Raw genomic sequence first — 57,671 nt, 5'->3', positions numbered from 1 at the left:
TATTCATGTGGACTTTATTCTATTTACTGATTAAATTTACAGGTGTATTTAACGCGATGCGGACATGCGCCAACACGTCCGCACCGCTAATCACAATCACTATTAACAGAGAATAGTAACCATGACTAACGTCGATTGTATTGCAGATTCATTTGAACCAGAAGTGTTCCCCGCCGATAACCGCATGTTCACCGTAAGTTATGCGAGCCGTTTTCACGATCACGCCCGTATGCCAGCCTTTATCATGAAGGGCTACTGGCTGGACGAAGCCGGATTCAGCACCGGCACCAAAGTGGACGTGAAGATTATGAAAGGCTGCATGATCCTGACCGCACGGGAGCCAGAACCGGAAGAAACGGAGATGGAGAAGCTGGTGCGCGATGTGAGTAAGCTTTCAGCGCGCAAGCAGAAGCAGGTGGTGGAGTTTGTCGGTGTGATATCGGCGAAGGGTTCGAAAGGCTGAAAAATCAATTGAGTGGGGAAGGCGCCGATGGGCGCCTTTTTTGTTGGTTGTGAGATGTGGGTGGTTGATTGGGAGGGGTTTTGCGAGCATCATCGCAATTATTTAGCTTATTTCGTAACGCGATGACTCCCAGTAAAACCCTCGAACAGGCAATTGCCGACATCAATATCTGGCTCAAAGGCGGTGAACGTGCGCCGCATAAACCGCTATTGCTCTTATATGTCCTGGCAAACTATCAGCGCGGCCACGCTCGAATGTTCGACTATGGTTCGGAAGTGCGCGAGCAGCTCCACAGTCTTCTGGAACGTTTTGGCCCACAACGCGCTCAGTACCGCCCCGACATGCCTTTCTGGCGTCTCAAAGGCGACGGCTTTTGGGAGTTGCAAAATGATGAACATTGCTCGACGACCGGCAGTAAACAGCCACCCGCCGGGGAACTGGTGAAGTACAACGTCGCTGGCGGTTTCGATGAAGAACACTATTCACGCCTGACGAAAAACAAAAATCTTATCGGCTCTCTGGCGCAGCAAATCCTGGAAGCCCACTTCCCCGAAAGTACCCAGGAAGAAATTGCCGACGAGATGGGCTTTGATATCCAGCAGATCCGCAAAGTTCGCGATCCCCTCTTCCGTCAGCAGGTGCTCCGCGCCTACAACTACGAATGCGCGATCTGCGGATTCAATATGCGCCATGACAATGCCTCCGTCGGCCTCGAAGCCGCACATATCAAATGGAAACAACATGGTGGACCCTGTGAAATCCCGAACGGACTAGCGCTGTGCGCGATACACCATAAGGCGTTTGATAAGGGATCGATTGGGCTGGATGAGAATATGCAGGTGCTGGTGTCTGAGGCGGTGAATGGAAGCGGGATTGTGGGACGGTTGTTCTGGGATTTTGCCGGGAAGCAGATTGCGTTGCCGATGGTGAAAGGGAATTATCCGCGGGAAGGGTTTGTGGAGTGGCATCGGAGGGAGGTGTTTAGGGGATGAGGGCGAAGGCCGGACTCGCATAACTCAATCAACCGCCTGATTTCAATATGTTTTATTTTTAACACTTAGAACTTATACCCGCACTTGTACCCACAAGTTAAAATCCGTATAAAAAATAGACGTTACTTGCGTGTATAAAGCCATGTCAGTAGAACACCTATATAACCTTATAATTCAAGATGTAGGTAGGCAGAACTGCTTTCCTCAAGGGCAACAACTGAACAAATCACCTGAGAGGTAGTTGGTGAGCCATGACCCAAAACGGAGTCATAAACTAAACCATATGTCAAACTTTGGATGGACATTAGAATATGGAAAATAACAGAATCAACAAACGCTTTATAAAACTACGTGCTTGGTTTTTAACACTCCTTACACCTGCGTTCGCATCAACTTCTATTGCAGCATTGTTTGTATGGTCGCATCTTGCGCGTATTGGACAAACAGGACTTTTTTTTGACAGTATCTCTTTTTCATCATTGTTCAGTTATCTGATGGTGTTTGCCAGTGTCAGCATGCTGCTTTTTTGCATCGTATTATTTATGCCCTCGCTACTGACGGGACTCTTTATTTCCAACTATCAGGGGGAAAGTAGTTTACGGAATGAGCTGACAGAGAACAATATCAAAATCGTTCTGCTGACCTCGCTATTGTCAACACTGATATTTTTTGGCTATTTTTTCCTCATACACCACGCAGGAAAAGAAGAGGCACAGAATGTGTCTCTTCAGTTAGGTACTATCTGGCTATGCAGCTTTGTACTTTCTCTGTGGTTCAACGGCCCTATTACCTATAGACAGATAAGCGCAGCAGGTAAGTGGAAGAAGATCAAAAAGATTCTTTCTATGCATGTTTTACAGCCAATGCTCTTCTCCCTGACTGCATGCATATATATTTTTCCTCTTGAGTTATTTCTTCGTACATTGGAGTTTCCGGACGGAACAAACGAGATGTGGCAGGCGTTGAGTGTTATAGCGCTATCTATTTTTCTGATTATTTTTTCACTTATTCCCGGCGTTGTTTTCCTCAGGTTAAGAACCCGCACCAGCTTGTTAAATCAGGTGACTGTAACTGGTGGAATCATGGCTGGAATACTATTCATCATTTTTACGTTTGTGCATATGGTACCAGCTCTAATACTAACGATGTTCCTTAAAACATCAGGAATAATGGACCTGACTCCTCATATTTATGGAGTACCAACTGCCTCATATCCTGCTGAATATTTTAGAGACTCAGCCTGGCAGGGCGTACGCTCTTCAGATGAAAAATACTATTTACTTAAGGCAGTAAAAATTTATTCACTCGGTGATATACGCCTTATCTGTCCACTAAATATCATTCAATCATACAAAGACAGTCTTCAATACCAACTATTGGATACCGACTATGATGATAGCGTTCGTGGCAAACTTCAGGATGCAGTTTCTCAATGCCGTAGGGTAAAGAGTCAGGAACTGCTGACACTTGAAAAATTACCACAAGTGGAAACCAAAAAGTAAACTAGCAAGAAATGCGCAGCGATGTCCACTTAAGCAAAAAGTGAACATCGCAGTGGTGTTGGGAGGGGATTACCCATTAATGATATGGCTAACCGTGGGAAAGAGAATAACACGGATTTTAAATCAAGTTTTTCCCATCAGAAAAACGCAGGCTAGAACTTTGCAAACTGTCACCAATGAAAAATGGCACAACCCATAAACGCAGTGGGTTTTCCTTTTGATGGCTGAATTCATAGGGATGAGGTAATGGCTGACTAAAACCCTCATGCGAAGGATAAATCAGCAGCATATCCCCTATTCCCTCCTGATAATTCACACCGTAGGCTAGCATCTGGTAGAGGTCAGCCTGCGACTGTTCGAGTGTCGCCTTTCCGCTCTCTACCATTTTCCATTTAACATCACAAATCATCGGCTGATCCCAATTATCACCACGAGGCCGTAGATGGATATCGGGTCTAAGCTTAAATAACCCTTTGCCATTGAGACGAACCAAGGTGTGTGAATCCACCTGCGCCTCCACATGCCAGTTATCGTTATAACGATGACGCATCCATGCAGTTACAAAAGATTCGAACACAGCTTCCATTGGAAAGAGCAATGAAATGGCGTTGGCATCTCCCTGCATGCAATGGGGAGACTGTCCCATCAAAATCAGCCGTGCCCATGCCAAGGCAAGTTCATAGTGACGCATATGTCTGTCGAGACGTACCTGGTCGAAGGCCATGCAAACATCACCAACAGGCGCAATATCGTCAAAGTGCACCTGTAAAGAGTTAACTTGTATTAGTAGCTGCGGGTTGCTGATCTGACGACGGATCTTATCGATGGCTGTTTTCAGTATCCGGTTTTCCGGACGTTCGGCGCTGTAATCGTCAAACTCCACCTGAAAGCGATCCCGACGCACGCAGTTTTTGCTTAATTGAGCGGAGACCCTTAGCTTCCCTTTCATCCACGGCAGATTGTCCTGCTGACGTATGTAATCACGCTTTAGACCCTGGCGCACAATCTGCTGTACGCTATCGATAAACTGCTGAATAAATACATCCATCAGCGGCATCTTCGAGGTTCGGACTCTGGATGCTGAAGTAGCAATATGGCGAAAAGATTTTAACGTGCGTAGCATCATCAAAAGCTGCTGACGTGCAATATCAATGTTGTCTTCACGCCGTCCCGTTTTTGGCAATACTTCAATAAACGCATTACCCGGAAGAGAGATAACACCAGCATAATTTTTTACTTGAAGCGTTTTTACACTACCCCGACTGCGCAGGGTTAGCAGACGATGAGTGTTATCCGCATCATCTTTTAGACAACGTTGTTCAAGCCACTCAAACAGCTTGCTGGGCAGAACGACCGCATTATTTATGCGGCCCCTATCTTTCTCGTCAACCAGGAGTCCGTATTCGAAGACGGTAAAGTTTTGACGAGACGTCATTCCCTGCTCCCAGGGTTACTATTATTTAGCGCATAAATTTGTTGCCAAGCGAGCGGATTATCCCAGACATCGTCGCTCTCAGAGGCCAGATGGAAACTGGCACCGATATCATGCAGATCTTCAGTTCCGCTATTGCCAAAAAGATCCGCAAACTGTTTCTGGTCTTTCACCTCACACACGAATTGTAGGTGCGGGTTTTCGCTTTTTTGATTGTCGCCCAGCACCATACGGATTTTTTGCCAGTCGTTGTAGAAGTACTCCTCCAGCAGTGGCAGCACCTTGTTTCGCATAATCCGCTTGAGCCTTTCAAATGCCAGCTCTTCGTCCTCTTTTACCTGAACAACTGGGATGAAAAAGGCATGGCCTAATGTATGTTCTCTATCGTACAGCACCTGAATGCGGTCATTCAAAGTCTGCAGAAGGCGTGGCAAATCAATCCCTTTGATTACCGTATCTTTCAAGACATCAATATCCGGCAGCATAGCTTCAAACTCAAATCTGCGGCGCAAGGCGGTATCCAATGCCGTGAGCGAACGATCGGCGGTATTCATGGTGCCAATTAAATAGAGATTATTCGGCACGCTAAATGGGGTGGAAGAATAAGGAAGCATTACGCTAAGAGCCTCCGGTTCTCCGGCACGTTTAGAGGTTTCTATCAGGGTGATCAGTTCGCCGAAGATTTTGGAGATATTGCCACGATTAATTTCGTCAATAATCATAACGTAGTTTTGACGTTTTTCAGATACAGAATCCTGTGGGTTGGAAGGCAAACCTTCCTGTTTAATCAGGTAATTAAGGATACTACGTACATATGACGGATTATGTACCTTTGCCTGAGGGTTTTGGTAAACCAGACTGATATTCTTGAGGTAAGCATTGTAACCCTGCCCTAAATCCTCTTTTTTCGATTGCGACGGGAAGATACCAAAGGTGGTCTGGCTCTTGTAAGCCAGTTGGAAAGCTTTGCCCTGCAGCGTTTCAAGAGTAATGCTTCCACTTTCAGATAGACGTTCTTGTAGGCGGGCAAGTGCCTCGTCAAGCTTCTGCTGAACACCTGCGTGGCCAAAAGCAGCATCTTCACAAATTTGCTTAAAAATGCCCGCTTTGATTTCGTAGCGCACATTACCATCGTCGGTGGTCTCTGCTCTTAGCCCTTCGATGAACTCTTCATAGCCAAAACTCTGATGGAAGGTGATAAAGCGCACCCGCTTTTCATCAATCAGGCTGTCATAAATCTTTTTCAGCTCACGGCGTTTTTCGTGCTCCTCTTTACCTTCCTGAAGCGAGTAGGCTGCCGGTTCGCAAGCGCGTACGGCCAGATCGATTGTGCGGTAAGTTTTACCAGTGCCTGGCGGGCCATAGAGGATAGTATTTTTTGGCAGTTGCGGGGTGGTAACTTCCTCGTCTTGATCGTCTTCCGGCAAGGTAGTCTCGTTACCAATTAATCCAATATCGTTCTTCTTCTGAATAACCTGCGTATAGAGATGCCAGAGCGACATATTCAGCTCGATAGGATCGACATCATCACCTAGTGCGCGGTGCAATGCTTTCTTGAGATCAAGATTGCGAGCGAACCACTCCTGATCCTCTGAAAGGCCAAGTTGAAAATGGTTATTACAGTAGTTGTAACTGCTGAAAAAATTGCTGATATTCACGACGTTGGTAATTTTAGACGGGTAGAGTGCGGCAAAGGCGCGATGGCATAGAGCCCAGTAAACCTTGTTCAATACTCCGTCCGTTTTAAGTTTAATAAGGCGCTTAATCACCCGGTCGTAATTCTCCTGCGTACATTCTTCTGCCATTAGACGGGTTAGAGCGAGCAGCTGTTTTTGCGCCGTTTCGAATTCAAACTGGGACATTCCACCCTGTCTGAGGCTGGAGATTCCATTGCTGCGTTCGTACCAAATCTGTCGAATTGTATCCGTAGAGAAGTTGGGTTTTTCGGCTTGGATCTGTTCTACGAGCTGACGATAGTGCTTGCCCCAGTTTGGGTTGTATTGATTGTTTTTTGCGATATGAGAACGAAAGAAAGGGGCTAATGTAGAGGAATCCTGAACCATCACATACTCCGTGTGTAAGGTGATTTAAAAGTGGAATACTCACATCTTATCGGATTAATCTTAATTTCGTCACTACCTGTTCAAGCAAGGTATTAAGAAATTTAGTTAAATATGATTTATAACAAATTCAGTTAATTACTATAAAAAATGCCCAATTTGGTATCCAATGGCTTTAAAGATCACTGCTGCTAACCGGATACGGCATCAAGTTGATATATGAGTTTTTTATGCTGCACCAAGGCTGCAGCATCGCGGCCAGTGCCTACTCGTTCAATACTTGTCGTGCGGATGAGTTCATTGTGTTCCGTAATACGTCGGGTTCTATTTGCATCTTTAATTTTCCATAAAAGTACGCACGCCTACCGGGAATAGCAGGCGTGCAACATTGGAAGGTACAGAGGTAAAAAACAGAAGTGAGGCTCGGGCAATTTAAGTATTCATTAATCCGGTAGCTCGCCTTGCTCTGAGAATATCGGTAGCGGTCAGGAATGGTGTCTGCTCCTGCCAGGTGAATCCCTTGCGGTCGGTGCGTACCAGTTCATAGCGTTCTACCAGGAAATTCACCGCGTCGGCCAATGTTATTCCCGCTTCGATATGTTCCTGAATGGCCGCGTCCTCATGGAATGGCGTGTCGTTGAGTGTCAGGCCGTAATGCTGCTCCAGCAGATACGTTAGCAATTGCTGCCAGACCTGCACGGGCGACAGGCGTGACGAAACCGGCATCGTGGCCGGTACAGTTGAGATTTGCATATGTTGAGTCTCTTAAATAAAGGAACGGAAGATTTGATTGCTTACAAAGCTAAGACGATGCGGAGGTTCAGTCTTTAACCTGATTTGAGGGATAAATTGCGGTATACACATACCCATGACTGCCCAGCGTATCGGCTTCACAGGTCAGCCCGTTACGGTACAGTGTGACACAGTGCGCGTACCGGGAATTCAGCTCACAGGAGAGCAGCATCAGCTCCAGATGTGCGACAAAATGTGGGAAGGCTTCATCCAGATGTCGGGCCTGCATCTCGCTGAATGAGCCGGTGAAACCAGCACGATCTGCCAGAAAATACAGACGATGACCTTCCTGTACCAGTCGGGCTCCGAAACACGGTGTGATATCTCGTTTAAGCCCCCAGGTTTGGGTAGCGTCTTTGTTCATAATTTTATTCCTGTTAAAGAAGACCATGTTCGGCGAATGAGAATATTTGCCTGCCGCCGACAATCAGGTGGTCGGGGACCCGGATCTCCACCAGCATGAGCGCCTGTACCAGTCGTTGGGTGATGGCTTTGTCTGCCTGGCTCGGAGCAACCTCCCCTGAGGGGTGGTTATGGGCAAATATCACTGCTGCCGCGTTAAAGTACAGGGCGCGTTTCACCACCTCGCGAGGATGAACTTCAGTGTGACTGATGGTGCCGGTAAAAAGCGTTTCATGGGCAAGCAGTTGGTTCTGGTTATTGAGATACAGCACGACAAATTCTTCCCGCTCAAGGGTTCCCAACTTCAGCCTGAGCCAGTCGCGAGCAGCCTGCGTGGAAGTAAACGCCACACCCGGTTCGCGCAGGTGCTGGTCAAGCAGACTCAGGGCTCGTTTGATGGTGCGCAGTGAGGTCAATGGCAGTTCCGGTGTAAAGAGAGTCAGTTGTTTCTCCATGACAAAACTCCTTAATCAATGATGGCAAGAATGGCATGGGATTCAGGGTGCTGCAGAGCGTAATCTCGCAGTCGGTAATAATGCTCTGTCATGGCATCGCACTCAGTACGACAGGCGTGATGGCTGTACTCAATCAGACACACGGCAATGCCAGCGGCTTCCGCACTCATTTCTGCGCCATTGCCGTTCATGTTGTTGGACAAATTCCATATCTCATCGCTGCCAACATCCGGTGCCATAAAAGCACCACCATTGCTCAGCGTGTAAAAACTCCAGATCCCGCCACAGTAATCCGTACAGAAGCGGTCCATCCAGGCGAAGATGCGAGGCTCTAAGGTTGTCCACTGTGGGATCGAGCCAAAGTGTTGTGGCCAGAAACCGATGCGCTGCTCATCGGGTAGCGGCGTGGCGGTGAGAATTAGCTGTGGCTCGTTAGCTGGGGTAAAGGTGTGCATATTCATAGTGTTCTCCGGGAATAAAAACGCCAGCATGTCTGGCTGGCGTGATGGGAAATAATTAATGTGCGTGCTGCGTGCTCACGGGTTTTGCGTGAGAAATTAATGTGCTGATGTCTCCTTCAGAATGCCGCACTGTCGGATATACGGGTTAAGTCCGGCTCCGGCGTCTGGTTCAAAATTCCATGCCCGCCTGGCCATCCGGCCTTCGCGGTCACGAACGACCAGGCGAAAATGGCTGTGCTGGTCATCTTCAATGGTGATATTGCGATACGTTGCCGTGACAACTTCCGCCTGTGCCCGGGTGAAAGGACCCGGTGGCAGTAACACTGACTGGAACATTTCAGGCTCCTGATAAAAGAAAACCCCGGCAGCCTGGTGGCTGTCGGGGTTGGATTGCATGTCGAAATGAATGTATCAGTCGTTAGTGCAGTCCGCTAACGTTGGCAGGACCTTTTGTGCATTCTGCACATCAGGGTTAAACGTTCCAACTTTCCGGTCATTGACGTAGACCTCGAACTGCGAGGCCTTGCGAATATCCATGATGAAGCCGTACCAGGCGTTATCCCCGTTACGCCAGCCAAGGCTGGACGGAATGGCGTATTGCTGATGGTTCATCACCACCGTGATGTCGGTACCGTCATCATGCGAACTGACCGTTTTGTCTCCCGCGAGGGTAAGAAAAACCGAGTGCTGGTAGATACCGTTCTGGTCCGGATTTTCCGTACAGTTGATGGTAAATATCTTACCGCTGGCGTCCGTCACGTTGTATTCCGCATTGCCCTGACCGTACCCCTGCTGCCAGAGTCCGGGAACCGCAGAAGCATTAAAGCTCACGAGCAGTACGCCTGCCAGCGCAAACCGGCTGAGTGAACGTGTTTTCATTTCTTCCTCCTTTATCTTTGTTTTTATTCCTGATTATCAGGATTTGACGGTATCAGCAGCCGCCCCATCAGTTTGCCGTCATGGGAGTATTCGAAGTATTTTTCCTTCGTATATGGGTCCGTGACCTCGTGGTATTCCAGTTTGATGTTGTCAGCAATACACATCGCATTCATCAGCGGCTGCACGGTTTTTTCCTCCATATCCACCAGATAGTAATAACTGCCGCCCTCGCAACCTTCCGGCGACTGGCGGGTACGTAAGACCTGCAGGGTGAGACCGGTGGAGAAGCCAATCTGTGTCCATTCCTCACTGACATCATCCTGGCGGCTGGCCACGTCTCTGAAGCGCGGAGGCGTGAGGTCTTTGAATTTGCTGATGGCTTTCAGGTCATCACTCCTGTCATCGCAGGCGCTCAGCAACAGGGTGGTGGCAACCAGTGCCAGCAGAGGAAATGTTTTACGTTTCATTATTTTTTTTCTGAAATCAGACGAACGACTTTGGCAAAGACATAAATCCCCACGAAAATGCCTACCGGAACACCGACGAATGGCGTCAGCGCAACACTGGCGGCACCGGCTGCGCCACCGCCCGTCAGCAGTGCGGCAACGGTACCAAGTGTCAGGGCCGTGAGGCTGTCGGACACCCCGGTTTTGTTCAGAATGATGACGATGACAACAATGGCGATAATGGCAATAACGGGCATAGGGCTCCTCCTTGTTGCCGGGTTGATAACAAAACCTGCACTATTCCGGTGGGTTGTCAGCCGGAACAAACGCAAGCAGTGACTGCTGGATAAAGCGAAAATGGGGTAAGGCCTGAATGAACACCGGGTCTTCTGCCAGGCGGCACAGACTGTCATTACGGCGGAACGTCTCCTGCAGGGGCTGAACCAGATGGATTTCATCCAGGGTGAATACGGCGATATGTCCGCCGTGCTCACCCACCAGGTACCAGGCCTGCTGGTGGATGAGCAACCGACAGGGAGCCAGTCGCTCACAGCGCTGTCCATCCGAAATCAGCATCACCCGCCTGCGCCCGGTAATAGCCTGAATCAACCGCCAGAAAGACAATGAGCCAGACGGTGAAGGGAGCGGATTGGCGGGCGATATCACGCAGGGAGACTCGTCACACATCAGCAGTGCGTTCACCAGGCGTCGGTCAAGGCCAGGAAAAAGCCCGGCCAGCCCGCTCCGGTGGGCAAAGATAAGCACATCTGGCACCATCTGCATCTCACTGCCAGCAGTACGTAAGCGGCAGTAGCCGGACTGATATTCCAGGTCCAGATACATCAGCCGCTCACGAAAATCCCGCCGCAGTGTGCGCACCGACACGCTAAACTCAGCGGCCAGTTTGCGTACGCTCAGCGTTTCCCCCGCCACCAGACGGCTGATTATCAGTGACAGCCTGACAGCCAGCCGGTCATGCCGGCGTTCTGCCTGTGTCATGAATGGTTCTCCGTGAAAGTTAACTGACTGAAAATGATGTGAATACTTTAAAGAGGGGTGCGGACAGGGTATGGACACTGCAGAAACTATTTTTCATTTCTGCAAAAGTCAGATGTGGTGGGGGTTACAGGTCATCTTCGAGGGAGTGAGATCTGTCAGTACGTTGAAATGCGGACAGGTGGTGTCCGATATTAACAACATGGCAACAAAGGTAATGACTACTGCAGTTGTGTAAGCAATGTTTCCGCCATCACCCACAGTGCCCGGTTAAGCTTCACATCCCCGTCAATGCCACGTACGGCACGGGTGTGCGTCCGCCCGCCTTTAACATTACGACCACTGAGTCCGCCCTTAATCAAGTTTTCCTGCACGCGCTGATAGGTAGTCCACAGGTCATTGCTCTCATCCTGCCAGCGGCGCGGGGAGAGTATCTGCGATTCGGTCACGGGCTGGTGGTCCTCACCAAAGCGGTAGGTGAACGCAGCCTTTGCCAGTGCCTGCTGCGCGGGAGGCGGCAACAGCAGAGACTGCATGGCATCCCGCTTTTCTTCCACCCGGTCAAAAATCCCCAGCACCTCATACGCTCCCTCAATCACCTGACTCACCACATCGCCTTTATGTGGTACCCGCACCTCACCAAACGACTCGCCGCAGACGAGGCCGTTCTGACACACGGCACGGAATAACCCCGGCAGCATCTGATACGAACTGGTGCCATCGTGAGAGTTGAGCAGGATAATTTCCGGTACCTGCTTACCGGTAATCTGTCCTTCCCGACGCAGGCGAAGCATATGCTTTGTATGCTCCCGACGGCCGGGGTCACGCACCCGGGTCTGACAGGCAAAGAACGGCTGAAAGCCTTCCCGCTGCAGGCTATCGAGAAGGGAGATTGTCGGTATGTACGTGTATCGCTCACTGCGGGATTCGTGTTTGTCCTCGCTGAATACGCTGGGCACCACCCGAAATAACTCTTCACGGGTTAACGGACGGTCACGACGGATAAGGTTTGCTGCACCAAAGCGCGAAGCCAGACGGGTCATAGTTAAACTCCTCATTGCTGGAAAAATAGATACAGGAAAACCCCGTCGCATAAGCGACAGGGCTTGGGGAATCACAGGAAGGGTTAAATACTCAGAAGAAGAAATCCCAGACGGCGCGGGCCACGGACACCACTGTGGTGCGTACGGCCTGAATGATGGCACGCACCGGGGCGGGTATCAGGGGAAAAGCGATGACTGTATCAAGCACTACACCAACGGTTTCACCGAAATCGTCTCGGGCCTGCTCTTTTACCTGTTCAGTACGAAAGGGGCATTGTAGTTGCGCCACAACCGGGCTGCTGGCCTCGCGTGGCAGGCACTTAATCATCTGCTCTGCCATCACCCGTACTCTCCACTGCAGACGGACCGATATGGCACACACCGGATGCACGGGCTGGAACAGTTCGTGCAGCAGGCAGATTTTACGGCTGATATTTTGTTTCTGCTCTGTGGACAATTTATCTCCACCGCTGCCAGGCTCGGCTTTGTCCGACTGACTGATTACGAACAGCACCTTGTGCCGGTATGCTTCACCAATCACCTGCTGGTAAAAATGCTCATCCGTTACCAGTGCCCGGTCATCGGCCTTAATCAGCCACAGCACCAGGTCAAGCCGGGGAAGCTGGCCCCGATACAGCGCAGCATATTCGTTATCACGAGCACCACTTTCGCCTACACCGGGCAGGTCCACGATGGTCATAAAGCGCTCACCGACTTGCAGACGAAATCGCAAAGGATCACGGGTGCAGGCCGCCACATCGCTGACCGGTGATATACTCCCGGCAAACAAGGCATTACACAGGCTACTCTTCCCCGCCCCGGTTTTACCCATAATGCCGATCACTGGCTCATAATGGGTTAACTGATTAATCTGCTGCAATATACGTTCAGACACCCATTGCGGTAGGCCGGAAAGCGAATGGTTTAGTGGCTGTAAACCTCGTGGGTTATTCATGATTACTCCTGCAATAAATAAAACTAAAACGGCAGAACCGTGAAGTTCTGCCGTTATGCTGGTATGTTCATGAAAATGATATATATCTCAAAAAAAATTGGAATACGCTTAAATAGTATCACTTCCAACAATCGTAGGGATAGTTGACTATTGACTCAGATGGATATAACTGTTCTGTAGACGCTTTATTTATTTGTAAAGCAGCAATGAATATATAACCGTCTCTAAACCTCACAACAGGAACCCAAGAAAGATATGCCGCACTTAAGTGTTTTTTCTTTTTTTGCATGTATTCAGCAATTCCGTCATTGCAGAAATCGACAAGCTTCACATAGCACAAGGAATGCAAATCAAATAAATATTCATCAACTATAAATTCGGGTATTTCAATCTGTATTAATTCATATTTAAAATTTCTCCCGAGATTATTCTCGACGCATAAATATACATGTCGAACATCACCTTTTGATTCTGGCTCGAACAATTCAATATGGCCGCTTACTTTTTGACAAAACTCCTTTCGATATCCCTCCCACTCTTGACGAGGAGGCAGTGAAAACTCCATGACTGGTTTTGGAGAAATACTAAAAATGAGTTTTTTTGAAAGTAAATGCAAATGTTTTAATGTAATTTCGTCCTTTGTATTTTGGGTTTCGAAGTGACGAACCTCATGATAAAACAAGCTAAAAAGCCTACTTTCAACCTCCTGAGTAATTCTATTCTGATATGTCACAAAATCAAGAATAGGTGCAGTGGAACGTAATAACTCACATATTACTTTCGAACGTGACGTGCCATTGGATTCGGCATACCTGTCGATTGAATCAATCGTTAAATTATCATCGGTGTTAAATGTTATTCTCTTTATCATAACTGTTATGCATTTTATTGATTATGCATAACAACCTATCACGAAGGCCCGTAAAGCGCCAGATCGCACTGCAATACTTCAGATTTCGCGCACACATTTTTTCCTGTGTAAGGCCACCATACGAACCTGCGATAGAATCCTTGAAACCATCAGTTCTTACTGATTTAAGGTTAATTAGTATTATCACCCGGAGTTAACCATCCCCTTCCTGTAATCAATACTCATACCTGTATAAAAAATACATCACACATCTATCTATTGAACCCCGTTTAGTTTGAGGATAGATCATGAAAGAACCCTACAATGCTAACCCTAATTACCCTATGCATCGTTTACTTCTCGAAGATATAAACCACCACCTGGATGAAATGTTTGAGCGTTATTCCCGCTTACTGGCTTTTCGTATGGATTTTGGCTGGAAACAAGGAAGTGAACGCTCGCAGCGTAATCTCATGGATGAGATGGAGGGCGAGATACAGCACCTGATGGACGTGGTAATTGGCCGAAAGATGGTTATTGGGTACTACTGGGTAATTGAATACAGACAACGTAAGGGGCTACATGTACATGCCATGATTTATCTTGATGGGCAGAAGCATCGGAAATGTTATCCGACCTCGCGTGCGATAGGTGAAGAATGGCGCAGCTTAACAGACGATGAAGGTCTCTTTCATCTGTGTTCCAAGAAAAAGCATTTCGTTGCAAGCTCGGGAACAATAGTGGATCACCGCAATAGGCAAGCAGTTGATGAACTACGTTACGTAATCAGTTATTTAGCCAAATCTGAGCAAAAGTCACGAGGGGTTATTGCAGGTATGAATGCTATACCTCCCCGCAGCCGTAGAGGCAGGCCCAGGAATGAATAGCGACAAGTAAATATTGAGCCGAAGTTTTTTACAACAAAAGCCATTGATGTGGAGGAGCTGGCAGTAACCATCAGTTTACTAACGGCTCCGGTTATTCATCCTTAACCGGAACACATCATCATGTATACAAAACCTGCATTACTTGAAGATCAATTCATTGATATGAAATTCATCACCAAATTTACTGGCCTCAGCGATAAATGGTTCTATAAGCTGATACAGGATGGATTATTCCCTAAACCCATTAAACTGGGCAGGGCATCCCGTTGGTTAAAAAGCGATGTGGAAGAATGGTTATATTACCGCATTTACGAATCCCGCAAATAATAATTCCATAAGACCTTTTTTCAATGTCCCTTAATGATTATTTCTAGAGGGAATGTCATGCCATAAAGACCCAATGAAACCTACGCCCCCACAATCGCCATAATGCTGTTTACGATGCACATGTCGCAAATACACGGACTTCCGGTTATGTTCATGTGTAGGTAAAGTAACTTTTACAAGTACTTAAAAATTGTTGGTTATCGAGGCGGCCGCTGGGTCGTTTGCTCATAGGCGGTTAACCGAGCATGTTCTTCAACAATCGGATGAAGCAACCTATCAATATGTAAGATGTAAGCATTGCTCTGCATCAAGCCAAAGAAACCGGGCAACTTAAGCGTATGTATTAGAGTTTGAGAAATTGCATCTTTGCCGCTTTTTGCCCGATGTAGTAGCACGCTGCTTAGGGAAAGCTGGCTGGGGTGAACTTGAAATAAACTATCGCTGAAATAGCTACAGAGAGGACTCAAATTGTTTGTTGAATCAGAGCCCATTAATCCTGAGGTGGCAATCAGTTACACATGAAACGTCATGCCAAACCTCAATCTGATAAATCAGCTATGCAGGTACTTCTTGAAGTTCTCCGCCTGCTCCAGCACACTCTTGTAGACCTCATCGTTGGCCACAGGAGGGAAGCCATAGCGGTGTAGAAGCAGGATAAGATCTACTTTTAGCTTAGCCTTAATGTCGTCGCGGTTGCTCCAGTCGGGGTACTGGGCACTGTCATCGACAATCACCTTCATCTCTTTTGCCAATTCCAACATCTTATCCTCGTCATAGGTGAAATCATATTTCTCACACATATGCGCCAGGATATCGAGAAATGCCTTTTCTTCCATGTCGATACCGATATCGGCAAACGACATCATCTCAGTCTTAATGTCGTAGATCATGTCGGCCATCTGCTGGGTGAAAGTATCGAACTCTTCACCGTTGAGCACGTCATTCTCCTTACGCTGGTTGTACTGTTCAACCAGAGCCTGGAAACGTTTGGAGAAGTTGATCCCCTGAAGTTGGTTCACCTTTTGAAAATCGCTGATGGCTTTTGCTAACATTTTTTGCAGTAGTTGCATCCGGGTGTTGGGCAACTTGATCTTACCGATGCGAGCCATGTACTCGTCGTCAAAGATGTCGATGGTCTCGGCTTTGTCCTCACCTAAGGTGAAGATCTCTTCCACCCCTTCAGCCTTGAGCGCCTCGGCAATCATCTCACGCACTTTCTGATTCATCTGCGCAGTGTCCGGTGCATCGCCCTTAGTCAGCTTGTAGACGATAGAACGCACGGCCAGATAGAAATGAATTCGTTCACGCTCTTCCTGAGAGATCTCTTCACTGCCAACGCAAACGTCATAGGCAGCTTTGAGGCGTTTTACCAATCCCATAAAGCGAATCTCAATCTTCTTGGTCTGCAGGGCAAACTCGGCGGCCCGGTTGAGGCATTCCAGTTGTAGGGTCGGTGCACCAGAGAAGTAATCGTGACTATCGAACGTATAGAACACCTGAGCAAGCAGATGCAGGTGATTACGCACCTCAATCAGTGACTGTTGGACATCTTCAAAGTTAGATTTATCAGCTTTCGAGTACATGGCCAATGCCATGTTCATCCGGCTTTTAATGCCAATGTAATCGACTACCAACCCCTTTTCCTTACCCTCAAACCGGCGATTTACACGTGAGATAGTTTGGATCAGGTTGTGCTTTTGCAGCGGCTTATCGATGTAAATGGTATCTAGTTCAGGCACGTCAAAACCGGTCAGCCACATGTCCACCACAATGGCAATTTTGAAGTTGGACTTAGGGTTCTTGAACTGCTTGTCCAGCTCCCGGCGGTACTCCTTAGTACCGAGCAAATTATACATGGCCTCTTCATCATCCTGGCCTCGGGTCATTACCATGTTGACCAGAGGAAGACTCATCAACTCTTTTTTCTCTTGCTCGCTAAGGGTGACGCCATCAATAGCCTGTTTCGCCTCGAACCACTCGGGGCGCAGTAGCTTCAAACTCTTGTAGAAATCGTAGGCAATCTCGCGGCTGGCACAAACAAACATCGCCTTGCCTTTGATAGTCGAACCTTCCGTCACCCGTTTTTCGTAATGCTGGGTGAAATCCTTGGCCAATACTTCGATGCGATCCGGATCGCCCAAGATGGAGTTCATATTGGCCGTGGTTTTCTTGCTCTCTTCAATCTGGTGTTCACTGGCGCCCAACTTTTCGCATTCTTGGTAGTACTGCTCGATCTCTTCCAGCTTACTGTTATCAAGCACCACTTTGGCAGCTCGCCCTTCGTAGACAATCCGCACCGTGATTTCATCGTTAACCGATTCGGTCATCGTGTAGCTATCGATGGTGGGGCCGAACACATCCAGAGTGGCGTCGATAGGAGTGCCGGTAAAGCCAACATAGGTCGCGTTAGGCAGCGAGTCGTGTAGATACTTAGCAAAGCCGTAGGTCTTTTTGACCGTTCCGCTTTCAGCATCAATGCTGATCTTTAGGTCGAGGTTGATCTGGCTGCGGTGGGCTTCGTCAGAAATACAGATGATATTGCTGCGATTGGAGAGCAGTTGAATATCTTCAGTAAACTTGTGAATGGTGGTCAGGAATACCCCGCCGCTGGCGCATCCGGCCAGCTTGTCTCGCAGATCCTGACGGCTGGTGACTGGTTCAATCACCGCATCGCCGATAAAAGCGGTAGCATTGCAGAATTGCTTGGCGAGCTGCTCATCAAGATCGGTGCGGTCGGTAATCAGAACAATGGTCGGGCTGGCAAAATCGACGCTCTTCATCAGCAGGCGGGCCAAGAACTGCATGGTGTAGCTCTTGCCGCAGCCTGTGGCACCAAAGTAGGTTCCCCCTTTACCGGTGCCACCGATATTCTCGCCGTTGGCCGCTATCTGCTTGCGCTCTTTTTTGATGTTGTAGTAAAGCTTGCGGGCGGCGTAATACTGCGGGTAGCGACAGCAGATCTTCACTTCCTGTTTGCTGGTGTCTGGGAAGAAAACGAAATTCTTCAACACGTCCAGCAAACGGACCGGATGAAATAGCCCTTGGATCAGAGTGTAAAGACCGTTGATGCCATCTTGCTCGGTGGATTCATTACCGTTCACCTTGCGCCAAGCGTAGTAGAACTCGTAAGGGGCAAACAGGTTACCCAGCTTATTGTTCACCCCGTCGCTGAGAATACACAGGGCGTTATAGACAAACAGATTAGGAATATCGCGCTTATAGCGCACACAAAGTTGGCGCCAGGCGTCATAGGTGGTGGCCTCTTCTTCACGTACCGCCGACTTAAACTCGAAGACTACCAGCGGCAGGCCGTTCACATACAAGATGCCATCGGGGATACGTAGTTGCAGACCGCCGTCACGGGTCTGGCCTTCTATCTCCAGTTGATTAACCAACCGGTAGATATTATTGCCCACCTCGGCCATCTCTTCGCCATGCCCTGTAAATAAGCTGACTAACTGCTCTGACAAAGTGCGGGTATCCATCAGCTCGATATAGAGGTCTTTCTTATTACGATCTTCACGTTTAAGTAAAAAGCCGTTGCTGAGCCAGTGGCAGAAGGTTTTATTGCTCTGGTAGAGATCGCTGGCAGGCAGCGTCTGCAGCTGATGGAGGATATGAGAAATCTCCCCTTCCGTGATCCCCTCTGCCTGATACTGGTTGGCCAGATACTGGCGCAGGTCATCCGTAATCAGCACCTCACTTTTCTCTTTGCGTGGCACATTACTACCGACAAAATGAGGGTAGCAGGGTTGGCCTTCCGCATTCGAGTGCTGTCCCAGTAGGGAGATAATGGCCTGTTCCAGCTTCGCTTCCGTGAAAATATGGCTCATGGCAATGGCTTCTTATTCGTGTTGTGGTCGGTATCGCCGATCAAGTAATAACCGCCTCACCATAAATAAACCGTGTGGCGGTAGGATGGTTTATGCCAATACGTCCTCTGCGGTATCGACCTCACTAACGCTAAGACGCAGCTCACCGGAGATTAGTTTGGGGAGCAGAGTGTCGCGGAGTTGATTCAAAGTAATATTTTCGTGATGTCGAGAATCAGCAGATGTATAAAAATCGTTCACTTTTTCGGAGAAAAATAGCCTCAAACTCAACGTAGGTACTACAAGATCCCACCCTAAAATGGCTTTCTTATCGCCCCTCGGCATCTTTGAGCCTTTTGAAGTAGCCATCATGAAGTCAAAAAATGTGTCCTGATACATCAAATTGAATAAATAGCTTTCGGTGCCTGAAACTTTAGCTTCGAATCCGAGGACATCATTTGAGTAACCGCCATTACCTTTCGCCAACCATATTTTTTTAAAATAAGGTCGAATGTTAGAAACAAGTACAGTTCCTGATGTATATGCAGGAACACTATTGACGGTTGGGAGCGATGTTGCAGGTTGTACACCTTTTCTATCGACGAGCATGTTTTCGGTCGATATATAATTATCAAGCGTTAATTCCGCAGTATTGACGCGCTCAGTCCTATAACGAGCTACATCCGAAATACATCCGTGCTTCCACCCCTCCGGCACCCACCCCCCCAAACCAAGTGAAGGTTCAGAACATTTCTCAAAAGCTGCAGGGAATAGCTGGCGGATATCTTCCGATAAGGGTTTGAAGTTTGCACTTCCTCGCTCCGCTTTACGGGCCTCAGCACGGCGCAGCAACTCATCAGAGAACTCTAAATCCTGCTCGAAAAAGCCTGCATCCAATGCGTTATCAACCACGGGATCAAAATCCACAAACCATGATTTAAACAGCGCTTGTGCCATTTGCTCTAGGGTTTGGTTGATTTGGCGGTTGAGGGTGATTTTGTCATCGAAACAATTCAGAAAGTTAGCAATTTTTTTTTGCTCTTCTACCGACGGAACTTTAAACCTCAAACGTTCTAACGTTTGGAGGTTAATATTATCCTGAACTGAACCAGTCGCTTGTCGCTGAATATCTTTCCTAAGTTGTCTAAATACATATTCAATGAAGTATACGTCTGCTTTATTTTTGTCAGCAATAAAACCGATAACGCTATCGGGGAAACAAGCCGGATATTGTAGTATGCCTGTCTCAGCTATATTAGCCGCGATTGTTATGCACATTGTATTTGCGGGCCAAAGCCTACTCTGTGCCAAGCCTGCATCAGAGTATGTTTGTTCATGAGAGGAAATCCGGCCCTCAGATGCTTTTACATCCCCTGTTTGAATGAAAGGGTATTTTCCACCATATAGATGCTCAGCATATCTAGGCCGATGCCTTGAGCGGCCACGAGCAACCTCACCTAAATCCGATAGTTTAACTTCTCGCCAACTATTACTCTCCATACCCCAACGCCTCCATATTGGCGCGGATCGCCTGATCCAGCGTTGCCGCTTCATCCAACTGGCGATAAAGCGTTTGGGTCAGCTCCTGCATCTTGGTTTCAAAAGCAATCCCATCATCCTCAATTTCAGCAGCCCCGACATAGCGACCCGGAGTCAGCACAAAGTCATTGGCTTTCATCTCATCAAGCGTCGCGACTTTGCAGAAACCAGCCTGATCCTGATATTGCTCGACACCGATCTCTTTAGCCTCGATGCGGCGCTTGAGCTCGCTTTCGCTACTGCGCCAGGCGTGGAAAGTGTCGGCTATGGTGGCAATATCCTCTTTAGTCAGCTCTTTTTGGGTACGGCTCACCATAGTGCCAAGATTGCGGGCATCGATAAACAGAGTCTCACCACGGCGATCGCGGTAGCCATATTGAGGATTGACTTGTTTACTTTTGCTGATAAACCACAGGCAAACCGGGATCTGGGTGGTGAAGAACAGCTGCCCCGGCAAGGCAATCATGCATTCGATACGGTCATCTTCAATCAGCTTTTGGCGGATCTCTCCTTCGCCGCTGCTATTCGAGCTCATAGAGCCATTGGCTAGTACAAATCCCGCAGTGCCATCTTCGCTCAGCTTGGAGAGCATATGTAGGATCCAAGCATAGTTAGCGTTGCCGGTGGGTGGAGTCCGAAAGCCTGCAAAGCGCGAATCGTTTGTAAGCTCCGCTTCGTTGCGCCAGTCCTTCAAGTTAAAGGGTGGATTGGCCATGATGAAATCGGCCTTGAGATCTGGGTGTTGATCGGCAAAGAAGGTATCGGCCGGACGCTCTCCCAGATTGCCGGAGAGTCCGCGCACAGCCAGGTTCATCTTGGCCAGCTTATAAGTGGTGCTGGTCAACTCCTGACCGTAAATAGCGATGTCCTTGCTCTTCCCCTGATGACTCTCGACAAATTTGAGGGACTGCACAAACATACCGCCTGAACCACAGCAGGGGTCATAGATCTTGCCCTGATAGGGTTCGAGCATTTCAGCGAGTAGAGTCACAACTGCTTTCGGGGTATAAAATTCACCACCACCTTTACCTTCACTGGCGGCAAATTTGCCAAGGAAATATTCGTAGACCCGACCAACTAGGTCCTCTTCCGTCAGATCACACTCGTTAGCTAGGGTGTCGATGTTTTCGATGCTATCGATGAGGGAGGCTAGTCTTTTTACCTCCAAACCCTGACGTGAGAAGTAGTTATCCGGCAGGGCACCGGTCAGCGACGCATTGCGTTTCTCTATAGTAGAAAGGGCCGTATCTATAATCACCGCGATGTCATCTTGCTTCGCGCGGGTTTTGACATAAGACCAGCGGGCTTCTGGTGGCAGGAAGAAGACGTTATCCTGCTGATAGAAAACATCCATATCGACAAAGGCTTCCTGACCGTTGGCGATCAGTTCTTTGCGCTTGGCTTCGAACTTGTCGCTGATAAATTTCAGGAATACCAGACTCAACACCACGTGCTTGTATTCAGAGGATTCCACGCTGCCACGCAGCTGGTTGGCAGTATCCCAAAGAGTCTCTTCGAAGCCTTTGCTAGCTTTCTTGGTTGGTGATTTAGCCATGTAAATGCGTTCTCTTTTTCTTATCAAAACAATTGGATTCCCTCGGTTTGGGAGCTAAACCCTGATGAGAGGAATCCTCATTATGGGTTAATCCCTGTGCGAGTGGTCGCCAATGTATACAAAGTGATATTGACTGGGATTATCTCATAAAATCAGCCGGACTTAATTGCCTAAGGCCAAGATGGGTACAAATCGTCTGAAGCTCAGCTTTGAACCAAAAGCGTAGAAAACTTCACGAGGACGTTTGCCTGATGCCAAATTGCTGAAAAGGATCTAATGAGCTTACGACTCCTACCAGAGTCTTGGGAAAAGATGAGCATTACATGGTCCTATAGGCTGCACACACTTAATGCATGTCTCTCGCTCTAACTGAGTGTAATCTCTGTTAATTAACGAAAGGATAAAAAAACACACCATGACAGCTCCTTCCCAAATTGACACAACCAGCTTACTCACAATACTGGGCGTCATCGCCGCTGTATGGGCGTTGATATCTCCTACGAGCAGACTACGACTTCGATTCTGCATGGCTTGGTGGGATTGGTGTATCGGTGGCGTGGTCTTTCTCCTCATTCACTATTTAGTGTTTGCTCCTGTTTTAGAGAAGCTTGGGCTGTACTACAGCCTAGGGCCATGGAAATGGGGGCTCAATAGCTCAAGTGCGGTTTACCTACTTCTTCTCTCTGTCTCCTTATACTACTTTTGGCGTACAAGGTCTCCTAAACTGGCCAGAGGAAGAGTTCGCATCTTCCGCGAGCTAATTGAAAATTTGCATCTTACAAAGCGTTACGACGAGTTGGTGTTGCTAGTTGAACCCCAGTTGTCGAAACTTATTTCCTTAACTAAGCAGCAATCTTGGCTTGTTCGCATGATTAATCATCTAGACAAACCCAACATTGACATGTCTGCTCTATTTCACGGGATTAAACCTAAAGCAAGACCAGCTTCGCGCGTATACATAAGCCCTTTACTCCAGTATTTGAAGTCGTGCCGTTTGGCTCGCAAAGAGGCCAACATAGAAGCCCGTGAAATCCTCATAAATCTAGTCACCTCTCCTCAGCTGACAATTCACCTGGCTCTTAGCCATCCGCATTTTTGTCTCAAGCTCCTTCAAGCCGACGAAGCGATACACTCCGACTTCATTGAAAACTACATAGATGCGTTACTCGCTGCACCGGGAAGCCGCCTCTACGTGGAGTTAAAGAATAACCAAAACCTGCATCGTGGAAATCGTCTGCTGCTACAGGAGAACAACCGGTTACTTCGATTCTTCTTCGCCGATGCAGCTTCGGCAATGAAGAACGGTCTGGATAATGCCATTGGCACGGCGGTAGATCGGCGACTGGATGAAGATAACAAACTAGCTGAGAAGTTGAATAAACCCTTAGGCTCCTACTATGACTCAGGAAGATTTCATTGCCCGATCAATTCGGGCTTAACGCTCTTTGAAATCATGGTCCATGAGGGTATTCATCAGGGCCTGCAAGACCATATGTGGTTGCATTACTTCGGGCACTTCGCGGAAAAAATTTTGACGCAAATGGATACGTCACCCGATGACGAAACCTATCAGGAATGGCCGACACCTTTTCATTATCTTCTTTACCGCTTAATTAGTATCGCTACCGATTGGGCCGAACAGTGCGCGCTCATTGATGATTCAGAGATTCCGGAGGCGACACGCTCCGCTGATAAATTTGACCAGCACTATATTTCTAAAGAAGCGACCAAAGTCCTTGGGGTGATGCTCGAATACATCATCCCAAGCGAGAAATTATCTCCTGCATTCAAGAGATATCTGGTGGAAGTGGTCGTACGTTGTTACATCAAACTTGAGAACAACCCCAAGTTGTCTGATGTCGCATTGGCATGTATGACTAGCGTAATTATGGGTAAGGATCTTCCGACAAAAATCTCTCATCGTTTAAAACTTCGGGATGTATTTAGGAGTATTGACCACATGATGAGGAAGGATGCATTGAAGTTTGAACAAACCTTAGATGAATCACTTACGTGATGTCCAAAACGGATTAGGGTGAAAAGTTAGCATAAGCTATTAATCCTCTGAAAGCGCATGACTTACTTAAGCCTGCGTTGCAGATATTCTCGTGAGCTCAGGGGAAAAAATTTGCCTATAAAAAACCTGCTTGTAAGCTGGCTTTTTGGCTCTTTTGACTTAAGTCACCGTTGCTTGAGACGTATAACCAAGAGCATATAAAGCGTAACCAATTGAATATAAAAAATTAATACCAACTACGTTGTGGTTTTCACCACTTTTTTGGCGTATGAAGCAACCATTGGGTTAACGTATTCATAGCTTTAAAATTTGGTTGTGCCTAGCGAAGGTATCTGTTCTATGGACGAGTAATCTATTGGAGGTTGCATTGATCGTTCCTCTTCAAAAAAAAACTGAGGCTGGAAAGCCTTACACACGTATACCTGAAAATGAAATCAGGTTGGTGGAACTCAGCTCTGTTTCAGATGGAGATCTGGTAGAGCTGTGTCGGCAGAGTAGGACACATCCGCAATACGTTCCTATCGAATGTCTTCTTTACTACGTTCGACGCTGCGCATCAACTAACCCATCCCTTTTTGAACAGCTCTTCAAGGTTCTTTCAGAACGAATATTTAAAAAGCTTCCGAGATCCGAAAGCCAAGGCGTAAATACCGTATCAATGACAAATAGCGACATCCGAGAAGGTGTGTATGACCGTTTCATTGAGATGCTTATGATCGACAAAGCAGGCTACGAGGAACGATTGGACATGTTCGAAGTGCGTTTTGATCTGGCTTTATCGAGATTAAAAAAAGACGCTCAAAGGAAATCTTATCGGGCTGAGAATAGAAATACCGATTTGGGATTTGATGATGATTCGGCCGACCTTAATCCAGAAGTTGAGACTGCATCTGAGGGGTATGATCCTTTTGAGGCAACAGATATCGACAATTATCGTTACCGTTGTAGGCTTGATGCGGCGATTGAGGCTCTACCTGAACTACAGCAGAGAATCATTGAAATGACCCGATTAGATATTCCAATAGACTCGATAGACCCAAATGAGATGACTATTTCCAGGGCACTCAATAAGGTTGAAAAGACCATTCGTAATCAAAAAAAGAAGGCACTCGCAAGTCTTCGTATACTGCTTCAAGGGGACCTATGATGACAGGACTTTCACCTCAAGCATCCCTGGAAGAGGTACTAGAGTCATTCTCTATAGAGCATGATGTAGGTACAGCAACCTTGCAAAAATATCTTACTGCATATCCAGCGTTTTCCAATGAAATCATCGATCTATCTCGTGAAATGGCAAGAACATTAGCAGAGGATGAGGAGCCGCTATCTGAATATGATCGCCGCTTGATCAGTTCGGCCGTCACACGCATCCAAAATGCTCCAGGAAAAACGATGATAGATCCATTCGCTGATCTCTCAGCTCAAAAAATGCGTGATATCTCCAAAGCACTAAACTTACCTCGACAGGTAGTCATGGCATTTAGGGAACGAACCGTAGCTGCCGAATCTATTCCTCAGCGGTTTTTAAGCAGATTCGCTGAACTGCTGCAAAGCAGTGTACAGCAGCTCACAACCTCACTTGAACAGCCACCCATGGCGGTTGCAGGAAGTTATAAGTCCGACGGGAAACCGCGCAATGTGCAGAAGATTACTTTCGAACAACTCCTTCGAGATGCTGATTTGTCTGAACAAGATATCGCTACCTTAATGGAAGAGGACATTTAACGTGCAAGCCGTGGAATTGGCCCGCGAGGCCGCTGCTGTTCTACATGATCAAGCTGTAGCTTCCGGACATGACCCATGGAAACCATACGAGTTTGCTGTTGCAGAGGCGGACAGAAGAGGCTTTGACGTAGAGAGCACAAAGAAAGGCTCACCTAACCTCAGAGGCGCGCGAGCACGTTTCTTCCCAATGGAGAAGTTCATTCTCCACGAAAAATGCACAACCCTTTTTGAACAAGCGTTCCTAGTTGCCCATGAAATCGGTCACGCTGAACTTGGCGACGGCATAGAAGAGGATGATCAAGGCTATACTATAGACCCAACAAGAACCTCAGAAGCTTCTCCGATGGGAGCTGAGCGGGTTATAGACTATAGTCGCAGGCAGCGTCGAGAGGTCCAAATGGATCTATTTGCACGTGAGTTTCTGCTTCCACGGCATGTAGTAAAAACGCTTTATCTGGATGGAATGAGTGCGTTAAGTATTGCAGAGAAGCTTGGTGCGCCATTCGATGTGGTTGCGCAACAGATCTTTGATGCATTGTTACTACCCCCACCTTTACCTGAAGATACAGAGTCCACGATTGAATACCCTTTGAACGCTGAGCAGGCGAAAGCCGCCGCCCATCGAGGCCCGGCCTTTCTGCTTGAGGCCGGGCCTGGTACGGGCAAGACTCAGACTCTAGTTGGACGGGTAAAAGGATTGCTTTCCGATGGCGTAGATCCACGAAAAATTCTTTTGTTGACGTTCTCTAACAAAGCTGCGGGAGAAATGGCTGAAAGGATCGCTCGCGTTGACACGGAAGCTGGGGCTGCAATGTGGATTGGCACTTTCCACTCATTCGGCCTCGATCTGATTCGTCGATTTCACGACGAACTGAATCTGCCGCTCGACCCTCGACTGCTGGACCGGACGGAAGCAGTAGAACTGCTGGAACATGAGTTTCCTGTATTAGATCTGGTTCACTATCGCAATCTTTACGATCCAACCCGGATAATTGCTGACATCCTCACCGGCATCTCGCGTGCTAAGGACGAGGTAGTCGATGCAAATGCCTACCTCGCGTTAGCACAGGCCATGCACGATAGAGCTGTTGGAATTGACGATATAGCAACGGCAGAAAAAACCATTGAAGTCGCCAAGGTATACGCCACTTACGAAACCCTCAAAAGGCAGGCTCAATGCATTGACTTTGGGGACTTGGTTTCATTGCCAGTGACGCTTCTTGAAGAAAATGAAGCCATTCGATCTCACATCCAATCCACTTATGAGCACGTTCTAGTCGATGAATATCAGGATGTGAACCATAGTAGCGTACGACTGCTAAAAGCCCTTTGTGGCGATGGCGAAAACTTGTGGGTGGTTGGAGACGCTAAGCAGTCAATCTATCGCTTCAGAGGTGCTTCGTCGTTCAACATGACTCGTTTTGGGAATGAGGATTTCCCAGGCGGGTTGCGTTATCGTTTGAAAACGAACTACCGGTCCGTACCCGAAATAGTGTCGGCATTTTCAAATTTTGCGCTGAATATGGCTGTAGGGGATGCTGACAGTGGCTTAAACGCAGAACGGACAAGTGATGCCCAGAAACCTGAGCTACGTTGCGTAGACCAAGGATTTCTTCAAGCGCCCTCTATTGCGGACGCGATAAAGGAGATGCAGAACTCCGGTTACAAGTACAGTGATCAGGCAATCCTGTGCACAGGCAATGAGAAGCTTTCAGAAATCGGGCAACAGCTCGAGCTCTTAGGCATCCCTGTACTTTACTTGGGAAGTGTATTTGAGCGTCCCGAGATTAAGGATTGGCTGACGCTGCTCTCCCTCTTAGTAGATCGTCGTGCAATGGGCTTGGTGCGAATAGCTTGCCTACCTGAGTTTACGATGTCACTGGATGATGTTGGCAGTATCCTTACACATTTACGTGAAGACGAAACCGGAAGTGACTGGAAAACCAAAATCGATGACTTTCAGATCTCAGACAATGGGCGCACAGCCTTAGATCGGCTTGCCAAAACACTGAGCGGTCTTAGCGCAAATGACTCCCCCTGGAGCGTACTGGCAACTGTACTTTTAGACAGGACGCGAATCGCGGCCCGTATGGCAACATCAACAGACTGCAGTGTCCGCTCCCAATGTATTGCAACTTGGCAGTTGCTCAATTTTTTACGAGCACAACCCTCCAGCGGTGAAGGGGTATTTATCACTCGCACATTAGATCGCATCCGCCGTTTGGTTCGGCTAGGGGATGATCGCGATCTTCGGCAGCTTCCGGCGGCAGCACAAGGCATTGATGCAGTGCGCCTCATGACTATTCATGGGGCAAAGGGGCTCGAATTCCCTGTGATTCACGTACCCGGCATGAACGCAGACACTTTACCCGGTAATCTGCAGAAGCAGGTTTGCCCACCACCCAATGGCATGATTGCAGGTGCTGAATCCAACGCCAAGGAGCAATTTAATCTGGAATATAAGGCGGAGAGGGAATGCTTATTCTACGTTGCCTTGTCCAGAGCTGAAGATCGGCTATTTCTCTATGCTACTACGCGGAACGCTGCTGGCAGCACCCGAAAGTTATCCGACTTTTTAAACCGTATAGGGTCCAGCCTGGTTCAAAATAACGTGGAGCCTCTACATGCGCTAATCGAAAAGCCCGAGTCATTACCTGTGGATTGGGTTGTCAGCGGAGACCTAGTTCTAAGTGGTGCTCAGATTTCCCTGTATGAGTCCTGCCCTCGCCGTTTCTTCTATACGCACATTCTCCAAATTGGAGGACGACGTACTCTAACGCCATTCCTACAGATGCACGATGCTGTTCGCAATGTATTCCAGGAGTTGGTCAACACCGCGCCCGTAAAAATAAAGGATATAGAAGATAGGGTCACGCAGGCATTTACTGTCGAAGGCCTAGCTGAACACGGTTACGCACCTGAATTTAAGTCACTAGCTATTGGCATGGTTAGCTATTTCGCTTCGATTAGGGAAAGCCACAACTCTGAAGCAACCAGTGTCTTCACAATGAAGCTTGGGGAAACCTCTATCACCATACAACCTGACGATGTATTGGTTCATCCAGATGGACGTAAAACATTTCGCCGGGTGAGAACAGGACATAAAAGAGATAAAGAAGAATCTGACTTAGGCGCGGCTGCCTTTGTACTCGCAGCACGGCAGGCTTTTCCAGATGCGATAGTAGAGTTAGTACACCTTTCTGACCAAACAGTGACCCCAATCGATCTGACCGCTAAGCAGTTGGATAATAGGTATAAAAAAATTCTTACTACCCTTGACTCAATAGTTAAAGGAGTCTTTCCAGCAGAGTCATCATCTCGAGTATGCCCCTCCTGCCCTGCATTTTTCGTCTGCGGATTGATTCCTGCAGGCGTACTTCAAAAAAAATCCAAAAAAAATTTACCGGTCTGATTGACCTGCATCGATTGAGTAGTAGAGCCAGACATCGTCTGGCCAAACTCAAAAGGTGATACAAAATGAATACTGAAAATATAAACGATATTGAAGATGTCGGAGAAGCAATTCGCGAAGGTCGTGCTCTGCGTTCGGCACGGGCCTACCGCATCTTGTTTGCTCAAGAAAACCTGGCTTTTCGCGCAATTGAAGTCAATGATCCTGTGCCACTTGGTCGTCAAATCCTGATTGCTGCTGGTCTACGTGCAAATGATGATTATAGCCTTTTTGCCATTCTGGAAACGGGGGATTTCGAAGACTTGCGCCTTGATGAAACCTTCGATTTACGCGGTCGTGGCGCAGAGCGCTTTGTGGCCTTCCAGACCGATCGCGATTTCAAACTGACGATTAATGAGAGTCAAGTATCATGGGGCAAGCCCGCAATTTCAGGCTCCGCGTTATACGACCTGGCGAAACCCAGTGACGGTGATGCCGTTTTCATGGTTATTCGTGGTGGAAACGATCGTCAGATTGAACCGAACGAGGCAGTAGATCTCACCGCCCCGGGAGTTGAGCACTTCATCACTGCGCCAAAGCGCAAACCGGAGATTGACATCGTAGTCAATGGCCGCGAAGTCCAGGTATGTGATAGTCACCAAACTTTCGAGCAGTTAGTCGCTATCGCTTACCCAGGTGAAACTCCAGCACCTGAGATTGTGTACTCAATTACATATCGCGGCGTGGCCTCAAAGCCACATAGTGGTGAATTGGCCGCTGGTGGCTTTGTTGAAGTAAAAAATGGGAGCGTGATCAATGTCAGCCGCACCATTCAGTCTTAATAGTGACCTTAAGCGCTTGCGTGAGGAAGGATACTACGTACAAATCGTGGGTGGTTTCTTGGTGATGCGTGAAGTGCCGTATGTTAACGCGCAGTTGGAAGTTAAGACCGGCACGCTTATCTCAAGTCTTTGTATGTCTGGAAACGTTACTCAAAAGCCAGAGCCGCACACGATTCACTTTGATGGAGACTATCCTTGCACTTCCCAGGGTGCACCCATCCAAGCTATTGCACATCAGAGCGTTGCGGTAGATCTGGGACATGGGTTGAGTGCTCAGCACATGTTTTCCAGTAAACCCGGGCCAGAGGGTTACAGCGATTATCATCAGAAGATGACGACGTACGCGACAATCATTTCTGGCCACGCAGCTATCCTCAGACCTGACGCTACTCCACGTGTGTTTAAAAATCCTGACGAGGAGGATGGCTGTGTATTTAACTATCTGGAAACTGCTTCAGACCGGGTGGGAATAGGGGCGTTGACCGCACGACTTGAAGGTCAACGTATCGCTATCCTTGGCACTGGTGGAACAGGATCCTATGTGCTGGACCAGTTGGCGAAAACTCCAGTGAGTGAGATACGCCTCATTGACGGTGATGATTTTCTTCAACACAACGCTTTTCGTGCCCCAGGCGCGCCGTCGATAGACACTCTCCGTGAGGTGCCAAAGAAAGTGGATTACCTAGCGGGTATCTACAGTAATATGCACCGCCATATCGTGCCACATGCAGTGCAAATGGACATAGATAATCTCAACCTTCTGGACGGAATAAACTTCGCCTTCCTTTGCATGGACGCTGGCGAGCCGAAGCGCTTGGCGGTGCAGAGGCTAGAGGATATGGGAGTGTCCTTTGTAGACGTGGGAATGGGCCTCGAGCTAGTAAACGGCTCGCTTGGTGGTATCCTCCGTGTGACGGCAAGTACCCCCAATAAGCGCGATCACCTTCGCAAGCGCGTGTCTTTCGAAGGTGGGGGAGTTGAAAATCTTTACGCGTCAAATATCCAAGTCGCAGAACTAAATATGATGAACGCGGCACTTGCCGTAATTAAATGGAAGAAACTCCTCGGCTTTTATCGTGACCTAGAAAACGAACATCACTGTTCCTATACAACCGACGGAAATATGCTGCTGAATGGTGACTCGCTATGATTCGTCATAACCAGCTTACCCCCTGCTTTGTAAAGGGGGTACCGCGTATACTTGAACCTGGCATTTTGTACGTTTCAATGGAATACGGTACCGTGGTCCACAGTTGCTGTTGTGGCTGTGGCCTTGAAGTAGTGACACCTCTGACTCCAACAGACTGGCGTCTAACCTTTGATGGGGAAGCAATTTCGCTTTGGCCATCGGTCGGCAACTGGAATTTACCCTGTCGATCGCACTATGTGATTCAAGGTAATCGAGTGGTAGAGGCTGGGCAATGGGACAAAGCTCAGATTGATGCAGAGAGGCGTCGCGACAAAGCGGCTAAGGCGCGCTACTACTCACAAATTGAATCTCCTGGGGCTCAGAAAGAGTTGAAACCGAAGCCTACCAATGGGCCTGCTGGGACGACGGCTAACCGAGAGACTATTTGGGCCAAGCTACTGCGATGGTTAAGTTAGGGTGAAGGCTTCAAAAGCCTTTCATTTTACTACGGTTGCTTACTGGGCACGGATCAATTAATGCATTTTTTATAAGGAGATAACTGCAACCGTCAACCGTATTTATCGGAAACTATCAAAACCAGATGTGTTTTATTACTTAAATATTCGGGGCAGATGATACACCCAGAAATTAAAAATCGACAATTAGCACTTTAAGGAAAACCCAAAAGGCAGCTTATTCAACATGCCGTCTTTCTGAGCAAAATGTGGGTATGTCTAATCATTTTAACTTTGGATCCATTTAATGTGTTGCGTGATTCCTTGCTCTAAGTTGAAAAGTACAAGCAGAAGCTTAGATCCAGAAATTGACATTGCTCAAAAAAAATATGTTTATCATTGTGCAGATCGTCACAAACCTACAGAAACAAATTAAGGAGGTAATGAGCTGTTTCTCTTAGGGTATATTTTAGTTAGTTTCATGTTCATATGACAGTCAAACAATATTAGATTAAAAGTTTAGTTAACACTGTTTCAGTTAAAATGATATAGAGGAGTAATGTAAATGATTAAATGGATGCGGAAAGTTTTATTGTCAGATTGCACCCCCTCAGTTATATGCTTTTTTTTACTATTAAAAATGGATTATTCAATATTATCTAGTTGGCCGCAGAATCAATCAATTGATAATAGAGTTAAACTAGCTTTGTTATTTATACACTTGATTATGATATTTGCAATTCTCGCCCCACTTATAAGCCGGTTATTATCACGTATAGATAATGAAAGGTTAAATAAATTTATCGTTCTACCAAAACCGGATAAAAATATCACATATATTGATTTATATGACTTTTTAAGCGGTCTCGCTTTATCTGCGTTTTACTTGTCCATCCTACTTTTTACAATGAAGGAAGTTTACGAGATAACTGGATGGGTTATTTCCGGCATATATGTTTTTTTAATGTTTATTTCTGCCATTTCAATTGCCTCACTTTCATTAATGAGATTTATATGGTTGTTTGTTAAATTTAATAAATATACCTATTCATTTGTTGCTTTACTTGCGAGCAGTATGTGTATGGCAGTTCTAGGTGTAGCCATGAGAATGGCCTCATAATGCTCAACTCGCACTTATTGTAGAGAAATCACAATAGCAGATAGGAAAAAAATAGTTTTACGATAGAGTGCTTTATTAGTTTTTATTCCTGTCTTTATAGATAATAGGGTTAAAAATAGTACTTATTAATTGCCAAATAAACAGTCTAGGCGCAACGACGACTTTGTGTTGAGATTGTGCCTTCGCTATAAAGTCGAAAATTATATGGGCGTAAAGTCCGCTTCACGCCCTAAAGTGTTCAACGAGATCCAGTTAAGACGAGTTTTTCTATTCTAGTACCAAAAAATATTTCGTTTCTTCATGGCGGATTCTGATCTGCCCGGATTGTTAAATGCTCCTCATATATTTAACAACTATTTTTATCTTAGAAACTGTTTCCCTAAGTCAAATGGACTAACCCCCTTCTCCCGATTCGCATCCAGATAATCCGCCCACCACTGCACCATTAGCCTCCGCTCCCCAAGATGCTCGGCCTTATGAATATAAGCCGCACGTACAGAGTTACGTTCCTGGTGACTCATCTGCCGTTCTACCGCATCCTTCGACCACAATCCCGATTCAATCAATGAACTACAAGCCATGGTTCTAAAACCATGTCCGCAAACTTCAACTTTCGTATCGTAGCCCATCACACGCAAAGCCTTGTTAACCGTGTTCTCACTCATCGGCTTACGAGGATCATGATCGCCAACGAAAATTAGCTCGCGATTCCCACTCATACTTTTGATCTTTTCCAGAATCAATAGAGCTTGCCGGGATAAAGGAACAAGATGAGGAGTCCGCATTTTCGATCCCCGATGTGAATGCTTCACACCTTCTAACGGTTCACGCTCCCCAGGAATCGTCCACATAGCATTTTCAAAATCGACTTCTGACCAGCGAGCAAAACGTAACTCACTAGATCGAATGAAGACTAACAACGTCAGCTCGACAGCTAAGCGTGTTAGTGGTCTGCCGGTATATGTGTCGATACGATGAAGTAATTCAGGAATGCGTTTGAGCTCTAGCGCAGCACGATGCTGTCGTTTAGCTGTGGCGACCGCTCCAGCGATTTCTTGTGCGGGGTTATAATCGATTAAACCGCTTTGCACAGCAAATCGCATAATTGCTGTCGTTCGTTGTTGTAGACGCGCCGCCACTTCAAGACGTCCAGATGTCTCTACGGCTTTTATAGGGATAAGTAAATCTCTGGTCTTTAGTTCAGCGATATTCCGCTTACCAATGGCAGCAAAGAGGTTATCCTCCAGGCTCTTCAGAACTCGTGCACTGTGCGACTCAGACCACTTCTGATTGCTGGCGTGCCAGTCTCTGGCGACCATTTCAAACGTTATCGCTTCCTGCTCTTGTTCTACCTTGACGACTTTCTTATTTTCACTGGGATCAACGCCGTTAGCTAAAAGCTTACGTGCGTCGTCACGCCGGGCTCTGGCATCAGCCAATGACACTTCAGGGTATTTCCCCAACGCCAGCATCTTCTCTTTGCCGCCAAAGCGATAGCGTAGCCGCCAGTATTTTGAGCCGTTAGGATGAACCAGCAAAACCATGCCGTCACCATCGGTAAGCTTATAGGCTTTTTCTTCAGGCTTGGCCGTACGAACCTTCACATCACTCAGAGCCATGTTGAGTATCCTTTCAAGGGTTCTTTGTGGGTACAAACATTATCGAACCGGGATATACCCGCATTTGTACCCGCATCAGTAAGTTGATGTAGATTGAATCAGGTTGACTTATGTTGACTGAAAAAGCGAGGGAAGCCTTGCGGGGACTGGATTTTAGGCATAAAAAAAGACCTCAGTTGAGGTCTATTTACATACTAATGGTGCCGAAGGCCGGACTCGAACCGGCACGTATTTCTACGGTTGATTTTGAATCAACTGCGTCTACCGATTTCGCCACTTCGGCACTGAAGGGGTATGCGGAAACGTTGTGGATTATACCTGTCACGCGCTGCCTTGCAAGCGGCAGCGCGTTGATCCTGCACTAAGTGTTGAAAAAACCAGCGTAACGCCCTACTCCAGCTCGGAAACCGCCAGACGGATCACACCGGCGGCATGGCTTTCAGGCAGTTGCAGCACTTTGGCCCACATCTCCTGCACCATATCGCACGACAGCTTCTCTTTGCCCACCGCCTTGTCCGGAGCCTGTAACAGCTGGATATCCTCACCGTACTTCGCGGCCAGCTCCTTCATGATCGGGCGCACGTCGGCGACGGCGGTGTCGCGCTCCTGCGCCGTCACGGTGTGGCGGTCTTTGCCGTAGGCGGCGCGCATCATGTCGGCGTCGGCCTGCATGCGGCGCTGCAGCATCGGTTTATCCAGTACCCGCAGCGGGTTGATGCCGCCCTTCACGTCCGGGTAGAGGAAACGAAAACAGGCGTCGTCGCTCACTTTCTGGATAGCGGCGGTTTGTTCCATGTTGGCCTTCATATAATCCACCACGCTCGCGTCCGGCGCGGTCTGCAGGCGCGACATCTGCAGGTGCAGGATCTGCGGTTGAATCACATCGATTATTTGCTGCTCGGAATCGCCCTCTTTCTGCATCGCGAGGATCTGGCTGCGGATGCGTTGCTGGAATGCGGGGTCTTGCTCCTTCAGCACCTGCCAGGCAGGCATGCTGTTGAGCGTGGTGTCGAGTTGCTGTTCGGGGGTGTGTTGCAGGCGTTGCTTATCGTAGTACACCCAGCACGCCACGGCGGCGGCCAGTACGGCAACAATCACAATCGGTTTCCAGGCTCTCTTCATCGTCTCGCATCCTTTTGATCTGTCGGATTACACCGGCACGCCGCTGTGAAAACGGAACTCACTGTCCGGTGTCGAGATAAGTGTGGCTTCAATTTCGCCAAATTGCTGTACGCGAGAAGAGATATCGTTATCGCTGACCTGTTGAGCCAGCGCCAAATAGTCCTGATAGTGGCGCGCTTCCGAGCGCAGCAGCGAGAGATAGAACTTCTGCAGGTCGTCGTCGAGGAACGGGGCCAGAGCGGCGAAACGCTCGCAGGAGCGCGCTTCGATGTACGCCCCGCAGATCAATTTATCGATAAGCGTCAGCGGTTCGTGCGTGCGCACTTCTTTTAGCATCCCTTTGGCGTAGCGGCTGGCGGTGATTTTGACGTACGGAATGTTGCGCGCCAGCATCGCCTCGCGCACCTGCCAGAAGTGGTGCAGCTCCTCTTTAATCAACAGTACCATGCTATCGATCAACGCCTGGCCCCACGGGTCGTCGGTTTTGGGCATCACGCTTTTGCCGATCTGCTTGTGCAGGGCGATAAAATCCGGTTCCGGGCCGTCGCGGAAGGTGAAGGCTTCGTAGGGTTTGAGCCACTCGAGCAGCGCGTCGGCCCCGCTTTTGTCGGCGACATATTTACGCACTAGCAGCAGCGCGGTCTGCGCGGCCTTGAGTTCGCACACCATATGGTCGGTGAGCAGCAGCGGCAGGTTAGCCGGGTCGCGGGCTTTATCAATCCAGGCTTGCGGGGTCGGGCAGTGGAGGAAGTTAAGAACGGGGATGAGAATCTGCGGATAGTCCATTATGAAACCTTGCAAAGCGGCAGCCGAAGCTGCCGCAGATTACACTTAGTGGCGCACGCCGTCGTCATCTTCGTCGACGAAATCTTCATCGTCTTCGTCATCGCCGTCTTCGCCGTTTGGATCTTCGTAGTAGGTTCCCCAGCCGTCGTATTCCACTTCAAACTTCTCGGCCAGATCCATCAGCTGCTCAACCTGCTTGTCGATAAGCTCCGCGTTCAGCGCGCCTTCGCTCAGGATATCGCAGCAGATGACGGTTTCGCCCTCTTCCACTTCCAGCTCTTCCGGCTCGGTCACTTCGTAACCCATTTTGAACGCTTCTACCGCCAGTTTCTCCAGCGACGCAAAGTCATCTGCAGAGAAATGGTGCTCGATGGTGTACAGCGCGTCCGGATCGCTGCCGTCTTCCAGCAGCTCTTCAATGATCAGGCGCGTCTCTTCGCGTTGCTCTTCCAGCAGTTCTGGGTTTGCCATGGCTCGTTCCTCTTTAAGTTCGGCAGATACTTCTATTTTCACACACGGACGTGTTTGCCTCCACCTAATGTAAGAAAGATTTGTGAAACAGGGTTGCAAATGAATATTCATACATATAAAGTGAATTTTAATTCAATAAGTGGCCTTTGCCATGTGAGGATAAAATGTCTGAACTGTATAAAAAGCACTTCCTGAAATTGCTCGATTTTACCCCTGCACAACTGCATTCTCTGCTGTCGCTTGCCGCGCAGCTGAAAGCTGATAAAAAAAATAACAAAGAAGTACAAAAGCTTACTGGCAAAAACATCGCGCTCATCTTCGAAAAAGACTCAACTCGTACACGATGCTCTTTCGAAGTTGCCGCATTTGACCAGGGCGCACGCGTCACTTATCTCGGGCCAAGCGGCAGTCAGATTGGGCATAAAGAGTCAATTAAGGATACCGCCCGCGTGCTCGGGCGGATGTACGACGGAATTCAGTATCGCGGCCACGGTCAGGAAGTGGTCGAAACCCTGGCGGAATATGCGGGCGTGCCGGTGTGGAACGGGCTGACCAACGAATTCCACCCGACCCAGCTGCTGGCAGATCTTCTGACCATGCAGGAGCATCTGCCGGGGAAAGTCTTTAACCAGATGACGCTGGTGTATGCGGGCGATGCGCGCAACAACATGGGTAACTCGATGCTCGAAGCGGCGGCGCTGGTCGGCCTGGATTTGCGTCTGGTCGCACCAAAAGCCTGCTGGCCGGAAGAGAGCCTGGTCGCAGAGTGCAGCGCGCTGGCGTTGCAGAATGGCGGTAAGATTACCCTGACGGAAGACGTGATCGCCGGTGTGAAAGGCGCGGACTTCATCTATACCGACGTCTGGGTGTCGATGGGCGAGCCGAAAGAGAAGTGGGCCGAGCGGATTGAGCTGCTGCGCAGCTATCAGGTGAATTGTGAAATGATGGCGCAGACCGGCAATCCAAACGTGAAGTTCCTGCACTGTCTGCCCGCGTTCCACGACGATCACACCACGCTCGGCAAGCAGATGGCGAAAGAGTTTGATTTGCACGGCGGGATGGAAGTGACTGACAAAGTGTTCGAGTCAGACGCGAGCATCGTGTTTGACCAAGCGGAAAACCGGATGCATACGATTAAGGCGGTGATGGTGGCAACGCTGGGGCAGGCTTAGTCCTCTGCGATCTGGTGCCCTCACCCTGACCCTCTCCCACGGGGAGAGGGAACAAACATTAAAAACGACAACTCTGGTTGTCGTTTTGCTTTTATCTCGACCTCACCCTGACCCTCTCCAACGGGGAGAGGGAATAAACATTAAAAACGACAACTCTGGTTGTCGTTTTGCTTTTATCTCGACCTCACCCTGACCCTCTCCCACGGGTGAGGGAACAAACATCAAAAACGACAACTCGGGTTGTCGTTTTGCTTTTACCTCCATTCGATTGATTTTTCAGAGAAAAAAAGGTACTTTTTCACCTGAACCCCAGCGTGGACGGTCCTTAATTATGCCTATTATTCAGTCTGTTGAACGTGCCCTGCATATCCTCGATCTGTTTAACGAACAGGCGACGGAGCTGAAGATCACTGACATCAGTAAACAGATGGGTCTGAGCAAAAGTACGCTCCACTCGCTGCTCAAAACGCTCCAGCTCCACGGTTATATCGATCAGAACCCGGAAAACGGTAAATATCGCCTCGGCATGAAGCTCGTCGAGCGCGGCCATTTTGTGGTGAGCTCGATGGATATTCGCCAGAAGGCGAAGGGCTGGCTGACGGATCTGTCGCAGCGCACCGGGCAGACCACGCATCTGGGTATTCTCGATGGGCGCGAAGGCGTGTATATCGAGAAGATTGAAGGCAAGCTGGCAGCGATTGCCTATTCACGGATTGGCCGTCGGTTGCCCGTCCATGCGACCGCGATCGGCAAAGTGTTGATCGCCTGGCTTAGCGATGCTGACCTCAACGCTCTGCTTGAAGATTATCAGTACACCTCTTTCACGCCCGCAACGATAACCTCACGCGAGGCGCTGCTGGCCGCGCTGGCGCAAACGCGTGCGCAGGGTTACGCCCTGGACAGCGAAGAGAACGAACAGGGCGTGCGTTGCGTATCGGTCCCGGTGTGGAATCACGAATCCCGTGTGATTGCGGCCCTCAGCCTGTCGACCTTAACCTCACGCGTGGACGACGACGAGTTCGCCCGTTTCCGGGGGATGCTGGAAGAGGCCGGGCTGCAGCTCTCAAGAGCGCTGGGCTACCCGGCCTGATGGGTTACGCCGTGGCGGGCGTATAGCTGAAGTAGTCAAAATCGGCGTAGCAGGCGTCGCCACTGATGTCTTCGCAGTGCAGCCCGACAAATGCCCCCGTAAAGAACCCGCGACCGCCGATATAATCATCCGACAGTTTCCACGCCTCATAGGTGACAGGCACGGTGTGCCACTGCTCGCCGTCAAACGAATAGCTGTAGCGATACACTAAATGCTCGACGTCAACACGCAGCCACACGCTCTGCGCATCGTCCGGTACCGGGATCGGCTGCTCGTGCAACGGCCATGACGGAACGTTGTGATCAAGCTGCAACACTTTGATCGTTCTGCCCTTCCCTTCCTCGTAATCAACAAAAACGTAGCTCCAATTTTTGCTGTTGTAGTAGCAGGTCAGGCCCGCGCTCTGCTGGAAATGTCGCGGGGCAAACTCCATACGCGTCTCGGCGCAAAACGCAAAGTGCTGCCAGCGCCGTGCCACGGTGGACTGGGTAAAGGTCGAGTTTAAGGAATCATTGCCGTACAGACGTAAAAAGCCCGTACGTGCGGTTAGCGATCCGAGAGAATCATCAAACGGAATGCGCAGGGTTTGCAGTTCCGGGTTAAGCGTTGAGGTATCAAAATCATCGCGCCAGTGTGCCGACTGCACGGTCTGGCTCTCTGTCATCTGTGGTCCTGGTACGCTGACCTGCGCGTGTTTGCCGCCTTCCACATACGGCCAGCCGTCGCGCCAGGTAATACGCGCAATCCCCGTTTCACGTCCCAGCGAGCAATAGCCGCGCCCGCCAGACGCCAGCAGCGGCACGCCCGGCAAACGCTGCGGTCGGCTGGTGAGATACGCCATATACCATTCGCCGGTGTGCGTCTCCAGCAGTGAGCCGTGCCCGCTCTTTTGCAGCGGGTTTTCCGGCAGATGCCAGCTGGTCATCATCGTCACGTCAGGGTGCAGCTCGTACGGGCCGTCGAGCGTTTTCGCCCGAAGTACCACCACCGCATGCTCATAGCTGGTGCCCCCCTCCGCCACCATCAGGTAATACCAGCCGTCTTTGCGATAAATGTGCGCGCCTTCCGTGTAACACAGCGGTGTACCGGTAAAGAGGGTTTTGCGCTCTGGCGATAATTGCTGCGTCTGCGGGAAATACTCCTGCATCACGATGGTATTGTGCGGATTGCTGTGATGGCGCGGACCCCACGGACGATAAATGTAGTATTTGCGCCCATCGTCATCGTGGAACATCGATGGATCAAACCCACCGTTGCCCATCGGGATCGGCTCGCTCCACGGCCCTTCGATGGAGGGCGCAGTCACCAGGAAATTCTTACCATTTTTCCACGGCGAATCGACGATTTTCACGTCCGTATACAGCAGCCAGAACTGCCCGTCGGCGTAGCTCAGACACGGCGCCCAGATGCCGCCGGAATCAGGGTTACCTTTCATATCCAGCATCGACACGCGATCCAACGGCGTGCTGACCAGCGACCAGTTTTTCAAATCGCGGGAGTGATAAATCCTCACGCCGGGGAACCACTCAAAGGTAGACGTGGCGATGTAGTAATCCTCGCCCTGACGACACAGGGACGGGTCCGGGTTGAATCCGCTCAGAATCGGGTTAGTGATGGTGTACATAAAGCCTCCTTCTTAATGGGATGCCGCCGTCGCCGCCGCGGGAAGATCCTCGCCCTGCACCGCACGGTGTTTCAGCAGTTGCTGGCTGATGGCCTGAACGCGGTCATCGCTGAGTTTGTAAAGCGAGAGCATGGTGAACATGCCGATGTAGAGCACCACCGGCACCACGCAGAACAGGATTTTGATGGTGGTCAGCACTTCGATCGGCTGCACGCTGCTGCTGGCGGAGTAATTGACGTACGCAAGGATCCAGCCGACCACCGCGCCACCAATGGCCAGGCCGATTTTCAGGCTGAACAGATAGGTAGAGAACACCAGTCCGTCCAGACGACGGCCGCTGCGGCTTTCTTCGTAATCGACAACGTCAGACGCCATCAGCCATTGCAGCGGCGTGGTGGTGTTAAAGACAAACAGGAACAGGATATTCAGGGCGAAGATCAGGCCGATATACGCCACCGGGGTGATGAAAATCAGCAGGCTGATCAGGGAGTACGCTACGATAATCCACTTGAACGACTTCACGCGGTCAAAGCGGCCCAACAGTCTGGACGAACAGAGCGAACCAAACATAGTGGCGATGCTGCCGTAGAGTAAGAACTGCGTCGCCATCTCCGGATGGTCCATAACGTATTTCACAAAATAGAGCGTTGCCCCGCCGCGCACCACGTTGGAACAGGTCGCCATCATTTTGAACGCACACATGATCCGCCACTGGCTGTTACCCCACAGCAGCTTCAGATCTTTCGATACTGATGAACCCGGCTGCACCTCAAAGGTGTAGCGTTCTTTGGTGGTAAAGAAGCAAACATACAGCAGCACCACGCCGCTCAGCCCCAGCACGCACATCGCGCCAAAATAGCCCAGCTGCTCATTCCCTTTGCCGATGATCCCCACCAGCGGCAGGGCAATCCCACTGATTGCCAGCGATCCCGCGGCAGCCAGGAAAAAGCGCCACGACTGGAGCGCATGACGCTCTTTCGGATCGGCGGTGATGACGCCAGGCATAGCGCAATAAGGCACATTGACGAAGGTGTAGACCAGCGTCAGTAAAATGTAAGTCACGCAGGCGTAGATGATTTTACCGTTGGCGGAAAAATCTGGCGTGTAGAACGTCAGCATGCAGACGATACCAAACGGGATCGCGCCCCACAGCAGGAACGGGCGGAACTGACCGTGGCGGGTACGGGTGCGGTCGACCAGCAGCCCCATCAGCGGATCGGTCACGGCATCAAGAATACGAGACACTAAAAACAGCGTCCCCATAATGCCCGCCGATAAGCCAAACACATCGGTATAAAAATAGGCCAGCAGGAACATGGTGGCCTGCCAGACGAAGCCGCAGGCGGTATCACCCAGCCCGTAGCCAATTTTATCTTTCATGGTTAATTGCATTATTACCCCCAACGCAGAAGTGAAAAAGTGCAAACGTCAGGGTCCTGTACCAGGCAAAAGCAATACCTGGTGCATCGTCAGGAATACACCCTTTTTTCGTGTGCTGATTTGACTATTTCGTGTTAATAGAGTGTAAGGAAACGATCGAATAACCGGCAATGGTCATATCTTATTTATGAATTATGATATTTCGCTTTTGTGATAAACATCGTTATATATTGGGATTTTGAAAAATAGTTTTGGCTTTTATTTTTAATGAGTTACGAAATTATCACTATTAATATAACAAGCACAACAACACTGCCCACGAAATAATATCGCAGACAGTGTTGTTTATTATTTATTTAAATACCGAGCGCTTTTTTACCGGCGTTAATAACCTCAATAATTTTATCGGTATCATAAATACAGCCTTTCCAGGTACCGCCGCTAACAGACTGTAAAGCGGCCCACAGCCGTGTATCGTCCGGCAGGAAATCATGCGCATGCAGTTCCGGGTGTGGTGAACGGCGTGCCAGTTCCACAGCGCCTTCTTCCGGCGTGAGCGGCTGATGCGCGGTGCCGATGAAATTCACCCTGCCCGTTAAGGAAAGCCGGTCCACCTCGATCTCGATAATGTCGTTATCGCGCAGTTTGCCAATCGGCCCACCGGCCAGTGCTTCCGGCGCCACGTGACCAAAACAGGCTCCGGTCGACACGCCGGAAAAACGCGCGTCGGTGATGAGTGACACCGTCTTTCCCCAGGAGACATGCTTTAACGCCGAAGTCAGCTGATAGGTCTCTTCCATTCCAGTGCCAGACGGGCCACCGCCGATGACCACCATAATATCGCCGCGTTCAATTTCGCCGTTTTTGATGGCTTTGATCGCCCGCGCTTCGGAGACAAACACGCGCGCCCGGCCCGTGTGCCGATACACACCGTCCTCGCCCACCACCGACGGATCGATAGCCGTCGCTTTGATAACCGATCCTTCCGGCGCAATATTTCCCACCGGGAACGCCACCGTTGAGGTCAGTCCACGGGCTTTGGCACGTTCTGGCGGGAGGATCACGTCATCAGGATCGACGCCATCCTGCTCGCGCAAACACTGGCGGAACCGTTCTCGCCGCTCGGACGCCTGCCACCAGTCGAGGTTTTCCCCCACCGTCTGGCCCGTCACCGTCATGGCATCCAGATGCAACAGGCCAAGATCGCGTAAATGGAGCATCACTTCCGGCACGCCTCCCGCGAGGAACGCGCGCACCGTCGGATGATAATCCGGCCCGGTCGGCAATACGCTCACCAGTCGCGGGACTTTGCGGTTGATACGCGTCCAGTGATCGACATCCGGAATAGTACAACCTGCCGCATGGGCGATAGCGGGAATGTGCAGCAACAAATTCGTTGAGCCACCAAACGCTGCGTGGATAACCATCGCGTTTTCAATGGCTTTGTCAGTCAGAATATCGCGCGTGGTAATACCGCGATCGTCCAGCTGTGCGACCGCACGCGCCGACTGGCGGGAAATCTCCAGCCATACATCTTGTCCGGAAGGTGCCAGCGCCGAGTGCGGCAGCGCCATTCCGAGTGCTTCGGCCACCACCTGAGAGGTTCCGGCGGTGCCTAAAAATTGACAGCCGCCGCCCGGCGAAGCGCAGGCGCGACACCCCAGTTCAGCGGCTTCCTGCAGTGAAAGTTCATGGTTGGCGTAACGCGCGCCAATGGTTTGTACCTTGCCAGCATCTTCGCCAAAGGTTGGCGGCAATGTCGCGCCGCCAGGCACCAGAATGGTCGGCAGATGGTGCATGGCAGCCAGCGCAATCATGGTCGCAGGCAACCCTTTGTCACAGGTGGCGACGCCAATTACCGCGCGCCGCGTGGGCAGCGAACGGATAAGCCGACGGAAGACAATGGCGGCATCGTTGCGATACGGCAAAGAATCGAACATCCCGTGCGTGCCCTGTGAGCGGCCGTCACAAGGATCGCTGACAAACGCCGCGAACGGAATGCCGCCGTTGCGGGTGATCTCTTTTGCCGCCGCCTGCATTTGCAGACCGATTTCCCAGTGTCCGGTGTGATATCCCAGCGCAATCGGGCGACCATCGCCCGCGCGGATTCCCCCCTGCGTACCAATAATCAGCACCTCTTTACCGGTGAGTTTATTGGCGTCCCAGCCCATACCGGCGTTCTGCGTCATGCCGAACAGGTTGCCGCTCGGCGACTCCATCAGCATTTGCGGTGTCAGCGGCAGCGCGCCCTGCGGCCCGGCGGCGTGGGTAATGACCGAATAAAACGCGTCATCTTGCGGGGTAAAAATCGTCTCTATCGCCATCTTATCCGTCCGGTTCAGCAGAGCTTAAGCTGTTGTAGCAGTGATTTTAGCTGCGCCTTTCGCGCATCATCCAGTGGGCTTGCTGGCGGCAGCACATGGGTCGAAACTGGCCGTCCACACAACACAATCGCCTCTTTAATCACGTTCACAAACGGCGTATCGAGCTGATACATCTGCGGGATTTGCAACATCGTCTGGTGATAGTTGGCGGCCTGCGCCAGATCGCCATCGCGGAAAGCCAGCAACAGCTTCACCGAAACTTGTGGCGCAAAGTTGCCGCTGGCGGAGATCGCCCCGTCCCCGCCTAACAGCAACGTGTTAAACAGATGATCGTCATACCCACACAGCACGGTAAAGTGCGGATGCGCCGCTTTCACGGTCAGGATCATGCTGCGCAGATGGGCAACGGAGTCGATCGTGTCTTTGATACCCACGATATTGCCGCGTGAATCGGCCAGCGTTTTGACCAGTGCGGGCGTCAAATCCTGGCCGGTCAGCGCCGGGAAGTTATAGAGGATCACCGGGAGCGTGACGCTGTCCGCCACCTGCTGGAAATAGCGGATCAGGTTTTGCTCAGACACTTTCCAGTAATAAGGGTTAATGACGACGATGCCATCGGCACCGGCGTGCTGTGCGTGCTGGCTGAGATCAATGGTTTCCCTGGCGTTAGTACCGCCGGTGCCAATCAAAACCGGCACCCGACGATCCACATGATCAATAGCAAATTCGGCGATCGCTTTGCGCTCTTCGGCGCTGAGCTGGGAGAACTCGCCTCCGCTGCCTAAAAAGAAAAGTCCGTCGACGCCCGCGTTAATCATGTCGTCGATAAGCGCGGCGGTGCCCTGTTTATCAAGTTGTCCATCGGCGGTGAAAATGGTTGAGACAGGCGGAATAATCCCCGAGAACTGCACGGTCTGCTGCATGAGATCTCCTTACTGATACACTTTGTTCTACATTATAGAACAGCGTTCATTAATTTAACTCTCATACTATGCCGCGACGCGCGGGAAGGTAAACCGGGAAAAATCAGTAAGGGGCGATTTTTTAGACTGGATCACGAAATGATGAAACGAAGCAGAAAAGTTGTAGCCCGGTACGCGAGGCGTTACCGGGCGAGAGACATTAGCCCACCAGCATCTTCACAACCACTTTACGCACCTGCGCCGGGCTGCCCACCGCACACAACGGTTTATGCACTTCGCCAGGATAGAACACCACAAAATCCCCTTCACTTAACACCACGGTTTTTTCCTGCTCGCCTTCTGGCAGGAACGCGATGTCTTTATCCGCGAGCCAGTCGGTGTCAGGCGTGCCGTGCGGCAGGGTGCTGAATGTCATCCCTTCCTGGCCTTTCATCACGATCTGGATGTCCAGATAGCGGGCGTGATACTCCGCGCGGCGCTCAGCGAATGGCTGGGTCATGTCTTCTGAGACCAGAAAAAACAGGTTGTTACCGTCGATATCATGCTTGCCGAGCGGAGTTGCGTCGGTAACGTGCGCTTTGACGTGTTCGATAGCCAGGCGCAACTCTTCCGGCAGCCAGGACTGTAAGTGATGAATGTTGCCAACGATCATGAGTAAACCCTCAATATAAAACAATGTTTCAATTTCAACTTTTATACGAGAATTTTCACTGCCATACCAGACCTTTCTGCACCCTCTTTGCTCCAGCGCATGTTTATCGGAAAATGTGTTAATCGCCTGTTAAGTCATGCCAGGCAACTATGCAGTGATTATGCATAACATCGGTCAGTTCGTGATTTCCAAAGAAGATAACCTTCTGAATACCCTGACGTAAGTAAAAAACGCCTTGCCGGGTCACACTTTATCAATCCGTTTAATTTCAAATTTTCTGGATAGTTATTTATTAATTTACCTTATGGAGAAAATAGTTAACGCAGATTTATGCATATTCATTCCAGATAAAAATATTTATATCTATAAATCATATAGTTAGTTATTTATGTCTAATTGTGAAAATCTACAAAACAATAACAACCCCAAATAACCTCAGTAATAAATGCTTAGCCATTCATTACTCAATAATGACTAAATAAGGTTTATCTGATGCGAGTCATGCAATAGAAAACAAACCTGATAATATCCAATTCCGCGTGAGCAATATCACAAAATACAATTTCCAACCGCCTACTATTGGCCGTGAAATCAATTGAGCTTAAAGGGCTATGAATTAATAACTATTCATAGCACAGCCCTCTTTATTCTGAAAAAACAGTTAAAGGAATAATTATGGAAAAGCATTACGTCGGTTCTGAAATTGGTCAATTGCGTAGCGTTATGCTGCATCGCCCGAATTTAAGTCTGAAACGTTTAACGCCGTCTAACTGCCAGGAGCTGTTATTCGATGACGTGTTATCGGTTGAGCGGGCAGGTGAAGAGCATGACATCTTCGCAAACACGCTGCGTGAGCAGGGTGTGGAAGTCCTGCTGTTAACCGATTTGATTACCCAAACGCTTGATATTGCAGATGCTAAAGCCTGGCTTCTGGAAACACAAATCTCTGATTATCGCCTCGGCCCAACCTTTGCCAACGACGTACGCGGCTGGCTGGCGGATATGCCGCACCGCGAACTGGCACGCCGTCTGAGCGGCGGTTTGACCTACGGGGAAATTCCCGCATTTATTAAAAATATGGTGGTCGATACCCATACGGCGAATGATTTTATTATGAAGCCGCTGCCAAACCATTTATTTACCCGCGACACGTCATGCTGGATCTATAACGGCGTATCCATTAACCCGATGGCGAAACCAGCGCGTCAGCGCGAAACCAATAACCTGCGGGCAATATATCGCTGGCATCCCGCCTTTGCCGACGGCGATTTTATTAAATACTTTGGCGACGAGAATATTAATTACGACCACGCCACCTTAGAAGGCGGTGATGTATTAGTCATTGGTCGCGGCGCGGTATTAATTGGCATGTCCGAACGCACCACGCCGCAGGGCGTTGAATTCCTCGCGCAAAGCCTGTTCCAGCATCGCCAGGCTGAACTCGTGATCGCCGTTGAACTGCCGAAACACCGCTCCTGTATGCACCTCGATACCGTCATGACCCACATCGACGTCGACACCTTCTCCGTCTACCCAGAAGTGGTGCGTAAAGACGCCCAGTGCTGGACGCTCACCCCGGACGGACGCGGCGGTCTGCTGCGCACCCAGGAAACCGATCTGCTCCATGCGATTGAAAAAGCGTTGGGCATTAATCAGGTACGGCTGATCACCACCGGCGGTGACGCCTTCGAAGCCGAGCGCGAACAGTGGAATGACGCCAACAACGTGCTGACTATCCGCCCCGGCGTGGTCATCGGCTACGAGCGCAATATCTGGACCAACGAGAAATACGACAAAGCCGGGATCACCGTGCTGCCGATTCCGGGCGATGAACTCGGACGCGGTCGCGGCGGCGCACGCTGCATGAGCTGCCCGCTGGAACGAGACGGAATTTAAAGGAGCCATCATGGAAAGAAAACCCACTCTGGTCGTGGCGCTGGGCGGCAATGCGCTGCTCAAACGTGGCGAGCCGCTGGAAGCGGATATTCAGCGGCAGAACATTGAGCTGGCCGCCCGCACGATCGCCGGACTCACCGCCCAGTGGCGCGTGGTGCTGGTCCACGGCAACGGCCCGCAGGTCGGGCTACTGGCGTTGCAAAACAGTGCCTACGACAAAGTCACGCCCTACCCGCTGGACATCCTCGGCGCGGAAAGCCAGGGGATGATCGGCTACATGCTCCAGCAAGCGCTGAAAAACAACTTGCCGCAGCGCGAGGTGAGCGTCCTTTTGACCCAGGTCGAAGTGGACGCCGCTGACCCCGCGTTTCGCAACCCGACCAAATACATCGGCCCGGTTTATAGCGAGGAACAAGCCAAAACCCTGCAGACAGAAAAAGGCTGGGTGTTTAAAGCCGACGGCAGCTACTTCCGCCGCGTGGTGCCTTCGCCACAGCCGAAACGCATCGTCGAGAGCGACGCCATCACCGCCCTTATCGCCCGCGATCATCTGGTGATTTGCAACGGCGGCGGCGGTGTCCCGGTGGTGGAAAACGCCAGTGGCTACCACGGCATTGAAGCGGTGATCGACAAAGATCTCTCCGCCGCCCTGCTGGCCCGCCAGATTGAAGCCGATGCGCTGCTGATCCTCACTGACGCCGACGCGGTGTATCTCGACTGGGGCACGCCGACCCAACGCCCGCTGGCGCAAGTTTCGCCGGATGTGCTCAAAACCATGCACTTTGACGCCGGTTCGATGGGCCCGAAAGTGAGCGCCTGCCGTGAATTTGTCGAGGCGTGCAACGGCATCGCCGGGATTGGCGCACTGGCCGACGGTGCCGCGATTCTGGCCGGGGATAAAGGGACGTTGATTCGCAATTGATTCGCATTTTCCCCTCACCCTAACCCTCTCCCAAGGGGAGAGGGAACTCATACCCCTCTCCCTGTGGGAGAGGGCCGGGGTGAGGGCACCAGACAGCTCAAATTTAAAAAGGATCACCATATGACCATCAACCTGAAAAACCGCAACTTCCTCAAACTGCTGGACTACACCCCGGCAGAAATCCAGTACCTGATCGATCTCGCCATCGACCTGAAAGCAGCCAAAAAAGCCGGGCGCGAAAAACAAACTTTAGTCGGCAAAAACATCGCCCTGATCTTCGAAAAAACCTCCACCCGCACGCGCTGCGCTTTTGAAGTAGGCGCGTTCGACCAGGGCGCGCAGGTGACGTACCTCGGCCCAAGCGGATCGCAGATTGGCCATAAAGAGTCAATGAAAGACACCGCCCGCGTGCTGGGCCGCATGTACGACGGCATAGAGTATCGCGGTTACGGCCAGGAGATCGTCGAAGAGCTGGGTGAGTATGCGGGCGTGCCGGTCTGGAACGGCCTGACCAACGAATTCCATCCAACGCAAATCCTCGCCGACCTGATGACCATGCTCGAACACGCGCCGGGCAAAACCCTGCCGGAGCTGAGCTTCGCCTATCTGGGCGATGCGCGAAACAACATGGGCAACTCGCTGATGGTCGGCGCGGCGAAAATGGGTATGGATATCCGCCTGGTGGCCCCGAAATCCTTCTGGCCGGAAGCCGGGCTGGTCGAGCAGTGCCGCGCCATCGCCAAAGAGACCGGGGCGCGCATCACTCTAACTGACGACGTGAATGAAGGCGTCCACGGCACTGATTTCCTCTACACCGACGTATGGGTGTCGATGGGCGAACCGAAAGAAGCCTGGGCCGAGCGCGTCAGCCTGATGAAACCGTACCAAATCAACTGCGACGTCATGAAAGCCACCGGCAATCCGAACGTGAAATTCATGCACTGCCTGCCGGCGTTCCACAACGAACACACCAAAGTGGGCCGCGAAATCGAAATGGCATACGGCCTGAAAGGGCTGGAAGTGACGGAAGAGGTCTTCGAATCCCCGAACTCTATCGTCTTCGACGAAGCAGAAAACCGCATGCACACCATTAAAGCGGTCATGGTGGCGACACTCGGCGACTAATCACCGCCCGGCGCGGCCACAGGCTGCGCCGGGGCATGGAGAACATCATGGGCAAGTTCAAATTTCCTTCCGCTTACACCATTCTCTTTTTCCTGATCGCCGTGGTCGCCGCCCTGAGCTGGATTGTTCCAGCCGGGCAATACCAGATGGCGATGAACGCCACGCTCGGCAAAGAAGTGCCCATTGCCGGAACTTACGCACACGTCGCCGCGCATCCGCAAGGGATCGTCTCGGTGCTGATGGCCCCTATTGCCGGGCTGTACGATCCGGAATCGGGCCAGGCGGGCGCGATCGACGTGGCGCTGTTTATTCTGATCATCGGTGGCTTTCTGGGGATCGTCACCAAAACCGGGGCGATTGACGCCGGGATCGAACGCGTCACCACCCGCCTGCGGGGCCGCGAAGAGTGGATGATCCCGATCCTGATGGCGCTGTTCGCCGCGGGCGGGACCATCTACGGTATGGCCGAAGAGTCGCTGCCGTTCTACACGCTGCTCGTCCCGGTGATGCTCGCAGCCCGCTTCGATCCGGTGGTCGCCGCCTCCACGGTACTGCTCGGCGCGGGGATCGGCACGCTCGGATCGACCATTAACCCATTCGCCACGGTGATCGCCGCCAACGCCGCCGGGATCCCGTTCACCAACGGAATCATGCTCCGCGTGGCGCTGCTGGCGATCGGCTGGGTGATCTGCGTGTGGTGGGTCATGCGCTACGCCCGCAAGGTGCGCCAGGATCCGTCTCTGTCGATCGTCGCCGACAAAGAGGCAGAGAACCGCGCGCATTTCCTCGGTGATAAGGGCGAACAGTCGCTGGAATTTACCCCTGTGCGCAAAGTGATTCTGGTGATTTTCGCCCTCGCCTTCGCGGTGATGATCTACGGCGTGGCAGTGCTCGGCTGGTGGATGGCGGAGATTTCTGCGGTGTTTCTCGCCAGCGCGATAATCGTCGGGCTGATTGCCCGCATGAGCGAAGAAGAGCTGACCTCAACATTTATCAACGGGGCGCGGGATTTGCTGGGCGTCGCGCTGATTATTGGGATTGCGCGCGGTATCGTAGTCATCATGGATAAGGGCATGATTACGCACACGATTTTGCACAGTGCGGAAGACATGGTCACAGGATTGTCGACGGTGGCGTTCATTAACGTGATGTACTGGCTCGAAGTGGTGCTGTCATTTCTGGTGCCTTCTTCCTCCGGGCTTGCCGTTCTGACGATGCCGATCATGGCACCGCTCGCCGATTTCGCTAACGTCAACCGCGACCTGGTCGTGACGGCGTACCAGTCAGCTTCCGGGATTGTCAATCTGGTCACCCCGACGTCCGCCGTGGTGATGGGGGGACTGGCGATAGCGCGCGTGCCGTACGTGCGTTATCTCAAGTGGGTCGCCCCGCTGCTGGGGATTTTGACGGTGCTGATTATGGCGACGTTAAGCCTGGGTGCGCTTATCTGATTTGCCGGATGGCGCTGCGCTTATCCGGCCTACGGTAATCTTTTTGTAGGCCCGGTAAGCGCAGCGCCACCGGGCATTTTTTGTTGGCAACAGAGATGGGAACCAGATGATGGAATATGGAGAATACTCCCCAAAAGAACAACTTCAGCTCGCGGTATGCCAGAGCCTGATTAGCGAGAACAGCTACCTTTCCCAGGAAGAGATCCGCCGAGACCTGCAGGAACGCGGGTTTGACAGCATCAGCCAGTCAAGCGTCTCCCGGCTGCTGAAATTGCTGGGTGTCATAAAAATTCGAAATGCCAAAGGACAAAAGATTTATTCGATGAATCCGCAGTTACGCCCCGCCCCCGACGCGGCCCGTTCGATCTCCGAAATGGTGGTCAGCGTGGAGCACAACAGCGAATTTATCCTTATCCATACCGTCGCCGGATATGGCCGCGCCGTGGCGCGAATTCTGGATTATCACCAGTTACCGGAAATTTTAGGTGTGGTGGCCGGAAGCAGTATTGTCTGGGTCGCGCCCCGCGTGGTGAAGCGCACGGCGCTGGTTCACAAGCAAATTAATTATTTACTCAGAACGCATTAATATTCAAATAGAACCGTTTGCACTGAGTAAAGTGTGCATTAATCGCTTGATCAGAACATCGAGCTGAGTATAATGCCCGACAATTTGCCGGGAGGAAGTCATGGTCAAGCGTGTACGACATACAGTCATACCGCGTCTGAAAACAGACGCTGGCCTGCCGTTTTTCTTCCCGTTGATAACCCTATTCCCAGAGCCCCTCATTTGAGGGGCTTTTTTTTGCCCGGCGTCAGGAGATAAACATGAATCCGCTTTATCAAAAACACATCATTTCCATCAATGACCTCAGCCGCGAAGAGCTGGAACTGGTTCTCGATACCGCGGCAAAACTGAAGGCCAACCCACAGCCCGAGCTGCTCAAGCACAAAGTGATTGCGAGCTGCTTCTTTGAAGCCTCCACCCGCACCCGTCTGTCGTTCGAGACCTCGATGCACCGCCTCGGCGCGAGCGTGGTCGGCTTCTCCGACGGCAGCAACACATCGCTAGGCAAAAAAGGCGAGACGCTGGCGGACACCATCTCCGTCATCAGCACCTACGTGGACGCGATTGTGATGCGCCACCCGCAGGAAGGCGCCGCCCGTCTGGCGACCGAGTTCTCCGGCGGCATTCCAGTGCTGAACGCCGGTGATGGTGCGAACCAGCATCCGACGCAAACCCTGCTGGATCTGTTCACCATCCAGGAGACTCAGGGCCGCCTGGAAAACCTGCACATCGCGATGGTCGGGGACCTGAAATATGGCCGCACCGTCCACTCACTGGCCCAGGCGCTGGCGAAATTTAACGGCAACCGTTTCTACTTTATCGCCCCGGCCGCACTGGCGATGCCGCAGTACATTCTCGATATGCTCGACGAAAAAGGCATCCAGTGGAGCCAGCACGCCAGCATCGAAGAGGTGATGGGTGAAGTGGATATTCTGTACATGACCCGCGTGCAGAAAGAGCGTCTGGACCCGTCCGAGTACGCCAACGTCAAAGCCCAGTTCATCCTGCGCGCCAGTGACCTTGAAGGTGCGCGTACGAACATGAAAGTGCTGCACCCGCTGCCGCGCATCGATGAAATTGCCACCGACGTGGACAAGACGCCGCACGCCTGGTACTTCCAGCAGGCCGGGAACGGCATCTTCGCTCGCCAGGCGTTACTGGCACTGGTTCTGAATCGCGAATTCGCTCTGTAAGGGGAAATGACAATGACACATGATAATAAACTCCAGGTTGAAGCCATCAAACGTGGCACCGTGATTGACCATATCCCGGCGATGGTGGGTTTTAAGCTGCTGACGCTGTTCAAGCTGACCGAAACCGACCAGCGCATCACCATCGGCCTGAACCTGCCGTCCGGCGAGATGGGCCGCAAAGACCTGATCAAAATCGAGAACACCTTCCTGACCGACGAGCAGGTAAACCAGCTGTCCCTGTACGCGCCGGACGCGACGGTGAATCGCATCGACGATTACGAAGTGGTGGGCAAATCGCGCCCGAACTTACCGGAACGCATTGAGCACGTACTGGTCTGCCCGAACAGCAACTGCATCAGTCATGCTGAGCCGGTTTCGTCCAGTTTTGCAGTGAAAAAACGGGCGAATGACATCGCACTCAAATGCAAATACTGCGAAAAAGAGTTTTCTCATTATGTGGTGCTGGCCAACTAATTGAGGTTGGTAATGGGCTCCCGGGCTCCGGTTACACGAAATCATTCGCGTCGCATCGAGGCGGCAAGTCCGAATATCCCCGGAAGCATAGGAAACTATGTGACCGGGGTATGAGGACGCAGCCAACGAAGAGGCGGCGTGAAGGATGATGTGTATAATGGCCGGGAACTTTTTAACGCTGTTATCCTGGAGAAAACATGAGCAAAGTACTTGCGACGGAAAATGCACCAGCGGCTATCGGTCCTTACGTTCAGGGCGTTGACCTGGGCAGCATGATTATCACTTCCGGCCAGATCCCGGTGAACCCGAAAACTGGCGAAGTGCCAAACGATGTGGCGGCGCAGGCGCGTCAGTCACTGGAAAACGTGAAAGCAATCGTTGAATCTGCGGGCCTGAAAGTGGGCGATATCGTGAAAACGACTGTTTTCGTGAAAGATCTGAATGATTTCGCGACCGTTAACGCCACTTATGAAGCGTTCTTCAACGAGCACGAAGCGACCTTCCCGGCGCGTTCTTGTGTGGAAGTAGCGCGTCTGCCGAAAGACGTGAAGATTGAGATTGAGGCGATTGCGGTTCGTCGCTAATCTGTTTGCCCTCTCCGCTCCGGAGGGGGCTGTTTCTGGTGTTTCCCCTTCCCTGCAACGTTTTCATTCCCCTGCATTTTTCTCTGAAGCGCCTTCGCATTTCCCAAATTTACCCCATCTTCAAAGCACTGTTTTTTTATCCACAAGAGTATGATTGGCCGTACGTAATGGACGGGAATATATGCACCTTGTTCTCAAACATATTTTTGAAGTACAGCTTCTGCGTTTAACTATTATTAATGGGGTATTGTATGCGCTTTAACATGTTCAGTTGGGAAGCCTACCTTTTGGTCAGCATCCTTCTGTTAAACGGCTGTGCTACAACTGCGGTCAGCACTGATGATGCTAAAAATGTACCTGCTGAGCGTATCATTTCAAAATTTGCACAAACTAAAAATCCAGGCGATGCAACCCTGATCGTGAAGCGTGACTCTGGCTTTACTGGCAGCGGATGCAACATTGTTGTTTATCTTGACGGTAAAGCGATAGCGGAATTAGACACACGGGAGAAAGTGATATTCTATGCTCGACCCGGGGAACATATTTTAAGTGCAAAACAGACAAGCATTTGTGTCGCAGGTCTAAAAGAAGTCGGCATAACTCTTAAAGAAAATGATAAAAAAACTTACCGCATAGGATTTGGTGGGAATGTGGATATGTCCATAAATGCGACAGCCTTTTAAAAATCGGTAGTGATGTAAAGAACCTCCCTCAGTGCAAGTCCTGTCACAAAGTACATCTACAGGACAAGCCCATACCGCTGGGAAAATGTTGTCCTTGATAATCGCCTGGCGGCACTTCGTTTGCACAGGCCTACAAAACCATTGATATTACTCATTCTTTGTAGGCCTGGTAAGCGTAGCGCCACCCGGCAAATCACTCACAGCTCCCTATTGATTCCGCGTCGCCCTAAGCAACTTCTCCAGTGGATAAACCGCCGCAATCACCACCTCATCCTGAATCTTCGCTGCGTTATCCAGCTCGTTCTGAATCGAGGCGATCTCCTTATCATCCAGCGTCCCCTGACGCGCTACCAAATCCGTCAGACGCAGGCCAATCGACGCCAGTTTGTCCACCTCCTGAATCACCGGTTTGATGGCTTTCAGCTGATAGTTGCTTTCACTCAGCGCCAGCGCGTCGCTGGTGTTGTTCTGCCAGCGGGTGAAGACGTGGCGCAGGGCTTCCGCGCTTTCCGTATCTTCTGCGTCGCTTACCAGCCGTTCGACCCATTTATCCATCTGACGGACCGTGGCGCTCTCGGCGGTCAGTGCGTCGGCGTAGCGGTTTAGCGGCTCAAACTGATGATAATTCCCGGCCTGGAATTTCAGGTGCTGACGGGTGTAGTACTGCGCGGGCTCCACGGCCTGAGCGAGGATCTGCAGCGGCACCGTATCGGCGTTATTCGCCAGACGGGTGAACTGCGCCTGCTGCTGGCTGTGCTGTTGAAGCCCGACTGACACCGTCGTCCAGCTGTCCATCGCCTGCAAACGGGTGTACATGTTGTCGATATCGTTCACATCCTGCGCCGACCACAGACGCTCCGCCACCGCAAACGCACGCGGCCAGAGTTTGATATCCAGAACCGGGGCAATCACGTTTTCCGCCCACAGCGCCGCTTCGCCGCCGAGCAGATTAGCCTGCTGATCGGCATCCGGCACCGTCGGCTGTATACCTTCCGGCACCTCATTGAGACGCGCGCCAGTAATCGGGTAGCGGGCGTTGCCCACCAGGAAATAGCCGGTGAGTTTGTCGTCCGACACATTCACCACCGGGCGCGTTTCACCCATCCAGGTGTCGACGGTGAAGCTCACCTGGTTGTCGTCACGCCATTCGATGTTGTCCACCGCGCGACGGGATTTGCCGCTGAAATCGATAAATCCACGCCAGCCGGAAACCCCTTTCACCAGGGTGAAACTGCCCTCCACCGGTTTGCCTTTCAGGCGCGGCATGGTGAAAGTCCAGCTCTGGGCGCTGTCGGAATCGGCAATGATGTCCATGCCGTTTAAACCCTGAGGCACGATCTCGTTGCGGTAGTGATAGGCCGTGGACTGCGGCTGGTCGAGGTAAAATCCGGTGGAGAGAATGCCTTTGTAACCGTGCTTCGCCACTTCACCGAGGGCGTCCTGCCCTTGCCAGGACTGGATCAGAATGCTTTTCGGCAGGTCCGGATGATAGATCTCGTCCCAGCCGACCATCTGCCGGTGGTGTTTCTCAAGAATGGTTTCCAGTTTGCGGTTGAAATACGCCTGCAGCGCGTGGCTGTCGGCGAGTTTGTTGTCGCGCATAAACTGCTGGATGGCGGTGTTGCTTTTCCACTGGGTATCGTCAACTTCATCCCCGCCGATGTGCAGGTACGGATCGGGGAAGATCGCCGCCAGTTCGCTGACCATCGCCTCGGCGAAGGTGTAAGTCGCGTCTTTGGTCGGATCAAGAACCGGTTTTAGCACGCCCCAGTGGCGCTCCATCTCATACGGCCCCGGCGCGCTCATCAGCTCCGGATAGGCCACTGCAATCGCCGACGCGTGACCCGGCATGTCAATTTCAGGCACCACGCGAATGCCACGCGCGGTGGCGTAGCGCACCACGTCGCGCATTTGTTCTGGGGTGTAGAACAGCCCGTCGCTGGCGAGCTGCGTCAGTTTAGGATAGCGCTTCGAGGTAAACCGCCAGCCCTGATCGTCCGTCAGATGCCAGTGCAGGACGTTGAGCTTCGCCGCCGCCATGCCATCGATCTGGCGTTTGATGTCCTCCAGCGGGACGAAGTGACGCGCCGAATCGAGCAGCAGCCCGCGCCACGGGAAGCGCGGTGAGTCGTCAATCGACACCCACGGAATCGAGGTGTTTTCAGCACCGTTTTGAATCAGCTGGAGCAGGGTTTCCATCCCGCGCAGCGCACCAAAGCGCGTGTTGGCGGTGATGCTCACGCCGTTGGCATCCACGGTGAGTGTGTAGCTTTCATCGCTGTCCGGCAATGGCTGCGGCTTCACTTTTTTGGCGATAGAAATCGTAATGGTCGGCTTTTCGGGTTTGTCGGCCTGGGGCTGGAGCGTCCAGCCAGTTTGCAGCGCGATTCGCTGGCGCAAACGGTTTGCGGCATCACCCAGATCGTCACCGCTAACGCTGACGGAGATGTTATCGCTGAGGATCAGTGCGCCCTGCTTCGCAGGACGTTCAACGTGAGCGGGCCAGGGCATTAACGGCAGATCGCCTGCCGGAGCCGCCAGTGCAGAAGTACCGAGCAACAGCCCGGCGGTGATGAGGCTAAGACGTAACATAATGTTCCTTATCAGAATTTGACGGGCCAAAAACAGACAAAACATTTTGTTAACATGCGTACAAATTGTCGTCAAGCACAGCGCACGACGGGGATCACATGTTGGGGAATTTGGGAGAAAGGCTATTTTGTTGGGTGGCGGCTCAGTGTTGTGCGGCCTGATGCCCTCACCCCGGCCCTCTCCCACAGGGAGAGGGTGTCCAAGTCCCCTCTCCCTGTGGGAGTGTACGGTCCGGGGACATGGTAGACAGGTGTTCGGGGACATGGTGAACACTATTTAACATCCTTTACCCATGGTGATCGACTTTTTCTTCAGGTCGATCACCCCCACTTTCGTGCTGTACCACCACACCTCATAACAGCCATCTTCAGCCCCTTCCTTCAGTCCCACATATTCGCCCCTGAACGCTTTTCCTGCCTTCAGCGTTACCCCTCTCAGGCTCAGTTTTCCGCTGATATCCACTTTCCTGACCATCACGCCCTCGTCGTATTCCGGG

At 50.7% G+C, this 57,671-nt stretch carries 52 protein-coding genes, 1 tRNA gene and 1 pseudogene; 25 read left to right on the top strand and 29 right to left on the bottom strand.

The features are described 5' to 3' along the window. Window positions 1-121: 121 nt before the first annotated feature. From symE to C3708_RS18030, 3 genes are all read left to right on the top strand, one after another. A complete protein-coding gene (symE, locus tag C3708_RS18040; RefSeq protein WP_103949890.1) occupies window positions 122-463 on the top strand; it encodes an endoribonuclease SymE in 342 nt (113 codons plus the stop codon). Window positions 464-585: 122 nt separating this feature from the next. Then, window positions 586-1,455 carry a phosphorothioated DNA-binding restriction endonuclease gene (locus C3708_RS18035; RefSeq protein ID WP_103949891.1) on the top strand — a complete coding sequence of 290 codons (870 nt, stop codon included), beginning with the start codon at window positions 586-588 and terminating at the stop codon, window positions 1,453-1,455. Between the two features lie 311 nt (window positions 1,456-1,766). Continuing rightward, on the top strand, window positions 1,767-2,957 hold the full coding sequence (locus C3708_RS18030) for a hypothetical protein (protein WP_103949892.1): 1,191 nt from the start codon (window positions 1,767-1,769) through the stop codon (window positions 2,955-2,957). A 118-nt stretch (window positions 2,958-3,075) separates the two neighbouring features. On the opposite strand, the gene C3708_RS18025 is transcribed toward C3708_RS18030, so the two are convergent. The 14 genes from C3708_RS18025 to C3708_RS17955 all read right to left on the bottom strand — a co-directional run bounded on the left by C3708_RS18025 (window position 3,076) and on the right by C3708_RS17955 (window position 13,749). Further along, window positions 3,076-4,392, bottom strand: coding sequence for an McrC family protein (locus C3708_RS18025; RefSeq protein WP_103949893.1), 1,317 nt, complete (start codon window positions 4,390-4,392; stop codon window positions 3,076-3,078). Further along, the gene (locus tag C3708_RS18020) at window positions 4,389-6,452 is read right to left on the bottom strand and encodes an McrB family protein (RefSeq protein ID WP_103949894.1); all 2,064 of its coding nucleotides are present in this window, start codon (window positions 6,450-6,452) and stop codon (window positions 4,389-4,391) included. The genes C3708_RS18025 and C3708_RS18020 overlap by 4 nt, the downstream gene beginning before the upstream one ends. A gap of 429 nt (window positions 6,453-6,881) precedes the next feature. After that, window positions 6,882-7,202, bottom strand: coding sequence for a TA system toxin CbtA family protein (locus C3708_RS18010; RefSeq protein ID WP_103949895.1), 321 nt, complete (start codon window positions 7,200-7,202; stop codon window positions 6,882-6,884). 67 nt (window positions 7,203-7,269) lie between these two features. Beyond that, complete coding sequence (locus C3708_RS18005) at window positions 7,270-7,605, bottom strand: type IV toxin-antitoxin system YeeU family antitoxin (protein WP_103949896.1); 336 nt, start codon at window positions 7,603-7,605, stop codon at window positions 7,270-7,272. 13 nt (window positions 7,606-7,618) lie between these two features. After that, window positions 7,619-8,098 (bottom strand): DNA repair protein RadC, encoded by a 480-nt coding sequence (radC, locus tag C3708_RS18000; RefSeq protein WP_103949897.1) that lies wholly within the window; start codon window positions 8,096-8,098, stop codon window positions 7,619-7,621. A gap of 11 nt (window positions 8,099-8,109) precedes the next feature. After that, window positions 8,110-8,559, bottom strand: coding sequence for an antirestriction protein (locus tag C3708_RS17995; RefSeq protein ID WP_103949898.1), 450 nt, complete (start codon window positions 8,557-8,559; stop codon window positions 8,110-8,112). A gap of 96 nt (window positions 8,560-8,655) precedes the next feature. Continuing rightward, window positions 8,656-8,895: a DUF905 domain-containing protein gene (locus C3708_RS17990; RefSeq protein ID WP_103949899.1), complete on the bottom strand. Its 240-nt coding sequence runs from the start codon at window positions 8,893-8,895 to the stop codon at window positions 8,656-8,658. A 75-nt stretch (window positions 8,896-8,970) separates the two neighbouring features. Continuing rightward, window positions 8,971-9,438 carry a protein YfjT gene (gene yfjT, locus C3708_RS17985; protein WP_103949900.1) on the bottom strand — a complete coding sequence of 156 codons (468 nt, stop codon included), beginning with the start codon at window positions 9,436-9,438 and terminating at the stop codon, window positions 8,971-8,973. 23 nt (window positions 9,439-9,461) lie between these two features. Then, on the bottom strand, window positions 9,462-9,905 hold the full coding sequence (locus tag C3708_RS17980) for a YfjS/YafY family lipoprotein (protein ID WP_103949901.1): 444 nt from the start codon (window positions 9,903-9,905) through the stop codon (window positions 9,462-9,464). Beyond that, window positions 9,905-10,141, bottom strand: a complete 237-nt coding sequence (gene ypjK, locus C3708_RS17975; protein WP_103949902.1) for a protein YpjK — start codon at window positions 10,139-10,141, stop codon at window positions 9,905-9,907. The genes C3708_RS17980 and ypjK overlap by 1 nt, the downstream gene beginning before the upstream one ends. A 40-nt stretch (window positions 10,142-10,181) precedes the next feature. Beyond that, window positions 10,182-10,883 carry a WYL domain-containing protein gene (locus C3708_RS17970; protein ID WP_103949903.1) on the bottom strand — a complete coding sequence of 234 codons (702 nt, stop codon included), beginning with the start codon at window positions 10,881-10,883 and terminating at the stop codon, window positions 10,182-10,184. A gap of 218 nt (window positions 10,884-11,101) precedes the next feature. Continuing rightward, entirely contained in the window at window positions 11,102-11,923 is an 822-nt protein-coding gene (locus C3708_RS17965; protein ID WP_103949904.1) for a DUF932 domain-containing protein, read from the bottom strand. Between the two features lie 91 nt (window positions 11,924-12,014). Continuing rightward, window positions 12,015-12,878 (bottom strand): GTPase family protein, encoded by an 864-nt coding sequence (locus tag C3708_RS17960; RefSeq protein ID WP_103949905.1) that lies wholly within the window; start codon window positions 12,876-12,878, stop codon window positions 12,015-12,017. A gap of 118 nt (window positions 12,879-12,996) precedes the next feature. Then, window positions 12,997-13,749 (bottom strand): hypothetical protein, encoded by a 753-nt coding sequence (locus tag C3708_RS17955; RefSeq protein ID WP_103949906.1) that lies wholly within the window; start codon window positions 13,747-13,749, stop codon window positions 12,997-12,999. 287 nt (window positions 13,750-14,036) lie between these two features. Between C3708_RS17955 and C3708_RS17950 the strand changes: the two genes are divergently transcribed. Beyond that, complete coding sequence (locus tag C3708_RS17950; RefSeq protein ID WP_103949907.1) at window positions 14,037-14,615, top strand: inovirus-type Gp2 protein; 579 nt, start codon at window positions 14,037-14,039, stop codon at window positions 14,613-14,615. A gap of 120 nt (window positions 14,616-14,735) precedes the next feature. Beyond that, window positions 14,736-14,942 carry an AlpA family transcriptional regulator gene (locus C3708_RS17945; RefSeq protein ID WP_103949908.1) on the top strand — a complete coding sequence of 69 codons (207 nt, stop codon included), beginning with the start codon at window positions 14,736-14,738 and terminating at the stop codon, window positions 14,940-14,942. Between the two features lie 551 nt (window positions 14,943-15,493). Here the strand turns inward: C3708_RS17945 and C3708_RS17940 are convergent. From C3708_RS17940 to C3708_RS17930, 3 genes are all read right to left on the bottom strand, one after another. Further along, entirely contained in the window at window positions 15,494-18,775 is a 3,282-nt protein-coding gene (locus C3708_RS17940; RefSeq protein ID WP_103949909.1) for a type I restriction endonuclease subunit R, read from the bottom strand. A 90-nt stretch (window positions 18,776-18,865) separates the two neighbouring features. After that, window positions 18,866-20,254, bottom strand: a complete 1,389-nt coding sequence (locus C3708_RS17935) for a restriction endonuclease subunit S (RefSeq protein ID WP_103949910.1) — start codon at window positions 20,252-20,254, stop codon at window positions 18,866-18,868. Next, window positions 20,244-21,848 carry a class I SAM-dependent DNA methyltransferase gene (locus C3708_RS17930; RefSeq protein WP_103949911.1) on the bottom strand — a complete coding sequence of 535 codons (1,605 nt, stop codon included), beginning with the start codon at window positions 21,846-21,848 and terminating at the stop codon, window positions 20,244-20,246. The genes C3708_RS17935 and C3708_RS17930 overlap by 11 nt, the downstream gene beginning before the upstream one ends. A gap of 526 nt (window positions 21,849-22,374) precedes the next feature. Between C3708_RS17930 and C3708_RS17925 the strand changes: the two genes are divergently transcribed. The 8 genes from C3708_RS17925 to C3708_RS17890 all read left to right on the top strand — a co-directional run bounded on the left by C3708_RS17925 (window position 22,375) and on the right by C3708_RS17890 (window position 32,527). Further along, the gene (locus tag C3708_RS17925; protein WP_338091902.1) at window positions 22,375-23,865 is read left to right on the top strand and encodes a hypothetical protein; all 1,491 of its coding nucleotides are present in this window, start codon (window positions 22,375-22,377) and stop codon (window positions 23,863-23,865) included. A 355-nt stretch (window positions 23,866-24,220) separates the two neighbouring features. Beyond that, the gene (locus tag C3708_RS17920; RefSeq protein WP_233210431.1) at window positions 24,221-25,012 is read left to right on the top strand and encodes a sigma-70 family RNA polymerase sigma factor; all 792 of its coding nucleotides are present in this window, start codon (window positions 24,221-24,223) and stop codon (window positions 25,010-25,012) included. After that, the gene (locus C3708_RS17915) at window positions 25,009-25,590 is read left to right on the top strand and encodes a hypothetical protein (protein ID WP_103949914.1); all 582 of its coding nucleotides are present in this window, start codon (window positions 25,009-25,011) and stop codon (window positions 25,588-25,590) included. The genes C3708_RS17920 and C3708_RS17915 overlap by 4 nt, the downstream gene beginning before the upstream one ends. Before the next feature lies 1 nt (window position 25,591). Further along, window positions 25,592-29,002, top strand: coding sequence for a UvrD-helicase domain-containing protein (locus C3708_RS17910; protein WP_103949915.1), 3,411 nt, complete (start codon window positions 25,592-25,594; stop codon window positions 29,000-29,002). A gap of 65 nt (window positions 29,003-29,067) precedes the next feature. Next, the gene (locus tag C3708_RS17905; RefSeq protein WP_103949916.1) at window positions 29,068-29,823 is read left to right on the top strand and encodes a multiubiquitin domain-containing protein; all 756 of its coding nucleotides are present in this window, start codon (window positions 29,068-29,070) and stop codon (window positions 29,821-29,823) included. Then, window positions 29,798-30,973, top strand: a complete 1,176-nt coding sequence (locus C3708_RS17900; protein WP_103949917.1) for a ThiF family adenylyltransferase — start codon at window positions 29,798-29,800, stop codon at window positions 30,971-30,973. Before C3708_RS17905 ends, C3708_RS17900 begins: the two co-directional genes overlap by 26 nt. Further along, complete coding sequence (locus C3708_RS23940; protein ID WP_103949918.1) at window positions 30,970-31,428, top strand: DUF6527 family protein; 459 nt, start codon at window positions 30,970-30,972, stop codon at window positions 31,426-31,428. The genes C3708_RS17900 and C3708_RS23940 overlap by 4 nt, the downstream gene beginning before the upstream one ends. 544 nt (window positions 31,429-31,972) lie before the next feature. Next, entirely contained in the window at window positions 31,973-32,527 is a 555-nt protein-coding gene (locus tag C3708_RS17890) for a hypothetical protein (RefSeq protein ID WP_103949919.1), read from the top strand. A 359-nt stretch (window positions 32,528-32,886) separates the two neighbouring features. Here C3708_RS17890 and C3708_RS17885 read toward each other — a convergent pair whose 3' ends face one another. From C3708_RS17885 to rraB, 5 genes are all read right to left on the bottom strand, one after another. Next, window positions 32,887-34,146: an integrase arm-type DNA-binding domain-containing protein gene (locus C3708_RS17885; RefSeq protein ID WP_103949920.1), complete on the bottom strand. Its 1,260-nt coding sequence runs from the start codon at window positions 34,144-34,146 to the stop codon at window positions 32,887-32,889. Between the two features lie 198 nt (window positions 34,147-34,344). Further along, window positions 34,345-34,429: transfer RNA gene (locus C3708_RS17880), tRNA-Leu, on the bottom strand. Window positions 34,430-34,536: 107 nt separating this feature from the next. Continuing rightward, the gene (locus tag C3708_RS17875) at window positions 34,537-35,268 is read right to left on the bottom strand and encodes a topoisomerase II (RefSeq protein WP_103949921.1); all 732 of its coding nucleotides are present in this window, start codon (window positions 35,266-35,268) and stop codon (window positions 34,537-34,539) included. A 27-nt stretch (window positions 35,269-35,295) separates the two neighbouring features. Continuing rightward, window positions 35,296-36,054 carry a tRNA isopentenyl-2-thiomethyl-A-37 hydroxylase MiaE gene (gene miaE, locus C3708_RS17870; protein ID WP_103949922.1) on the bottom strand — a complete coding sequence of 253 codons (759 nt, stop codon included), beginning with the start codon at window positions 36,052-36,054 and terminating at the stop codon, window positions 35,296-35,298. Between the two features lie 45 nt (window positions 36,055-36,099). Continuing rightward, window positions 36,100-36,525, bottom strand: a complete 426-nt coding sequence (gene rraB / locus C3708_RS17865) for a ribonuclease E inhibitor RraB (protein ID WP_095280574.1) — start codon at window positions 36,523-36,525, stop codon at window positions 36,100-36,102. Between the two features lie 164 nt (window positions 36,526-36,689). Between rraB and argF (C3708_RS17860) the strand changes: the two genes are divergently transcribed. Both argF (C3708_RS17860) and C3708_RS17855 read left to right on the top strand, forming a co-directional pair. Next, window positions 36,690-37,697, top strand: coding sequence for an ornithine carbamoyltransferase (gene argF, locus C3708_RS17860; RefSeq protein ID WP_103949923.1), 1,008 nt, complete (start codon window positions 36,690-36,692; stop codon window positions 37,695-37,697). Window positions 37,698-38,028: 331 nt separating this feature from the next. Then, the gene (locus C3708_RS17855; RefSeq protein ID WP_103949924.1) at window positions 38,029-38,787 is read left to right on the top strand and encodes an IclR family transcriptional regulator; all 759 of its coding nucleotides are present in this window, start codon (window positions 38,029-38,031) and stop codon (window positions 38,785-38,787) included. Between the two features lie 4 nt (window positions 38,788-38,791). Here the strand turns inward: C3708_RS17855 and C3708_RS17850 are convergent, their stop codons facing one another. The 5 genes from C3708_RS17850 to C3708_RS17830 all read right to left on the bottom strand — a co-directional run bounded on the left by C3708_RS17850 (window position 38,792) and on the right by C3708_RS17830 (window position 45,690). After that, window positions 38,792-40,411 carry a glycoside hydrolase family 43 protein gene (locus C3708_RS17850; RefSeq protein ID WP_103949925.1) on the bottom strand — a complete coding sequence of 540 codons (1,620 nt, stop codon included), beginning with the start codon at window positions 40,409-40,411 and terminating at the stop codon, window positions 38,792-38,794. Window positions 40,412-40,423: 12 nt separating this feature from the next. Continuing rightward, a complete protein-coding gene (locus C3708_RS17845) occupies window positions 40,424-41,806 on the bottom strand; it encodes a glycoside-pentoside-hexuronide (GPH):cation symporter (protein WP_103949932.1) in 1,383 nt (460 codons plus the stop codon). Window positions 41,807-42,147: 341 nt separating this feature from the next. Next, window positions 42,148-44,115: a YjhG/YagF family D-xylonate dehydratase gene (locus C3708_RS17840; RefSeq protein WP_103949926.1), complete on the bottom strand. Its 1,968-nt coding sequence runs from the start codon at window positions 44,113-44,115 to the stop codon at window positions 42,148-42,150. A gap of 14 nt (window positions 44,116-44,129) precedes the next feature. Beyond that, window positions 44,130-45,038: a dihydrodipicolinate synthase family protein gene (locus tag C3708_RS17835; RefSeq protein ID WP_103949927.1), complete on the bottom strand. Its 909-nt coding sequence runs from the start codon at window positions 45,036-45,038 to the stop codon at window positions 44,130-44,132. Window positions 45,039-45,237: 199 nt separating this feature from the next. Then, window positions 45,238-45,690 (bottom strand): YhcH/YjgK/YiaL family protein, encoded by a 453-nt coding sequence (locus C3708_RS17830; RefSeq protein ID WP_103948334.1) that lies wholly within the window; start codon window positions 45,688-45,690, stop codon window positions 45,238-45,240. 675 nt (window positions 45,691-46,365) lie between these two features. On the opposite strand from C3708_RS17830, the gene arcA reads away from it, so the two are divergent. The 10 genes from arcA to C3708_RS17775 all read left to right on the top strand — a co-directional run bounded on the left by arcA (window position 46,366) and on the right by C3708_RS17775 (window position 54,583). Continuing rightward, a complete protein-coding gene (gene arcA, locus C3708_RS17825) occupies window positions 46,366-47,586 on the top strand; it encodes an arginine deiminase (protein WP_103949928.1) in 1,221 nt (406 codons plus the stop codon). Between the two features lie 10 nt (window positions 47,587-47,596). Continuing rightward, entirely contained in the window at window positions 47,597-48,508 is a 912-nt protein-coding gene (gene arcC / locus C3708_RS17820) for a carbamate kinase (protein ID WP_095280566.1), read from the top strand. A 120-nt stretch (window positions 48,509-48,628) separates the two neighbouring features. Then, window positions 48,629-49,633: an ornithine carbamoyltransferase gene (argF, locus tag C3708_RS17815; protein ID WP_095280565.1), complete on the top strand. Its 1,005-nt coding sequence runs from the start codon at window positions 48,629-48,631 to the stop codon at window positions 49,631-49,633. Between the two features lie 47 nt (window positions 49,634-49,680). Then, on the top strand, window positions 49,681-51,084 hold the full coding sequence (locus C3708_RS17810) for a YfcC family protein (RefSeq protein ID WP_095280564.1): 1,404 nt from the start codon (window positions 49,681-49,683) through the stop codon (window positions 51,082-51,084). Window positions 51,085-51,190: 106 nt separating this feature from the next. Continuing rightward, window positions 51,191-51,670 (top strand): arginine repressor, encoded by a 480-nt coding sequence (locus C3708_RS17805; protein ID WP_095280563.1) that lies wholly within the window; start codon window positions 51,191-51,193, stop codon window positions 51,668-51,670. A 100-nt stretch (window positions 51,671-51,770) separates the two neighbouring features. Then, window positions 51,771-51,875, top strand: a complete 105-nt coding sequence (locus C3708_RS17795) for a pyrBI operon leader peptide (protein ID WP_095280562.1) — start codon at window positions 51,771-51,773, stop codon at window positions 51,873-51,875. A gap of 34 nt (window positions 51,876-51,909) precedes the next feature. Next, window positions 51,910-52,842: an aspartate carbamoyltransferase gene (pyrB, locus tag C3708_RS17790; protein WP_095280561.1), complete on the top strand. Its 933-nt coding sequence runs from the start codon at window positions 51,910-51,912 to the stop codon at window positions 52,840-52,842. A 12-nt stretch (window positions 52,843-52,854) separates the two neighbouring features. Further along, window positions 52,855-53,316, top strand: a complete 462-nt coding sequence (pyrI, locus tag C3708_RS17785; protein ID WP_095280560.1) for an aspartate carbamoyltransferase regulatory subunit — start codon at window positions 52,855-52,857, stop codon at window positions 53,314-53,316. Window positions 53,317-53,513: 197 nt separating this feature from the next. Then, window positions 53,514-53,900 (top strand): enamine/imine deaminase, encoded by a 387-nt coding sequence (locus C3708_RS17780; RefSeq protein ID WP_095280559.1) that lies wholly within the window; start codon window positions 53,514-53,516, stop codon window positions 53,898-53,900. A gap of 251 nt (window positions 53,901-54,151) precedes the next feature. Next, window positions 54,152-54,583: a hypothetical protein gene (locus C3708_RS17775; protein WP_103949929.1), complete on the top strand. Its 432-nt coding sequence runs from the start codon at window positions 54,152-54,154 to the stop codon at window positions 54,581-54,583. Between the two features lie 207 nt (window positions 54,584-54,790). Here the strand turns inward: C3708_RS17775 and C3708_RS17770 are convergent, their stop codons facing one another. Further along, entirely contained in the window at window positions 54,791-57,175 is a 2,385-nt protein-coding gene (locus C3708_RS17770) for a beta-N-acetylhexosaminidase (protein ID WP_103949930.1), read from the bottom strand. A 276-nt stretch (window positions 57,176-57,451) separates the two neighbouring features. Further along, window positions 57,452-57,671, bottom strand: a pseudogene (locus tag C3708_RS17765) (IS481 family transposase); the annotation flags it as partial.

The sequence above is a fragment of the Lelliottia sp. 7254-16 genome (assembly GCF_002922995.1).
Classification (GTDB): Bacteria; Pseudomonadota; Gammaproteobacteria; order Enterobacterales; family Enterobacteriaceae; genus Enterobacter; species Enterobacter jeotgali.
This window is presented reverse-complemented; position numbering and strand designations above follow the sequence as displayed.

Coding starts and splice junctions, on each gene's coding strand:
- C3708_RS18030 (WP_103949892.1), top strand. CDS start 1,767: ATGGAAAATAACAGAATCAACAAACGCTTTATAAAACTACGTGCTTGG.
- C3708_RS17980 (WP_103949901.1), bottom strand. CDS start 9,905: ATGAAACGTAAAACATTTCCTCTGCTGGCACTGGTTGCCACCACCCTG.
- C3708_RS17875 (WP_103949921.1), bottom strand. CDS start 35,268: ATGAAGAGAGCCTGGAAACCGATTGTGATTGTTGCCGTACTGGCCGCC.
- C3708_RS17950 (WP_103949907.1), top strand. CDS start 14,037: ATGAAAGAACCCTACAATGCTAACCCTAATTACCCTATGCATCGTTTA.
- C3708_RS17780 (WP_095280559.1), top strand. CDS start 53,514: ATGAGCAAAGTACTTGCGACGGAAAATGCACCAGCGGCTATCGGTCCT.
- yfjT (WP_103949900.1), bottom strand. CDS start 9,438: ATGAAAACACGTTCACTCAGCCGGTTTGCGCTGGCAGGCGTACTGCTC.
- C3708_RS18005 (WP_103949896.1), bottom strand. CDS start 7,605: ATGAACAAAGACGCTACCCAAACCTGGGGGCTTAAACGAGATATCACA.
- C3708_RS17945 (WP_103949908.1), top strand. CDS start 14,736: ATGTATACAAAACCTGCATTACTTGAAGATCAATTCATTGATATGAAA.
- C3708_RS23940 (WP_103949918.1), top strand. CDS start 30,970: ATGATTCGTCATAACCAGCTTACCCCCTGCTTTGTAAAGGGGGTACCG.
- C3708_RS17770 (WP_103949930.1), bottom strand. CDS start 57,175: ATGTTACGTCTTAGCCTCATCACCGCCGGGCTGTTGCTCGGTACTTCT.
- C3708_RS18020 (WP_103949894.1), bottom strand. CDS start 6,452: ATGGTTCAGGATTCCTCTACATTAGCCCCTTTCTTTCGTTCTCATATC.
- C3708_RS17795 (WP_095280562.1), top strand. CDS start 51,771: ATGGTCAAGCGTGTACGACATACAGTCATACCGCGTCTGAAAACAGAC.
- rraB (WP_095280574.1), bottom strand. CDS start 36,525: ATGGCAAACCCAGAACTGCTGGAAGAGCAACGCGAAGAGACGCGCCTG.
- C3708_RS17850 (WP_103949925.1), bottom strand. CDS start 40,411: ATGTACACCATCACTAACCCGATTCTGAGCGGATTCAACCCGGACCCG.
- C3708_RS17855 (WP_103949924.1), top strand. CDS start 38,029: ATGCCTATTATTCAGTCTGTTGAACGTGCCCTGCATATCCTCGATCTG.
- C3708_RS17900 (WP_103949917.1), top strand. CDS start 29,798: ATGTCAGCCGCACCATTCAGTCTTAATAGTGACCTTAAGCGCTTGCGT.
- C3708_RS17955 (WP_103949906.1), bottom strand. CDS start 13,749: ATGATAAAGAGAATAACATTTAACACCGATGATAATTTAACGATTGAT.
- C3708_RS17940 (WP_103949909.1), bottom strand. CDS start 18,775: ATGAGCCATATTTTCACGGAAGCGAAGCTGGAACAGGCCATTATCTCC.
- arcA (WP_103949928.1), top strand. CDS start 46,366: ATGGAAAAGCATTACGTCGGTTCTGAAATTGGTCAATTGCGTAGCGTT.
- ypjK (WP_103949902.1), bottom strand. CDS start 10,141: ATGCCCGTTATTGCCATTATCGCCATTGTTGTCATCGTCATCATTCTG.
- symE (WP_103949890.1), top strand. CDS start 122: ATGACTAACGTCGATTGTATTGCAGATTCATTTGAACCAGAAGTGTTC.
- C3708_RS17990 (WP_103949899.1), bottom strand. CDS start 8,895: ATGTTCCAGTCAGTGTTACTGCCACCGGGTCCTTTCACCCGGGCACAG.
- C3708_RS17890 (WP_103949919.1), top strand. CDS start 31,973: ATGATTAAATGGATGCGGAAAGTTTTATTGTCAGATTGCACCCCCTCA.
- pyrI (WP_095280560.1), top strand. CDS start 52,855: ATGACACATGATAATAAACTCCAGGTTGAAGCCATCAAACGTGGCACC.
- C3708_RS17905 (WP_103949916.1), top strand. CDS start 29,068: ATGAATACTGAAAATATAAACGATATTGAAGATGTCGGAGAAGCAATT.
- C3708_RS17830 (WP_103948334.1), bottom strand. CDS start 45,690: ATGATCGTTGGCAACATTCATCACTTACAGTCCTGGCTGCCGGAAGAG.
- C3708_RS17995 (WP_103949898.1), bottom strand. CDS start 8,559: ATGAATATGCACACCTTTACCCCAGCTAACGAGCCACAGCTAATTCTC.
- C3708_RS17935 (WP_103949910.1), bottom strand. CDS start 20,254: ATGGAGAGTAATAGTTGGCGAGAAGTTAAACTATCGGATTTAGGTGAG.
- C3708_RS17925 (WP_338091902.1), top strand. CDS start 22,375: ATGGCTTGGTGGGATTGGTGTATCGGTGGCGTGGTCTTTCTCCTCATT.
- miaE (WP_103949922.1), bottom strand. CDS start 36,054: ATGGACTATCCGCAGATTCTCATCCCCGTTCTTAACTTCCTCCACTGC.
- C3708_RS18010 (WP_103949895.1), bottom strand. CDS start 7,202: ATGCAAATCTCAACTGTACCGGCCACGATGCCGGTTTCGTCACGCCTG.
- C3708_RS17775 (WP_103949929.1), top strand. CDS start 54,152: ATGCGCTTTAACATGTTCAGTTGGGAAGCCTACCTTTTGGTCAGCATC.
- C3708_RS18035 (WP_103949891.1), top strand. CDS start 586: ATGACTCCCAGTAAAACCCTCGAACAGGCAATTGCCGACATCAATATC.
- C3708_RS17930 (WP_103949911.1), bottom strand. CDS start 21,848: ATGGCTAAATCACCAACCAAGAAAGCTAGCAAAGGCTTCGAAGAGACT.
- C3708_RS17805 (WP_095280563.1), top strand. CDS start 51,191: ATGATGGAATATGGAGAATACTCCCCAAAAGAACAACTTCAGCTCGCG.
- C3708_RS17840 (WP_103949926.1), bottom strand. CDS start 44,115: ATGGCGATAGAGACGATTTTTACCCCGCAAGATGACGCGTTTTATTCG.
- argF (WP_095280565.1), top strand. CDS start 48,629: ATGACCATCAACCTGAAAAACCGCAACTTCCTCAAACTGCTGGACTAC.
- C3708_RS18025 (WP_103949893.1), bottom strand. CDS start 4,392: ATGACGTCTCGTCAAAACTTTACCGTCTTCGAATACGGACTCCTGGTT.
- C3708_RS17835 (WP_103949927.1), bottom strand. CDS start 45,038: ATGCAGCAGACCGTGCAGTTCTCGGGGATTATTCCGCCTGTCTCAACC.
- radC (WP_103949897.1), bottom strand. CDS start 8,098: ATGGAGAAACAACTGACTCTCTTTACACCGGAACTGCCATTGACCTCA.
- C3708_RS17965 (WP_103949904.1), bottom strand. CDS start 11,923: ATGACCCGTCTGGCTTCGCGCTTTGGTGCAGCAAACCTTATCCGTCGT.
- C3708_RS17970 (WP_103949903.1), bottom strand. CDS start 10,883: ATGACACAGGCAGAACGCCGGCATGACCGGCTGGCTGTCAGGCTGTCA.
- arcC (WP_095280566.1), top strand. CDS start 47,597: ATGGAAAGAAAACCCACTCTGGTCGTGGCGCTGGGCGGCAATGCGCTG.
- C3708_RS17810 (WP_095280564.1), top strand. CDS start 49,681: ATGGGCAAGTTCAAATTTCCTTCCGCTTACACCATTCTCTTTTTCCTG.
- pyrB (WP_095280561.1), top strand. CDS start 51,910: ATGAATCCGCTTTATCAAAAACACATCATTTCCATCAATGACCTCAGC.
- argF (WP_103949923.1), top strand. CDS start 36,690: ATGTCTGAACTGTATAAAAAGCACTTCCTGAAATTGCTCGATTTTACC.
- C3708_RS17960 (WP_103949905.1), bottom strand. CDS start 12,878: ATGAATAACCCACGAGGTTTACAGCCACTAAACCATTCGCTTTCCGGC.
- C3708_RS17915 (WP_103949914.1), top strand. CDS start 25,009: ATGATGACAGGACTTTCACCTCAAGCATCCCTGGAAGAGGTACTAGAG.
- C3708_RS17885 (WP_103949920.1), bottom strand. CDS start 34,146: ATGGCTCTGAGTGATGTGAAGGTTCGTACGGCCAAGCCTGAAGAAAAA.